We start from the raw sequence: 56,331 nt of genomic DNA on the forward strand, positions 1-56,331 counted from the left end.
AGATCGCCGATCGGTTCGGCGCCGTCGTGTCCTGCCAGAGCGTCATCGGCGAACCGGGAGGCACGACCTGGGCCATGGGGACCGGCACCGGTGGTCTCGGCACGAGCGGGAGCGGCGACGTGCTGTCCGGCGCGATCGCGGGCCTCGCGGCACGGGGGGCCACCCCCGTCCAGGCGGCCGTGTGGGCGACCCACGTGCACGCGGCGGCCGGGGACCGGCTCGCCGTGCAGGTCGGTCCGATGGGCTACCTGGCGAGCGAACTCGTCACGGAGCTGCCGCGGGTGCTCGTGGAGCACGGGGCGTAGCCGGACCGGTCTCCACGAGCCCGGACGCCCGGAGTTCCTCGACGACACGCGCGACGAGGAGCGACGGGTCCGCGCCCTCGGGGGTGCCGAACCGTTCGACCGCGTGCCGCACCAGCGCGTCCAGGGACCGGGGCCGGGCGAGCGCGGTCCACACCGCGGCGCCGACGGCCTGCAGGACGTGGAGTCGGTCCGCGTGCAGGACGAGCACGTCGTCCCCGTCGCCGACCCAGTCCGTGACGGCGGCGCGGCGGACGGACGCCCCGGGATCGGCGAGTCCGGACGATGACGCCTCGGTGACCGCACGGACCGCCCCGAGCGTGGCCGCCGGACGCCCCGACACGCCGGCGAGGACGCCACCGACGACCGGCGCGAGGTCCCGGGCCTCCGCGTACCGGAGCACCCGCAGGCCGCCGGTCGCGTCGACGATGCGCCGGAGCCGCGCCAGCGGACGGCCGCGGCGGGACAGGTAGCTGATCTGCCCGAACAGCGGCTCGACGACCTCGGTGACGCGCACGGGTTCGAGCAGCGCCGACGGCAGGGACGGATCGCGGTCGAGCAGCAGCACGGCGGCGAGCCAGGGCGCCGGTCCCGCCGACCGGACGAGACCGGCGACGTCCGGCCCGACCTGCGCCTTCGGCGATCCGGCCCGCACCACCGACAACGGCTTGGGGTACGGCACGACCGTCCCGTCGTCCTGCACGCCGAGCGTCTCGTCCGTGACGTACGCGAAGGTGCGCCCGAGTACCTGCGCGGCCGTCGTCTTGCCGCTGCCGGATCGTCCGACGAGCGCCACCGTCGCGCCGGTCGCGGGATCACACACCGCGGCGGCGTGCAGCAGCAGGAGGTCCGCGGCACGGGCGTCGATCGCGTGCAGGGTGAGCGCCCGCGCCAGCCGGTCACGGAGCGTGTCCACGTCCGCGGCCCGGACGACGATCGATCCGGGCCCCTCCGGGGCCCCGGAGGTGCCGTCCGGGACCGCGGCGGCACCGGGGGCGGGCGCCGGTGCCGCGAGCACGGCGTGCACCGTCGTCGACGTCGCCGACGCGCGGTGCGGGGTCCGGCACCAGGACCAGTCCGCGAGGACGCGGTCGCGGCCGTCCTCGTCGAGTCCGTGCAGGCGGAGCGCCACCCGGGCGCCGAGGACGTCGAGGACGATCGGCTCGTCGACGGTCGCGACGCTGAGCGCCCCGAGGGTGGGCCCGGTCACCGCGCGTCTCCTGCCGCGGCGAGCGCGCGGTACGCGGACAGCACGGGGCCGAACACCTGCTCGGGTCGGGCGGCGGTGTCGAGATGCCGGGCCGCCGCCACGAGGGTGCGGCGGATCTCGGCTGGGTCGTCGATCGCGGCGAGCACCCGGTGGGCGACGGTCTCGTCGTCGGCGTCGTCCGGCACCACGACTGCGCGGCCGTCGTCGAGGACCCCGGGGGACCCGACCGCGGCGGTCGCGACCACGGGCCGACGGCGGGCGAAGGCCTCGAGCACGACGAGCGGCAGGCCCTCCCAAGCCGAGGTCATGAGGAGCACGTCGGATGCGTCCAGGGCCGCCGTGACGTCGTCGACGGCGCCGGGGAACGCGACCGGTGCGCCGAGCACCTGCGCCAGCCACACCACGTCGTCGCGGAGCGGCCCCGAGCCGAGCCAGGTCGCCCGGACCGGACGCTGCCGGGCCAGGGCTGCGACGACCCGGACGAAGCGGCGGGGGTCCTTCTGCTCGGTGAGGCGACCGACGCCGAGGACCCGGAGCGGGGCATGGACGTCCCAGGGACGCACCGGCGCGTCCACCAGCGCGGAGGGCACGTTGCCGACGAAGGTGACGCGGTCCGCCGGCGTGCCGAGGTCGAGCACCATCCGGCGGACCTGCTCGCTGACGGCGAAGACCCGTTCGCTCCGGAACGAGAGGTGCCGCATCCGTGCGCGGGGCAGGCAGGTGTGCGCGTGCTCGACCACGTGCGCGCCGGTGCCGGCCACCGCGATCCGCGCGAGCAGCGCGCCCCGGCGTTGGTGGGCGTGCACGACGTCCGGTCGGACGGACGCCACCGCGCGGCGGATGCCGAGCAGTTCGGCGAGCGGGCCGGCGCCCGTCACGACGTGGACGTCGGCGCCCGGCGGAACGCGGTCGACCAGGGGCCCCGGACGACCGATGAAGGCGCTCTCGACGCCGCGCCGTCCCGTCCAGGCGGCCAGGTCGAGCGCGACGCGCTGCGCGCCGCCCGCGGTGAAGGCGTCGAGGACGTGGAGCACGCGGAGCCGCCGGTCCGCGTCCGGGCCGTGGTGTGCGCCGGGGTCGGCGCCGGGGTCGGCGCCGGGGTCGGCGCCGGGGTCGGCGCCGCGCGGGAGCAGCCGGTGGGGAGCCGTGCCGGTGGTGGTCATGGCGGGACGGTACGACCGACGGAGTGCGCCACCGCGGCCGGACCGGACGTCGGTCGCCCGCGGGTCCCTGGCGTTCACCCCGGGCGTCGCGTTCCCGGGCTCCGCATCCCGCGTGTCGTCACCCGGGGCAGGCGTGGAGGCTCCGGCGGTCGTGGCCGTCGGTGGGGGCGACGACGACGCGGGGGTCTCGAGGACGCCCGCGTGCTCGAGCGCGGCGCGGATGACGGGTGTGAGGTGTTCGACGTACGCCGCGGTGGGGTGCGCCTGGTCCTTCTTGACGAGCAGGTTCCCGACGAACGCCGGGCATGCGCCGTCGTCGTCGCAGAACCACGGGCGCGTGTCGACGAACGACCCGTGCAGCGCCTTCATCAGGACGATCTGGTCCGATGCCATGGACAACCAGGAGGATGCCGACACCGAGCTCACGCAGGCGCTCGGGCCGGCGAAGTTGCTGTAGCAGTCCTCGATGTCCTTGTCGGGCGGCGGCGGGGCGAGCACGACGACGTGGTCCGCAGCGGGGAGGATCTGCTCCAACTCCGCGCGGAACGCCTCATTCCAGGCGGCCGCGCTCGTCGTCGAGCCCGTGCTGCGGTCGGCTCCGCGGACGACCGTGTTCGCGACGACGACGAGATCCGGCTCGGTGTCCCGGACGACCTGGACCTCCTTCGCCCGTCGGTCGGCGCAGATGGCGGTCTGCTTCGCGACGTTGCCGACCTCGCGGTCGATGAACGGGCAGGCGTACATCGACGTGATCCGGAGCGACCAGTCCCCCGTCCCGAGGATCGCGGCGAGTGCCGGGACGTAGGCCTGGGCGATGGAGTCCCCCACGAGCACGGCGTGGTGCGGCGCAGCGGGGTCGCCGAACGTGCAGTCGGCGGCCGGGAGCCAAGCGGCCGAGCCGCAGCGCGCTGTGTTGCCGGGCAGGGTCTCGTCGGCGGCACGGGACACCGAGGGCGTCAGGTCGGCCGGCCAGGACCGGGCCCGCAGCGCGGCGGTGATCGCGCGGCTGAGCGCGGCCTGCGCACCGGACGACCCGCCGGACGCGGTGCCGGACGATCCGCCGTCGGCCGCAGCCGCGCCCGCACCGTCCGTGCGGACGTCGACCGCACCCTGGGCGCCGTTCAGGGTCACGGCGCTGAGCACCACGGCACCGGTGATCGCGATCGCCGTCGCCGACCAGACGAGCCGGGAGGGCCGCCGCCGTCGCCGGGACGCCGCCCGGTCGGCGAGCCACGCGCTCCGGAGCACCGGCCGCTCGACCAGGTGGTACCCGAGCACCGACGTCACCGCGGTGAGCGCGAGCACGCCCGCGACCCACCGGACGTCCGGCCGGTCCTCGCCGAGCACGAACAGCAGGTACGGCCCGAACACGACGACGACGGGGAAGTGCCAGAGGTAGATCGAGTACGACAGGTCGCCGAGGGACCCGGACACCCGATCGGTGAGCGGTGCCCACCGCCGACGGTCCCGCCCGATCCCGGCGGCGAGGACCGCGACGGCACCGAGCACGGGCAGGACGGCGCCGGGCATCGGGAATCCCCGGTCCGCGTCGGTGAGGGCGAGCGCGATCGCGATCGCGGCGAGTCCGGCCCACGCCAGGACGTGCCGGACAGCCGTCGGCAGGTGCTCGAGTGCGGGCGCGACGACCGCGAGACCCGCCCCGAGGAGCAGCTCCCACGCCCGGGAGGGCGTCGAGAAGTAGGCGACCGTGGGGGACCCTGCCGTCTCGTACGCCGACCAGGCGACCGACGCGGCGCCGAGCACCGCGACCGCCACGGCCGCCGGCACCGCGGTCCGACCGGTGCGGACGCCCGGTCGCCGACGCGCGGCGAGGGTCAGCACGCCGAGGAGCACCCACGGCCACACGAGGTAGAACTGCTCCTCAACCGACAGGGACCAGAAGTGCTGGAGCGGCGAGGTCGGCCCGTCTGCCTGGAAGTAGTCGGTCCCCGTGGCGGCGAAGTGCCAGTTCGCGACGAGGACGGCCGCCGCGAGTGCGTCCCACCGCACCGCGTCCCACCGTGCCGGACCGAGGACCAGGGCCGTCGCGGCGGCGGTCACGGCGAGCACGAGGACCGCCGCCGGCAGGATGCGCCGGATGCGGTGTCGGGTGAAGCCGACGATCGAGATCGTCCCGGTCCGTCCGTGCTCACGCAGGAGCAACCCGGTGATGAGGAACCCGCTGATCACGAAGAAGACGTCGACCCCGACGAAGCCGCCGCGCGGTGCGTGGAGGGTGTGGTCCGCCACGACGGCGAGCACCGCGACCGCCCGGAGTCCCTGGACGTCGCGTCGCTTCCCTGGTCGATCCGTCACCGCGTCCCCGTCCCTCGTCCCGGGCGACCCCGCTGCCGGTCGCACCCCGCCGATGATCGGTCCCCGCGTCCGGTCCCGAGGGTCAGGGCCACGGCTGTCCGGGACTCCGCCGGTCCCGGTTCGCCTCCGCGGTCACCCGTCCCCGGGGCGGACTCACCCGGCGGCACGCCGCGTCACCCGGTGCGCCGCCTCGGTGCCACCCGCGACGTGCCGGTGAGGGCCCGGACCATGTCGGCGGCAGGAGGGTGACCGCGGCGGTGATCCGGGCCTCCCGGGCGGCCGCTGGCCCTCGGGAGGGCGCGAGTGCGGCGCTCCCGGGGCGATAGGAAACGGTGTGCCACCCGTCACCGTCCTCGCCCTGGCCGCGTCCGCCGGGCTCCTGGTCGTCGTCGCGTTCCTCGTGCTCGTTCCGGCGGCCACCGTGCGCGCCTGGGCACTCGTGCTCACGCTCGTGGTCACGGCCGTGGTGGGCAACAACAGTGCGCCGCGCACCGTCTGGGTGCCGGCCTTCGCGCTCTGCGCGGTCGTCCTGCTCGTCGCCGTCGCCCGGGTCGCGGCGGTGTCGGACCTGACCGCGCCGCGTTTCCTCGTCCCGACCGCCCTCTGGGTGTGGATCGGCGTCGGCGCCCTCCTCGCGGGGTCGTACTCGACCTCGCGTCTCACGGTGTACTTCGGCACCGCCGTGGTGGTCGCCCTCGTCACGGCGCACCTCGACGCCCGCGGCCTCCGCATCGTCCTCATCGCCGTGCTCGTCATCGCCGCCGTCGAGGTCGCGTGGACCGCCGTCGACCTGGTCACGGGTGCCACGCCCATCTGGGGTCAGCGTGGTGGGGTCTCCCGCCCGAACCCCCTGACGGGCGACGTGTGGGAACGCGGCCAGGGGTCGATGGGGCAGCCGATCGTGTTCGGGACGTTCGAGGCGATCGCGGTCGTGGTGGCGTGGAGCAACCGCATCGGCATGTCCGGCGCCGTCCGGAGCGTCGCGCTCCTCGTCGCCGCGGTCGGCGTGTTCCTCTCCGGTACCCGCAGCGCGGTCCTCTGCGCCGTCCTCGGGGTCCTCCTGCACGCGGTCCACCGACGCGGGATCGGCCGGTGGGCCAGGAACGTGGTCCTCACGGCGATCGTCGGGGGCATCGTGGCCGTGCTCGACTTCGGGATCTCCACGGTCACGACCGAGCTCCTGTCCTCCGGCTCCTGGATCCACCGCTCGACCTCGATCGCCGCGGTCCCCCGGTTGCTCGCCCGTCCCCTGGCCGAGTCGCTCTGGGGCACCGGGTTCGGCAGCGAGACACGGCTGTTCGCCGACCACCTCATCGAGACGACGTACGGGCTGCAGGTGGTGGACGACCTCCCGGTGTACCTGCTCGGCACCACCGGCGTCGTCGGCCTGGCCGTGTTCCTCGCCGTGGTCGTCGTCGTGGCCGTCCGGGCGGACGCGCAGGGCCGGGCCCTCGTCCTGCTCTGGTTCGGGATGGGGTTCTCGTTCGACCTCCTCGTGTGGTTGCAGGCCGGGATCCTCCTGACGTTCACGTTCGCGTTGCCCCGCCTCGACCGTGCCGACGGGCCGGGCGGAGGCGGCCTGGAGACGGTGCCCGAGCAGGCCGGCGCCGGACCGTCAGCCGCGGTCCCGCGCGCGTCGGGCCTCCCGGGCCGCGGACGGCAGGAACCGCACGCCACGCCACAGTCGGCGGGCGTAGGCCGCGAGCAGGCCGAAGCGGTCGAGCCCTCCGAGTCCCCGTTTCTCCAGCGTCTCCCGTGGTGGGAGCAGGGCGACCCGGACCACGCGGAGTCGCTCGCGCCACGGCGCCTCGACGACCGCGAGCAGCCGCCGCGCGTGGGGTGACGACGCGGCCGTCAGCAGGCGCCACCGCAGGTCGGGCACACCCCAGTCGTCGAGCTCGATGCCGAACGCGTCGGTGAGGAACGGCCGCGCCGCGGGCACCGCGCCGAGCGCGCGGGCCGCGTCGAGGACGGTCGGCGCGAGCAGGGCCGGGTTCCCGTCGCCGGCCGTCCGCTCGACGAGGTGCGCGTACTCCTCCGCGTGACGGGGGACGGTGATGCTCCGGAGGCAGTGCAGCGCCTGCACGAGGACCGCCTCGGGCAGGTCCGGGACCGGGACGGACGCCCCGGCGACGACGAGCGTGCACCGGGTCCTCCAGAGCCGGGCGAACACCGCGTCGGTGTCCGTCCCGAAGCCCGGGAACCGGTCGTGCACGTCCAGGTCGCAGCTCCACCCGCTGCGGAACAGGGTGACGGAGTGGCGGCTGAACGTCACGTCGTCGGCGTCCGCGGGCCGTCGGCGCCACCCACGGCGCTCGAGCTCGGCGGTCATCACCGGAACGCCGCGCGGTGGCACGAGGACGTCGACGTCCGCCGGGACCCGGTGTCGGTCCTGGAGGCCGTGGTGCTGAGCGCCGAGACCCTTGAGGACCAGGAACGGGACACCGGCGACGGCCGCGGCGTCCGCCACGACGGCGTGCGCCAGCTCGACGGTGGCACGCGCGTCCAGCCGTGCTGCGGCCGTCACGGCCGGGTGTCGTCGGTCCCGCCGACCGCGGCCGCCCGCCGCCGGCTCCGCCGCGAGGGGAGCTCGAGGGACGGATCGTACGGGGACACCACGGGCGAGCGTGGGACCGAGACGTCCCGGTCGGGCAGGGAGGGCGTGAGCCGGGACCCGCCGGAGGCGCGGGCCCCGCGGGCTGCGCGCGCTTCCGCGTCGCCGTCCGTGCCGTGTTCCGCGCCGCCGTCCGTGCCGGGAGCGGGCTCCGACCCGTCGTCGTCCCCCGCGTAGTACGCGCCGCCGTAGTAGCCGTAGTCGCGCGCGTCCTGCCCGCGCGTCGGGACCCGGTTGAGCACCGCACCCAGCACGGTCCCCCCACCCCGGGCCACGAGCTGCAGCGCCCGTCCGAGCTGGTCGATCGTGGTGCCCTGCGCCGAGACCGTCACCACGAGGCCGTCCGCACCGGCCGCGAGCACGACGGCGTCGGTGACGGCGAGGATCGGCGGCGCGTCGAGGACCACCGTCGCGTGTTCCCCGAGCGAGGCGAGGATGTCCCGGAACATCCGCGACCCGAGCAGCTCGCTCGGGTTCGGTGGAACGCGGCCGGACCCGACGATCCACAGGTTGCCGACGTCGTCGGTCTGTTGCATGACGTCGGCGAGGTCCGCGCGTCCGGACAGCACGTCGGTGAGGCCCGCGCCCCGGGCCACGCCGAAGACCGCCGACAGCACGGGTCGCCGGAGATCGCAGTCGATGAGCACGACCCGCCCGGTGGACGTCACGGCGAGGGACCGGGCGAGGTTCGCCGCGATCGTCGACTTGCCGTCGCCCGGGAGCGGACTCGTGACGACGAGGACCTTCGGGCGCTCGTCGACGTGGACGTAGGACAGGTTCGTGCGCAGCTCGCGGAGGGCCTCGGACGTCGCGAAGTTGACCCGTCGCTCCTCGGGCGTGCGGTTCGGCAGGGCGTCGACGAGTTGCCGGTGGTCGGTCAGGGCTGGATTGAGCGGGATGGTCCCGAGCACGGGGACACCGAACGCGGCCTCGATCGCGGCGGCCGAGCGGATGCGCCGGTCGAGGGCCTGCCGCACGAGGACGTACACCGACGCCAGGAGCAGGCCGACGAGCACCCCGAGCGTCACCGCCGCGCGCACGTCCGGCGACGTCGGCGACGTCGGGACGGTGGCGGAGGCCAACGGGACGAGCTTCGTCGTCGCCGAGGCGAGTGCCTCCCCCGACGACTGGATCGCGGCGATCTGCCGCCCCATGCCCGCGATCCACGCGTCGGCGAGGTCGGCGGACTCGCGCGGGGTCGCGCCGCTCGCGGTGACGTCGATGATCGCCGTGCCCTCCGGCAGGCGGGTCTGCACGCGGCCGAGCAGCTCCTGCGGAGATGCACTGGTGCCGGTCGCCCGGACCACCCGTTTCGCGACCGCCAGCGAACCACCGAGCTCGACGTACGTCTCGGCCTGGGACTTCGACAACTGGTCGGCGGCGTAGTCGAGGTTGGCGTCGCCGTTGCCCGCGACCCGCACGAAACCGGAGGCCTCGGACGTGTACACCCGCGGTTGCGTGAGCGTCCACGCACCGGCCGCGGCGACGCAGGCCAGGACGATGAGCACCGCACCGAACCAGTACGTCCGGAACATGCGCACGTAGTCGGCCAGGGTCCGGGAGGTCCGCTCGTCGGGACGTGCGTCGGGACGTGCGTCGGGAGCCATGCGTGGTCCTCCGGGTCGTGGTCGGGGCGGGATCAGGGCAGTCTCCGTCCCGGCGTGCGTGGCCCGCCCGGGCGCACGCACGTTCCCGGCGATCGCCGGGCGGTGGGATCCCCCACGGCCTCACCCGCCACGGACACGGCCTCACCCGCCGGACCGTCCGGCCACCCGGGCGTCGTGCACCGCGAAGAGCAGGGGCAGCACGCCGACCACCAGGAGCGGTGCGACGCGGACCGCCCACATGAGGAGCCACACCGAGGTCGACCGCAGACGGACGCCACCGAGCCGACGACCGTGCAGGGCTCGTCGGGCGCGACGCACCCCGGCGCGCCGGACCGACCAGGGCGCGTGCTGGCGCCCCGGCGTGACGACGAGCGCGCGGCACCGGAACCAGCACGTGAACCAGGTCAGGAGCTCCTCGCGGCGTGCCGGGTCGGCGAGCGCCGGTGCGTCGACCGGCGCCACGGAGTCCGCGGCCGCGACGACGGCGGCGTGGGCGGCCTCCAGGGCGTCGAGCGCGGGGGTCCTGGACCGCGAGACCGAGCCGGGACGGTGGACCCAGTGGTAGAGCACGTCCGGGACGAACCGGACCCGTCGCGCGGCGGCGAGCACCGGGGCGAGACCCGCGACGTCGCTCTGCGACGGCAGGTGCGGGAAGGGGGCGTCCCCGAGGACCGAGCGGCGGACGAGCTTCGACCACAGGAAGCCGTCGATGGTGCCCTCGAGCAGCATGACGAGCGCCTCGGGACCGGTCGCGACGCGCGGCACGGGGACACCGTCGACGATCCGGCCGGGGCGGAGCGGGTCGGTGCGGAAGTCGGCCCGACACACGACGACGTCGACGTCGTCGGTCGCCGCGTCGAGGAGCCGCGTCGCTGCTCCGGGCTCCCACCGGTCGTCGTGGTCGACGAACCACACCCACGTACCGCGGGCGAGCCGGACCGCGCGGTTGCGGCTCGCGGCCACCCCGGAGTTCGTCGCGTTCTCGAGCACCTGCACGTCGGGGCGGTCGACCGCCCACCGACGGAGGCGCTCGGCGGTGCCGTCACCGGACCCGTCGTCGACCAGGACGAGCTCGACGCCCGCGGTGAGGAGGGCCGCGGCCCGGCCCAGGAACCCGTCGAGCAACCGACCGGGCCGGAACAGCGCGGCGACGACGGTCACGTCGGGCACGGCATCCGTGGGCCGAGCGCTCATGCCCGGTCCGGTCGACGCCCGCGTGCGGCCAGGAGCGACCGCGCGACCACGAGCAGGAACGCCGGGCCCCGGACCAGGTAGCGGTGAGCGAGGCGGCGCGGTTCCTGCAGCAGCCGCCACGACCACTCCAGACCGAGGCGTTGGACGAGCACGGGTGCACGGCGCCGGGCGCCGGCGGCGAAGTCGACCGCCGCGCCGGCGCCGACGTAGACCGCGTCGGGCAGTGCGTCCTCCCACCGCAGGAACCACGCCTCCTGCTTCGGCGACCCGAGGCAGAGGAAGACGACGTCGGGGCGGATCGCCCGGAGCCGCTCGACGACCGTGCCGCCGTCCTCGCCGCCCACGAGGTCCGGGAACGGCACGTCCTGGACGTCCGCGCCGGGGTGCTGCGTCCGGAGTCGCTCCGCCGCGCGGACGGCCGTGCCCGGTGCTCCACCGGTGACGACGATCCGCCACCCCCGCTCGGCGGAGGCCGCGCTGCACGCGACGAGGAGGTCCGCCCCGGTGACCCGGCGCACGGTGTGGTCGCCGAGCAGTCGCGCCAACGCGACGATCGGGAGGCCGTCGACCGTCCGGAGGTCCGCCCGCGCGTGCGCACGGCGCGCCGCCTCGTCGTTCCGCAGCACGAGCACCTGGTCGACGTTCGGTGTCGTCACGAGCGTCCGACCGGTACCCCGCCGCCGGTCGACCTCGTCGAGGAGGTCGCGCACGTCCCCCCGGAACAGCGGCTCGTCGGCGAGCAGGACGGCGTCGGGCGCGACCCGGAGGAGCGGTGTGCGTCCCGACGCCATCAGTAGGCTCCCCGTGCGCGGAGGACGGCACCGACCGTCCGGGCCAGGACGACCAGGTCGCCCATGAGGGACCAGTTCTCGACGTACAGGAGGTCGAGGTGGAGGCCGTCCTCCCACGGGAGGTCCGAGCGACCCCCGACCTGCCACGGGCCCGTCAGCCCCGGCTTCGTCAGGAGGCGTCGTCGTGCCCGGTCCCCGTACGTCGCCACCTCGGACGGCAGTGGTGGCCGCGGCCCCACGAGGCTCATGTGACCGAGCAGGACGTTGACGAGCTGTGGGACCTCGTCCACCGACCAGCGCCGGAGGAGGCGGCCGAGCCGGGTCACGCGCGGGTCGTCCCGCATCTTGAACAGCGGTCCGGAGCCGTGTTCGTTCTCGGCGCGGAGGTCGCCCTGCAGTCGGTCCGCGCCCGGCACCATCGTCCGGAACTTGACGATCGTGAACAGCCGTCCGCCCTGGCCGACGCGCTGCTGGGTGAAGAACGCGGGCCCCGGACTGTCGAGTCGTACCGCGAGGGCGACGAGCACGATGAAGGGCGCAGCGAGGACCAGCCCCAGGGCACTCGCCACGACGTCGAACGCCCGCTTCGCCACGTGCGGGAGGCCGGACCGCGGGGGCGGTTCGACGGCGATCAGGGCGTGCCCGGCGAGCGTGACCGTCTGGAGGCGCTGCGTCGCGACCGGTCCGACCTGCGGCGCCACGAGCAGCTGGACGCCGTCGGCCTCGAGGGCCCAGGAGAGCTCGCGCGCGAACTCGTCGCCGTGCCCGCCGACGACGAGCACCGCGTCCGGGCCGAGCTCGTCGACGAGCTGCTCGACGCGCGCGTGCAGCGCCTCGGGTCCGGCGCGGCGCGCACTCGCCCCGACGGGGCCGTCGGTGACCAACGTCCGGACGACGCGGAGCCCGGCACCCGGGTCGCGGTCGACCAGGTCACGGACGGCCGCCACCGAGTCGGACGGACCGATGACGAGCGTCGAGCGGCACATCCGGCCGCGCTCGCGCACACGACGGACCCACGCGCGCCAGGCCACCCGGTCGGCGACGAGCGCGACGAGGCCGAGCGGGACGGCCACGAGCAGGTACCCCCGCGAGATCTCCGTCTGCGTGATCGCGGAGGACACGGCGAGCACGAGCACGACGACGACCGTGGTGCGGGTGAGGTCGCGGAACGCGCCGGGTGACGACACGAAGCGGTCCTCGGGGGACCGCCCGGCCCGGACGACGAGGAGGAGGACGAACCACAGCCCCGACAGGAGCACCGAGAACTCGGTGTAGTCGAGCCCGACGAACCCGATCTGCACGCCGTTCCCGTCGAACCCGAACCGGAGGAACTGCGATCCGAGGGTCGCGGCGAGCAGACTCACGGCCTCGGTGGCGGCCATCGTCCGGGTCGGGAGCGGTGTCGCGGTGCCGGGCCGCGCCTCCCGGTGTCCGCCGACCGCGGCCGTCGCGATCGTGTGCGCCACGTCACCGCTCCTCGGTGTGGTGGTGGTCGACCCAGTCGCCGAGGGTGTCATGCCGCAGGGCGCTGCCGATCTCGGCGACCGCGGTCCGGTCCTGCAGCACGATCGACTGACCGTCCGCGCTCGTCCCGCTGCCGAGCGTCGGCAGCGTGAAGAAGGCCACGTCGTCCGGTCGGACCGATCGGAGTCGCCAGCCGATGCGCGCTGCGCGGGTGAACGTGAGGCCGCGGTCCACCGTCACGGACCGTCCCGTCGCACCGAGGAACGCCCGCACCCGGCCGAGGTCGTGCAGGCCGTCCCGGTCGGCCAGGCGGTCGAGGACACCGCGGAGGAACGACTGCTGGTTCCGGACGCGCTGGTGGTCCGCGTCGGGGAACGCGTACCGTTCGCGCACGAAGGCGAGCGCACGCTGCCCGGCCACGTGGTTGACGCCGGCGGTGAACCGGTAGCCCGGCATGTTGCGGCTCGTGAAGGCCTTGGGTGACACGACGTCGACACCACCGAGCGTCGACGACATGGCCGCGAACCCGGCGAAGTCGACGACCGCGACGTGGTCGATGCGGACGTCGAGGAGCGCCTCCACGGTGCGGATCGTCAGCGGGACCCCGCCGAGGGAGAACGCGGCGTTCACCTTGCCCTCGCCGTGCCCGGGGATCGGCACCCAGAGGTCGCGCATGATCGACATGACCTGGACGTCGTCGCCGTCGGCCGGGAGGTGGACGAGCATGAGCGTGTCCGAGCGCTGCCCGGTCGGACCGCCGCCCGCGATGTCGCCGAGGCGTCCGCGGGTGTCCGAGCCGATGAGCAGCACGTTCTCGGAGGCCCGGGACGCCGCCGGACGCTCCCCTCTCGGGAACGGGTCGGAGTCGAGGGTCCGGACGTCGGACCGGTACCCGGTCTGCACCAGCAGCACGACCGCGGCCGCCGCGACGAGCGGCAGCACGACGAGGATCACGACCGCGAACGACACCCGGCGCAGGACCCGCCGCCGCTCAGCCACGGGTCGCCGCCAGTGCGTCCGCGATCACCGTGACGGCGTCACCGAGTTGTGCCTCGAGCGCCCCGAGACGCGCTGGGTCCGGACCGACCGGGTCGATGAGATCGCGATCGCCGCCCTCCGCCGTCACCGCGGCCCGCAGGGAGCCCGCTCGCTGGAGGAGCCCCGCCGGGTCGAGCCCCCGTGCGCGGTGGTGACGCGCGATCGCCGCGAACTCGAGCACGGTGAACGTCCGGTTGAGCAGCGCCGGCACGCGCTCGAGCACGGCGACGGAGTGGGCCTCCTCGGCCGTGAGCACGAGTGTCGCACCCCGGAGCCGGGTCGCCTGGAGCGGTGACGCCCGATGGCCGGACGCGTCCAGCCCCCGGTCGCGCAACATGCGACGGACACCCGGCACCATCGCGCCGCGCTCGAGCACCCGCACCCCGCAGCTCGAGACCGCGAAGCGCCCGGGGGCCCGGGCGTCGAGCCCGGCCTGCAGCAGACGCTCGACGAGTGGTGAGCGCGCGAGGTTCGCCGCGCACACCACGACGACACGCGTCCGCCCGTCGCTCGGCTCGGGCGGCACGGCACGCTCCCACGGCGACGGCCGTGTGCATGTGGACGGCGGTGTGGTCATCGCGACGATCCCCTCCTCGATCGGGTCGGTCGCGGTGACCGTACGGTCACGACGCGGCTCGATCAGGGGCGTGCGCGATGGGCGTCCGGGAGGCCCGGCACCGGGTCACCCGTCAGTTCACGTCCCGCGGCCCGGGTGCCGTCGTCCGCTCACCGGAGCGGCCGTGATGAGGGTCCGGCGCGCGGACTCACCCCCCGGAGCGCGCCCACGGCTGACCGGGAGGTCGGCGCTAGCATGCGCAGCCGAGGAGGAGGTCCGCATGGACGACGACGAACGGACGGCAGGGCCGCCCCGTCGCTGGGTCCGCCGACGGGCGCGGGTCGCGGCGGTCGGCGACGCCGAGCGGGTGGTGGTCACCGATCCCGCGCGGTGCGACCTGCACGTGCTCGCCGGCACTGCTGCGGTCGTCTGGTCCGAGCTGGACGAGGGCACGACCGTCGAGGACGTGGCCACCCGGGTGGCGCGGTGGTACCCGGACGTCGACCCGGAGACGGTGGCGGGGCAGGTGGCGGCGTTCCTCGGGGAACTCGCCGCCGCGGGGCTCGTCGAGGTCGAGCCCGTCCCGGACACACGAACGGACCGGCCCGGGGCCGTGGTCGAGACCATCCGGTCTGACCACGGCACCCGGGCCGGTCCGTGGGGGTGGAGCGTCGGGACGACTACGCGTTCTGCACGTCGTCCTTGGCGCTCTGGGCGCTGTCCTTGACGTCCGAGGCCGAGGACTGCGCCTCGTCCTTGACCGTCGACGCGGCGTCCTGCGCCGTGCCCTTGAGGTCCTGCACGTGCTCCTGCGCGGTGTCCTTGAGGTCGGAGGCGATGTCCTGCCCCACGCCCTTGGCCTTGTCCACGAGCGGTGCGGCCTGGTCCTTCAGCTGGCCGGCGAGGTCCTCTTCCTTCGAGGAGGCCGGGATGAGGGACGAGGCGAGCCAGCCCGCGCCGAAGGCGATGAGGCCGACGGCGAGCGGGTTGCCCTTGGCCTTGCCGACGGCCGAACGGGCAGCGCCCTTGGCGGAGTCGGAGGCGCCCGAGACGGAGCCCGAGGCGCTGCTCGTGCCGGACTGGACCTTGCTCTTGGCGGCGTCGACCGTGCCCATCACGCTGTCGCGGACGGAGCCGATGCGCTCGCGCACCTTCTCGGTCTGGCGGTGGGCGATGGACGACGGGCTCACCTTGTCGGCGAGTGCATCGACGTCCGACCCGAGGTTGCCACGGGTGCGCTCGATCTCGGCGCGGATCTCGTCTGGGGTGCTCATGCGTTCCTCCCGTTGGTGTGCGGCTTGAGGGTGTCGGGGATCTCCTTGGCGGTCTCGACCGTCTGCGGGGCGCCCTGGATCTCCTTCATCGACTTGCGGCCCTGCATCGCGAGGATCGCGGCGATGATGCCGTAGATCACCGCGATGATGAGCGCCGACCAGGCGTTGTTCACGAGGAACCCGAGGGCCCACCACGCGGCGATGGAGATGAAGAGGAGGGCGAAGAGCGCGGTCAGACCGGCTCCACCGAACATCCCGGCGCCCTTGCCGGCCTTCTTCGCCGACTCGGTCAGCTCGGCCTTGGCGAGCGCGACCTCCTGGCGGAACAGGTTCGACAGGTCCTTCGAGACGTCCGTCAGCAGCTCGCCGAGCGGCGTCGAGGCGGCGCGCTCCTCGGCGGCTTCGTTCGGTCGTGATGCGGCGGTGGCGCCGGCGGTGTAGCCCGCTCCGGGCACACCGCCCGGCACGCCGCCCGGGGTGGTCTGGCTCATGCCACGCCTCCGGTGCCGTACCCGGCACCCGTGCCGCGATCGTACTCGGTCTCGACCGGGTCCGTCGTGCCGTACGCAGCGCCGGTCGTGCCGTAGTCCGTGTCGGTCGCGGTCGAGTAGGTGCTCGTCGACGTGGCGTCGTACGAGGACGAGTCGCCGCCGGTGGCGCCACCGAAGGCCTCGGCTTCCTTCTCGTGCTTGATCTCCGTCGTCAGCGCCTTGGTGAGGCGACCGGCGAGGATGCCCGCTCCGGCGGCGATGGCGATGAAGGTGCCCGGACGACGGGCCGCGAAGGAGCGGACCTCGTCGATCAGCGAGCCCGGGTCACGGCCTTCGAGGTAGCCCGCGACGCTGCCGGCGCGGTTCGAGAGGTCGCGGACGACCTTGCCCGCGATGCCGTCGTCGGCGTTCTCGGCCATCGACGAGAGCTGGTCGCTGATCGTGCGGAGTCCGCCGGCGGCGCGCTGCTGCTGCTGGCCCGCCTGGTCCTTGAGGCTCGACGTCGCCTGGCCGAGGAGTTCCTTGGCGTGGTCCGTGGCCTCCGAGGCGACTCGGGACGCCTGCTCCTTGGCGACGCCCGCGACCTGCGCGGCCGACTGCTTGGCGTCACCGGCGACGTTCTGGGCTGCGCCCTTGGCGGCGTCGGCCTTGCCGGAGCCGCCGGAGTCGCTCGCGCTGTCCGTTCCGTAGGACGGGACGTGGACGCCGGAGTAGGTGGTGTCCGTCGTGTCATCGACGACGAGCTCGTCGTCGATGAGGTCGTCGTCGGCGAGCGACCCGGTCGGCACGGCCCGGTCGTAGATCGGGGTGTCGTTCGGGATGTCGTTCTCCGGTGGGTATGTGCTCATGACGTTCCTTCCCTGTTCGCGGGTCCGGGAGGACAGGCGTCATCCCGGTCTGGCGTGTCACCCACCGTGCGCGTTCTCGCCTGGGAGCGTTCGGACTCCCAGGGGCGGACCAGGGAGGTTGTCCCCCGTTCTGGGTGTTCCAGACGACCTGGGGGCGGCCGGAGCACGCACCGTTCGTCCCCCGGACGCCCAGGTGGGCCTCGCTGACTCCCGGAAATCCGGACGGGAGGGCCGGGGCGGGGCCGCACCGCACCTCCCGTCCGAGGGGGACAACCTGCATGGGTGGCGAGGGAACGCGGCCTACGGTCCAGACCACGCGTCGTGAGCGCCGGGACCCGCCCGGCACCGACGCGAGCTGAAGGAGAGACACAGGATGTACTTCCACAAGCAGGAATTGCAGTTCAAGTCCACGCCGAGCAAGCCCGACGCCGTCTACGCACGCAAGCTGCAGGAGGTCCTCGGTGGCCAGTACGGCGAGATCTCGGTCGCGCTGCAGTACCAGTTCCAGGCCTGGAACATGCACATCCCCGGCAAGTACCGGGACCTCGTCTTCGGGATCGGCGCCGAGGAGCTCGGTCACGTCGAGATGCTCGCGACGATGATCGCCCAGCTGCTCGAGAAGGCCCCGCTCGGCATCACCAAGGAGGCCGTGCAGGACGACCCGACCGTCGCCGCCGTCATCGGAGGCATGGACGTCCAGCACGCGATCGTCGCCGGTGCCGGCGCGCGCCCCGTCGACAGCAACGGGAACCCGTGGCAGGGCTCGTACATCACGGCGAGTGGCAACCTCCTCGCCGACTTCACGGCGAACGAGAACGCGGAGATGCAGGGACGCATCCAGGCCGCCCGGCTCTACCACATGACGGACGACCACGGGATCCGCGACCTGCTGTCGTTCCTCATCGCGCGCGACACCATGCACCAGAACATGTGGGCGACCGCCGCCGCCGAACTCCGCGAAGAGGGCTACGAGGACTTCCCGGTCCCGAGCAACTTCGCGCAGAAGAAGGAGGACCAGGAGGTCAACTACCAGTACCTCAACTTCTCCGACGGCGCTGCCGCGGCCGAGGGACGCTGGGCGAGCGGCCCCTCGTTCGACGGCAAGGGCGAGTACACCTACCACGACGGGCCCACCACCTCGGTGCCGATGCCCCCGCCCACGCTGGTCGACGCCCGCTACTACGGCACCACCCCGACCCCGAACAAGGTCGAGCAGAAGGCCGCCCTGTCGCAGGACCGGCGAAACAAGGAGTGACGCGCTCCGGCGGCCGACGCCGCCGCCGTGACGGGGACCACCGTCGACCTCACGTGTCGATGGTGGTCCCCGTCCTCGAAGACGCCTCCGTGCTCCGACGGTGCCTCGCGTCCGTCGCGGTGCAGACCGTGCCCGTCGACGAGGTCATCGTCGTCGACAACGGCAGCACCGACGACAGCGTCGCCGTCGCCCTCGCGGCCGGTGCCACCGTGCTCCACGAGCCGGTCCGGGGGATCGCGGCGGCCGCGGCACGCGGGTACGACGCGGCCTCCGGCGACGTGATCGCCCGCGTCGACGCGGACTCGGTGCTGCCGTCCGACTGGGTCGACCGTGCGCTCCGGGCCTTCGAGGACCCGCGCGTGGTCGCGGTGACCGGACCAGGGCGGTTCCGGGACCTCGGCCCGATCCCGCGCGCGTTCTGGCAGCTCGCGTACATGCGGGCGTACTTCGTGCTCATGTGGCTCGCGCTCGCACGACCGCCGGTCTTCGGCTCGAACACCGCGTTCACGCGCGCGGCCTGGACCCGCGTGTCCGCACGCGTGGAGCGTCGTGACCCGGCGCTCCACGACGACGTCGACCTGAGCCTCCACCTCGACCCGGCATGGCGCGTCGTCGTCGATCCGGGGTTGCGCGCCGAGATCTCGAGCGACCCGCTGCGGGACCGCCGCGGGCTGGTGGTCCGCACGCGCAAGGCGCTCCATACGCTCGGGTCACACGGCCGCGCCGGACTCCCCTGGTACCGGTGGTTCCGGCGCGGGTTCACGATGCTCCGCGCACCCGCGGTCCCGAGCCGCGCGGTCGGGTGGCCGGGCTCGCCAGTCGCCGCTGGTCAGACCCCCTCGGTTCCTGGCCTCCCTGAGCACGAGCCGAGACTGCGGGGCACCGACACCACTCCGGGCCATGATCGGGATGGTGACGCGGCCCCCACGGCCGCGTCGCAGTGACCCTCGACGGGCACACGTCCCGTCACACGGAAGGAGGCCGACATGGCCCGCACGACATCGGAAGCCGGCGGCGAGGACGAGGCGGACGCCACCACGCACGGTGGCATGGACGCGCCCTCGCAGGCCGAGGGTGAGGACCCGGACGAGGACTCGCCCACGATCTGACCGAGCACAGTACGAGGCCCCGGGTGCGGACGGATCCGGGGCCTCGGCTGTGTAGGTCCGGGTTGATCCCGCGATCGAACGGGGACTGCTGCATCTTGGGACTCTGGCCTAACGTCGTCGCCTCAGTTTCGCCGGCCCGAATACGAGGAGGAACGTCAGCCCCGCTCCCACCGCGACCGTCGCAGTGAGGAACGCAACCCATGAACCCCACCCAGTCGATACAGAGGTAATGGTGAGAACTGCGAGGATCACGAGAACTGGCGTGAGGATTGCGCACACGATCGAGTTATAGCGCTTCCTTCCGTTAGCAGGCACTGGCCACCGATCCGATACCATCTATCACTCCGTATGCTGACGCTCCAAATCCAATGACGCCGGCTACTCCCAGCGCCGTTGACCATCCGAGGGACGGGATCTCAGCGGCAACCGATCCAACAATTGCGACACCGGAGGCGATGAGCCCGAGGCTCGAGAACACGAGACCGGTGACGGCATGGCCGCACTGCGAAACACGACCGGTGGGATCCGAGCCGTTGATGGGATCGCAGCCGACGAACGCGTATCGGTTGGCGTTGCCTGGATCGAGGGGCGCGTCGAGGGTGTCCTCCTGCGTCCACCCGCCCGCGACGGGAAGGTACCAGCGTTGTCCGAACTTCACGAGCCCGTCGCCGGTGATCCGGATGCCGGACTTGTATCCGAAGGGCAAGTACTCGAACCACGGCGACGTACCGCCACTGACCACGGTCCGGTTCCCGTACGGATCGAACGACACCGCGTACGCCCGCTGGCCGTCGTCGGTGAGGATCCCGACCGGGTTCCCGATCCCGTCCACCAGGTACAACCCGACCTGCAAGTCGGGGCTGATCGCGTCCAACACCTGTCCTGTGGTCGGGTCGTCGAAGAAGAACGACGTCTGCCCGGCGCTGGTTTGGGACTGCAGCTGCCCGCTCTTGCCGTACACGTACATGTACGAGTCCCCGCCCGGTGTGGTCTGGCTGAGCAGCTCGTTTTGGTCCGCGCCGGCGTAGGTGTACGTGGTGGTCTTCCCGCCCATGGTGGAGCTGGTCATCTGCTCCGCCCCGTTGTAGGTGTACGTCACGCCCGGTGATGCGGTCATGTTGCCCGCTGCGTCATACGTGTACCCGCTCGAGGTGATCTGGTTCGCCGCGTTGTACGTCAGGTTCTGCGACGAGGTCGCACTTCCCGTCTCCGCGGCACCGGTGCGGTCCCCGTTGCTGTTGTAGGAGTACGTCCAGGTCACGTTGCTGCTGCCGCCTGCCTGGGTGGCGCTGGTCAGCCGCGCCGCCGTGTACCCGTAGGTCGTGGTCTGATGCGAGATGTTGTCCGTGGCCAGCTGCAGCTCGCTGCGATCGTTGAGCTGGCTGGCCGCGGTCGGCTTCGCCGCCTGGACGCTGTCGCAGCTCGCCGACGCCGTCTTGAACTGGTAGCAGTACGAGGTGTCGAACACGAGCGAGTTGCTCGCATCCCCGGTGCCGGTCCAGGACCGCACCCGGATCACCCGGCCGGAGGTGTCGTAGTCGGTGTGGGTGCGGCCCGTCCACGTCGTGTGCGCCGCGTTCGCGTTCACCCACGTGTCCGTGCGCCGGCCGTGGTCGTCGGTGGCATACACCTGTGTCTCGGTGCCGGAGGCGTTCGGCAGCGTCGTGGTCAGCAGGTAGTTGGCCGGGTCGTAGGTGTTGGTCGCCGTGCCACCGCCGGCGGACACGGTGAGCTCGTTCGAGGCCTTGTCGTACGTGTACGAGACTGTCCCGCCGCCGGCGGTGTTCACCGTCGACGTGAGCCGGTTCTGCTGGTCGTACGTGTTCGTGATCGTGCCAGTCGCCGAGGTCGACGAGGTCAGGTTCCCGTTGCCGTCGTACTGGTTCGACACCGCGTGGGTGCCGTCGGAGAACGATTCCGTCAGCTGCCGGTCATCGTTGTCGTACGTGAACGACGTCGTGTGGCTGTTGCCGTCCGTCTCGGACGCGAGCCGCCCGAACGCGTCGTACGTGTACGTCTTCACGCCCAGGGTCGTTCCCGTCGGCGGCGTCACGGTCGACAGCTGGTGGTTGCCGTCGTAGGCGTAGGTGGTCGGGTTCTTCGGGGTGCTGCCGCTGGCGGCGTTCCCCGGCGCGGTCGCGGTCTTCACCGTCCCGTCCGAGTTCCGCTCCACAGCAGCCTGCACGTTCGTGTCGCTGCCGGTGGAGGACGTCATCTGGTTGCCCTGCCCGTTGTAGGTCACGGTCGTCGTGTTCCCCGACCCATCCGTCGTCGAGGTCGGCAGATACGGGTTGGTGCTGTCCCCGTACGTCGCCGAGCTCGACGCGCCGGACGAGGACGCGACCTTGTCCAACGACTGGCCACTGTTCGACGTGTACGTACCGGTCGTGGTCGACGTGCTGTCCCCCGAGCCGACCTGGCTCTGCGACACGGCGTTGTTCGCCGCGTTGTACGACGCACTGCGCGTGTTCCCATCCGGATCCACCGCCTTCGTCACATCATGCGTGGACGCGTCGATCGTGTACGTCGTGTTCTTCACCGCCGACATCGTCTGCGACGAATCCGTGTCCGGACCCGCGACCTGCGTCTGGGTGCTCGACACGTACGACAACCGCGTGACCGCGGTACCCGGCGACCCCGCCGTCGTGTTCCGCTGGTCGACCTCGGTGACCCGATCCGAGCTGTCGTACGTGAACGTCGTCACCCCGCCGTTCGGCGCCGTGACCGAGGTCAGGTCCTGGCCGGAGTACCCGAACGTCGTCGTCGCGCCGGTGGCATCCGTGTAGCCGACGATGTTGCCGTTGCCGTCCTTGCTGTACCGGATCGACCGCGTCGCCGAGCCGTTGGTCTGCGTGAACGTCGTCGCCCCGTTGCTGTACGCGACGTTCGCGACCCGTGCGCCGCTGATCGGCTTCCCGCTGCTGTCCGTGGTGACAGCGCCTGCCGTCGACACGATGCTCGCCAAGGTCGCACCGGAGTAGCTGAACGCGACGGCGTTGCTGTTCCCGTCGACCACCTTCGTCGGCTGGCCGTTGAGATTGAAGTGATCGACCTGCTTCGACGTCCATGACGTCAACGTGTACTCCGTCGACGACTTCGCCAGCGTCTGCTGCAAGCCCGCCGGCGTCGTGTACGAACCGTCAGCGTTGACCTTGAACAGCCACGTCGACCCATCCGGACCCGTGTAGATCACACCCGTGCTACCCGCCGACAGCGACCCGACGCCGTCGAGGGCGTACTGCCACCGGTTCGCCACCATGCCGATGCTGCTCGCCGTCTGCCAACCCCGCGAGTTGTACGCCGCACCGATCGTCGTCGACGCGTTCACCCCCGGCAGCGACAACCCGCTGTTCCCGACCAACAGGTTCCCCGTCGCGACGTCCACCTGCGCACTCGTCTGATCATCGATCCCGAAACTCAGATTCGTCGCCGACGGCCGCGACCCCGTCACGTTCGTGGTCGTGGGACCGGTCGGCAGGTTGTTGTACCAGCCCTGCAGCTCGAAGACGTAGTCCGTGCTGTCCCCGCTCCGGTTGTAGAGATCGATCTTGCCGTTGGACCCGACGGGCACGATCACGGTGTTGGTCCGGATCGAATCAGCACTGAAGTTGATGGACGTCGTTCCGGGCTTGGTCGCGCCATCCGCCCACGCGATCGCGTCGCCGGTGCTGTTCGCGGCATGCAGCGACGTCAGCGTCAACGCCACCGCGGTCACCCCGGCGCCGACCGCAGGCACGCCAGCCTGCCCGGACACCTGAATGGCGCGGCTCGAGTTCGCAGCGATCGGGGTGTTCGGGCTGACCCGCGTGTCATAGACCGTGCCTGCGGCGGGCGTGAACACGCTCCCACCGCCGTTCGTCGCGGTGAAGTACCCCTGCACATCCACCGCGAGATCGATCGCGTTCACGTCATCCGCGACGGTCAACTTGCCATCACTGCTCAACGCCACCTGCGCCGTCAGCGATGTCGGCACCCCCGCCGCGTACTGCAACGACCGCTGCGGCTTGCTCGTCCCCGCCGGATACGGCGTGATGTACCCGCCGTTCGCCGCCGGGATCACGATGAAGTTCGCAACCACCGCCGACGCACCCGCCGGCACACCACCATTGCCCGTCACCTGGAACGTCACCGAACTGCCCGCCGCGATCTGCGCCTTCGACACCCCCGTGCCGTTCCGGGAATCCACGATCCGCGTGCCCGGCACCGACACGAACCCGCCCGCCGCCGTCCCATCGTCGTTCGCGGTGTAGTAGCCCTGCACGTCGATCACGAGATCCGTCACCACGTCCGATGCAACCTGGATCGTCCCATCGTCACCGACCGCGATCGTCGCCGTGTTCGACGTCGTCCCCAACCCACCACCGTCGAACACGAGCATCAACGCCGACGCCGTCGAGTCGTCCGGCCGGCCACGCACCTCGCCCTGCTGGGTCATGTTCACCGCGGTGACGTTCACCACGACCGCACCCACCCCAGACGTCGGCACACCCGCCTTGCCACCCACCTGGATCGACCGGTACCCACCCGCCGGCATCGCCGTCGAGTACCCACCCGTCCCGCTCCGCGTGTCCAAGATCCGGCCCGACGCCGCCACGAACCGACCACCCGTCCCCGTGTCCGTCGCATCCGCGTGTGCCGGAGCCGGGGGCGTCACCGCCACCAACAGCGCCGCGACCAACGCGATGAGCACCGCCAGCGCTGCGCCGAACCGACCCCGAACAGACAACGACCCGAACGCACGCATGGATGCCCCCATCGGCAGAACCCCGATCGCCGGACGCGTCCTTCGTACCCCGCGCGTCCCAGCGAGAACATTCCGAACAGTACGGGTACATGAACGATCGTCAGGACCCCCATTCCGAGGGTCAGGGTCCGGCGCGACCAGCCTCGATCCAGGCGGGGCTCCGCGGTCAGCGCCGCGAACGACCGCCCGCGAGCGCGACGACCCCGACGGCAGCGGCACCGAGCACGACGGGCACCCACTTCCGCCGGGCACTCGCGCGCCATCCGCCGTCGGTCGCGTTCGACGCGTCGTCGGGACCGTAGAGGTTGCCGTCGCTCGGGGCCCCGTGCCCACGGAGCGCGAAGATCTCGACGGCCGGGCGCGTGATCGCGTGGAACAGCGGCGGCAGCGCGAACTCGAGCGGCACGAGGGCTGCCTGCGCGAGCCCGACGTACGTGTTCCGCTTCGGGTGCACGACGGCCCGCATGATCGCCTTGGCAACGCGCTGCGGACCGACGACCGGCGGCATCGGGTGCGAGTTCTGGTTCGTGTAGTTCGCGCCGTGCTGGTAGATCGGGGTGTCGATCGTCGAGGGCAGCACCATCGGGAAGTGGATGTCGGTCCCGCGGAACTCGTCGCCGAGGACGTCCGCCAGGCCGAGCGCCGCGTGCTTGCTCGTCACGTACGCCGACTGGTAGGGCGCGGACAGGAGCGACTGGATCGACCCGACGAGCACGTAGGTCCCCCGTCCGCGCTCCCGGAAGTGCGGGAGCACCGCCCGGATCCCGTTGACGTGCCCGAACAGGTTCGTCTCGACCACCCGGCGGAACGCGTCGTCCGGCACCTGCTCGAACAATCCGTACGCGAACAGCGCGGCGTTCCCGACGAACACGTCGATGTGTCCGAACCGGGCGATGGTCGCCGCGACGAGCGCCCGGACCTGCTCGGCGTCGGACACGTCGGTGGGCACGGCGAGCGCCTCGGCTCCGCGAGCCCGGCACTCCTCGGCCGCGGCCTCCAGGCTCTCGCGTCCCCGGGCGGCGAGCACGACGTGTGCGCCGGCCTCGGCGAAGGCGTGGGCGGTCGCGCGGCCGATGCCGCTCGACGCCCCGGTGACCACGACGACCTGTCCTCGGAACCTGGATGTCATGCCGCTCGTCTACGCGAACCGGCTGGGGCCGCCTGAGCGCCCGGGGGACAACGCGACCTCAGGCGTGATCGGCCAGGAACGCGTCGAACTCCTCGATCGTCGGGTAGGACGACTGCGCGCCGAGCCGGGTGGCGGCGAACGCGCCGACCACGACCGCGAACCGAGCAGCGGTCACGAGGTCGTCTCCGGCCGCCAGCCGCATCGCCAGTGCGCCGGTGAACGCGTCGCCACAGCCCGTCGTGTCGACGGGGTCGACGCGGACGGACGGAACGCGGACGGGCTCCGCGCCGCGGTCGAGCACGACGCACCCGGCACTCCCGGTGGTCACGACCGCGCGGTCGACCCCGCGATCGGCCAGGAGGCCCGCGAGCCGCCCGACGTCCTCCGCACCGCCGTCCGCCGCGCCGTCGTCCGCCCCCGCGTCCGCCGCGGTGCATCCCGCCGGCGTCACGAGCTGCGCGGCCTCGTGCTCGTTGACGAGCAGCACGTCGGTCAGCGCGAGGAGTTCCTCGGGCACGGGCCCGAACGGCGACAGGTTCGTCACGACCGTGGTCCCGGCGGCGTGGGCACGGCGGGCGGCCGCGAGTACGACCTCCATGTCGACCTCGAGGCAGAGTCCGAGCACGGCCGCGCCCGCGAACGCCCCGTGGGCGGCGTCGACGTCGGCGGCGGACAGCCGCCCGTTCGCCCCGGGCGAGACGACGATGGTGTTCTCGCCGGCGGCGTCCACGGTGATGACCGCGGTGCCGGTCGCGCTGCCCTCGAGCACGCGCACACCGGCGACGTCCACGCCGGCGTCGGCCACGGCACCGCGCAGGAGCTGGCCGTTCGCGTCGTCGCCCACGGCGCCGACGAGGGCGACGTCGCCGCCGAGCCGACCGGCCGCGACGGCCTGGTTGGCGCTCTTGCCGCCGGGCAGGATCCGCAGGTCCTCGCCGCGCAGGGTCTCGCCCGCGCGGGGGAACCGCGCGGTCCGGACGACCAGGTCCGCGTTGAGCGAGCCGACCACGACGACGCGGCCGCGGGCCTCCAGGACGTCCCGATCCGGAGCAGCGGTGCCGACCGTGTCCGCCCCGTCGGCCGGGAGGCCCGTCACGCGTCGATCCCGTCGGCGACGGCGACCGGGTCCGCGTCCCCCACGCCGCCCTCGCCGATCCGCTCGAGCGCGTCGACGACGAGGTCCCAGAACCGGTCGCGGTCGAGCTCGAGCGCGGCGGAGGTCCGGCAGTCCTCGGGCGCCGGCGCTCGCAGGTCGGCGACGGTCATGCCGGTGGTCAGGGTGCCGGTGGTCTCGACGGCGATGGGCATCCGCACGGCCCGGACGATCGTCGGGTCGATGACGTGCGCGACCGCGCAGGGGTCGTGCACGGGCGGGGCGTCGAACCCCTGCACGTCGCGGTACGCGTCGGCGAAGAACCCCATGAGCTCGTCGACGAACCGAGCCGGCCGGGTGCCGAGTGCCGCGATGCGCGCGACGACGTCGGGGGTCGCGAGCGCCTGGTGGGTGAGGTCCAGCCCGACCATGACGACGTCCCAGCCCGCCGTGAACACGATCTGCGCGGCCTCGGGGTCGATCGCGATGTTGAACTCGGCGACGGGGGTCATGTTGCCGACGTGGACGCCGCCGCCCATGAGGACGACCCGCTGGACCCGCTCGACGATCCGCGGCTCCTTGCGGACGGCGAGCGCGATGTTCGTCAGACCACCGACCGGCACGAGCGTGATCGTGCCCGGCTCGTGCGCCATGACGGTGTCGATGATGAGATCGACGGCGTGCCGGGGGTCGAGCTCGATCGACGGTTCGGGGAGGACGGGCCCGTCGAGCCCCGACTCCCCGTGGATGTCCGCGGCGTGCTCGATGGTCCGGACGAGCGGCCGGTCCGCGCCCGCCGCGAACGGCACGTCGGTGATCCCGGCGATCCGCGCGACGGCGAGCGCGTTCCGCGTCACCTTGGCGAGCGTCTGGTTGCCGACGACGGTGGTCACGGCGAGGAGCTCGATCTCGGGGTTGCCGTGGGCGAGCAGGATCGCCACGGCGTCGTCGTGGCCCGGGTCGCAGTCGAGGATGATCTTCTGGGGCATGGCCGACCTCAGTCCAGCTGCTTGTCGAAGCAGATCGAGAACGGCATCGTGCGCGCGTACGCCGCGGAGTAGATCGGGATCCGACGCCAGCCGGTCTTGTCGTACAGGGCGACGGCCTCGGGCTGCTTGTCACCGGTCTGCAGGACGAGCCGGTGTGCGCCGACCTCGCGTCCGACGGCCTCCGACTCGGCCAGGAGGGCCGTGGCGGCACCCTGCCCGCGCGCCGCCGCGAGCACGATCAAGCGCTTGAGCTCGAGCTCGTCCCCGAGCCACCGCACCGCGATGTGCCCGACGGCCTCGCCGCGCTCGTCGACCGCGAGGATCGCCGTGACGACCGTCTCTGGATCGACGTGGAGGGCACGCTCCCGCTCGGCGGCGCGCGCCGGGTCCTCGGTGCCGTCGCCGACCCCGTACCGGGCGTGCATGTCGTCGTCCATGGCGGCGCGGAGCGCGACGGCCCGCGGGTCCTCCCACGCGACGCGTTCGATGGTGATCACGACGGACCATCCTCGCAGGTGCGGGCGGCCCTCCCGACCCGCACGCCGCTCAGCGGCGGTCGGTCAGGTCCTCGTCGACGACGTCGACCTCCTCGTGCCCGACGGTCTCGGTGAGCGACCGTTGCTCGGTCACCACGTCCGTGACCACGCGCACACGCTCCACGGGGACGACGCGGGTGACGACCTCCACCTGCTCCTCGTGCAACACCAGCTCGATCGCGTCGCCCGAGCCGATCGGGAGGACCGTGCCCGCGTCGACGACGTCGGTCCCGTCGAGCGGCTCCTCCTCGACGCGGAGTTCCTCACGCCGCACGGTGACGGTGACGGTCCGCTCCTCGGACACGATCACCTTGCGGATCCGCACACGGCGCACCGGCACGGCCTCCGTGCGCACGACGAGCCGCTCCTCCGACCGGGTCACGGCGACATCGTCAGCGCCCGGGTCGAGGATGCGGTCCGCGCGTCCCGCGAGGGAGGTCCCGTCGATGGGGTCCTGGTCGTCCGGGTACGGCGTTGCGTCGACGTCGGTCACGTCGTCACGCCCCCAGCTGTCCGATGGGGCTGTCGTCGATCCCGGCGAGGATCGCGGCCGGATCGTCGAACACGGCCACGGCCCCGGCCTCACGGAGCTCCGCCTCGGAGATGCCGCCGGACAGCACGCCGATCGCGGCGACGCCGGCACGGCCCGCGGCGATGACGTCCCACTTGGAGTCACCGACCATGATCGCGTGGTCGGGATCGGCCCCGGAGCGCTCGAGCGCGAGCTGGATGATCCCGGGGTCCGGCTTCGCCTGCTCGACGTCACCGCCGCTCGTCACGACCTCGATCGTGTCCTCGATCTGCAGGAGCTCGCGGAGGATGGCGAGCTCGGCCTCGGGCGCGCTCGTCGCGAGGACGACCTTGTGCCCGCGGCGGGCGACCTCCTCGAGCAGGTCGTGCACGCCGGGCAGGATGTGCAGCTCCTGGAAGTGCTCCCGGTAGTACGCCGTGTGGAACTCCTTCGCCTGCTTCGCGACGTCCGAGTCCGCGGAGCCCACGAGCTCTTCGAGGAGGCTCGACGAGTCCATGCCGATGCAGCGGTGGATGCGCCAGGCGTCGACGGGCTGCCCCGCTGCGTGGAAGGCACGCCACCAGGCGTCCACGTGGGGGTAGTTCGAGTCGGCGAGCGTGCCGTCGATGTCGAAGAGGACGGCGGTCGTGGGGTCGTCGGTCATGCTCCGAGCCAACTCCTCGACCGTCGTCCCCGTCGTCAGTGTCCTCAGGCTCGTCGTCCCCCGGTCAGAGTTCGACCGACTCGCCGACCGGGAGGGTCGACATCGGCACGCCGCCGAGGCCGTCCTCACCGAGGAACTGAACGGTCGACTGCTGCCCGGGCTCGCTGAGGAGCAGCTCGTGGATCTGGATGGCGCGCTCGGGACGGACCTCGCGGACGTAGTCGACGGCCTCCCGCATGTGCGACCACGGGCCGCTCGTCGGCATGAGCAGCGTCGGCACGGCGACCCCGGGCACGAGGTAGGCGTCGCCCGGGTGGAAGACGATGCCGTCGACGAGGTACCCGACGTTCGGGATCGTCGGGATGTCCGGGTGGATGACGGCGTGGGTCTCGCCGAACACCCGCACCTCGACGGTGCCCACGGTGAACGTGTCGCCCGCGCCGACCGTCACGACCCGGCCGTCGTGGTCGCCGCCGATCTGGTCCGCGACACCCTCGGGCACGTAGGCGCGGAGCTCCGGGGCGGCGTCGAGTCCGGCGCGGAGGGCGTCGGTGTCGAGGTGGTCGAAGTGCTCGTGCGTGACGAGCACCGCCGTCGCGCCGCGCACGAGCTCGGCGGACTCGGGCGTGAACGTCCCGGGATCGATGACGATCGTCACGTCGTCCTGCTCGAGCACGACGGTCGCGTGGTTGTACTTCGTGAGCCGCATGGGTCCTCCTGGTCGTTGGCGTCGGTCAAGTGTACAACCATGTTGTACACCTTCCTTCCGCGAGATCGCAGTCGTCGCCGTTCTGGCAACCGTCCAAGCGGCGACGACTGCGATCTCGCAGAGGGGAGGCGGGCGGTGCGGGTCAGCCGTCGGTGTGCTGCGCGATGCGGGCGAGGAGTTCGGGCATCCGCTCGAGCGCAGCCCGCTCGTCCGGGTCGAGCTCGGCGTCGATCGCCCGCGCCATCCACGACGTCCGTGCCCGACGGTCCGCGGTGAGCGCGAGCCGTCCGGCTTCCGTGATGCCGATGACCGACGCACGCGCATCGGTCGCGCTGGCGGTGCGCGCGACGTGACCCAGGGCCTCCAGTTCGATGACGGTACGGCTCTGGCCCTGGTGGCGAACGCCGCGGCGCCGCGCCAGGTCGGCCGTCGTCATCGGACCCTCACGGTCGAGGTGACCGAGGGTGGCCGCGTGGGCCGGCGAGAGCGTGTCGGCGCGACCCCGACCGATGCGGACGAGGGTCCCGATCGCCGCCCGGAGGCGCTCCGCGAGCTCCTCGGTGCGGTCGTCGGTCCGGTCCATGGGTCCGACGGTACTGCGCCCGGCTCCCCCAGGCGACGCGGGTGCGGGCGGTCCGAGGCAATCGATGACGCGTACCGTGTCGAACCACCACCAGGCCGCGACGCAGCGCGCCGGAAGGAGCACGGCATGAGCACCGATCCCTGGGCACCACACCACCTGGAACCCGCCGTCGCGGCGGCCCTCGACCGCAAGCGCGCACACCGTGGCACCACGACGTACGTCCTGAGCCAGCTCGACGACCTCGCCGCACGGCTCGACGCGTTCCTCGTGCGCCGCGTCGACGGGACGTTCTCGGTGCGGGACCTCGAACGGCTGCCGGGTGGCGCCTCGAAGGAGCAGTTCGTGTTCACGCTCGACCGCGTCGTCGACGGCGAGCCCCGCTCCGACCGCCTCGTGCTCCGGATGGACCCCCTCGGATCGCCGGTCGAGAGTTCGCGTCGACGGGAGGCCGACGTCCTGCGGATGGTGCACGGTGTCCTGCCCGTCCCCGAGCTGCACTGGGCCACCGACGACGCCGATGAGCTCGGCGCCCCGTCGCTCATCTCGGAGTTCGTGTCCGGCGTCACCGGCCCCGCCGATGCTCCGACCACCGCGTCCGGGCTCGGCGTCACGTACGGGCCGCGGCTCCGCCCGGTGCTCGCCGAGCAGTTCGTCGAGCACCTCGCCGCGCTCCACACCGTGGACTGGAGCGCGCACGAGCTCGAGGCGTTCGAACGCCCGCGTCCGGGGACCACCGACGCGCTCGACTGGCGGCTCGCGGCGATCGACCGGGCGTGGGACGACGACGCCTTCGCGCCGCACCCCACCGTGGCACTCGTCCGCGACTGGCTGTGGCGGAACCGACCGACGGTCGACACGGTCTCGGTCGTGCACGGGGACTACCGCAACGGCAACTTCCTGTTCGACGAGAAGAGCGGGCGTGTCACGGCCGTCCTGGACTGGGAGCTGACGTACCTCGGCGACCGGCACCACGACCTCGCCTACATCATGATGGAGGGCTGGGGCGAGCGGGACGAGGCCACCGGCACGTTCTGGTGCTCGGCTCTCGTCACCGAGGACGACCTCATCGCGCAGTACGAGGCACGGTCGGGCCTCAGCGTCGACCGCGAACGACTCCGCTACTACCTCGTGCTCAACATGTACTGGGCCATCGTCGCGCTCACGGCGGCGCTCCCCCGCAACGCCGCCGAGGAGCTCACACACCTCGCCGTCATGGGCAACTTCCTGACCGGCCTCGGCACCTACTACATCGACCGCGTCAACGAGATCGTCGCGACCGAACCGATCGGAGCACCCGCGTGATCCCGTCCGTCGCCCAGCAGCTCCTCGCCGTCCGCCGGACCATGGCCACGACCGTGCTGCCCGCCATCGACCCCGCACAACCGTTCGCCGCCGAGCAGGCCGGGCTCATCCTCGCCACGCTCGACCGCGTGCTCGACGTGCAGGCCTCGGAGTACCGCTACGACGTCGTCGAGCACGCCGACGCCACCGCGCTCGAACAGGCACTCGCCGCGCTCGGGTCCGCGGACGCGCCGTCCGCGGGTGCCGACACCGGCGACGTGCGGGACGCCGACTCCGACGACACCGAGGCGCCCGACGACCTCGACGAGCTCCGTGCGAGCACCACGGCGGCCGCGAAGCGTGCGGAGCGACGCTTCCGGGACCTGCTCACCACGGACCGGGCGGACGCCGCACGGGCCCTCATGGCGCACGCCGCACGTCGGAGCACCGAGCGCGAGCTCGCGGCGGCCCGCATGACCGGGTTCCCGCACGCGGTGGGGTCGATCGCCGAGGTCCTGGCGCGGCAGGCGACCAGCTCGTTCGGGGACGTCGCGGTGCCGGCGGACGGCGAGGTCACGACGCGATGATCACCGCCCGCGACCTCGACTACCACCCCCACGACCCGTCCGCGACGAACTGGGCCGAGACACTCGTGTGCGTGTTCAGCGTGCCCGAGGCGGGCATCCTCGGCAACGCCTACGTGCTCGTCCGTCCCGAGGTCGGCGCCGCGATCTCGTCGGTCGTCGTGCACGGTGGGTTCGCGACACACGCGCACGACATGGACTTCGTCGACCCGCAGGTGCACATGCCGGCGCCCGAGCGCTTCTCCGACTTCACGTTGCCGAGCGGGCTGTCCCTGCACGCGGACGCAGCGCCGCGGGACTTCTCGGTCCAGTACGAGAGCAACACCCCCGGCGCCTGCTCGCTCGACCTCCGGTTCGCCGCGATCGCCGACCCGTTCGACACACACGACCCCGCGCAGAACCCCCTCGTCGTCCCCGACGGAGCGATGGACACCGGCCTCGGCGACGTGTGGGCCAACGGGCACATGGACGCGGTCGGGCGTGTGACCGGCGAACTCGTGCTCCGCGGTCAGCGCTACGCGGTCGACTGCGTGGAGGGCATGGACCGGAGCTGGGGCCCTCGTACCGAGGTCGGCACCGCCGCGGCGGCGTGGATCCACGTGACGCTCGGCCCCGAGTTCGCGCTCCACGTCGCGATGGCGATGTCGATCGACGACGCCGGGGTGGTGCACTACGACGGCATGCGGTTCGGCTACGTCGTCGAGGACGGCGAGCTGCACGGACTGACCGACGCGTCGGTCGAGGCCGCCCGCGTCGACATGGTGCCGGTGAGCAACCACATCATGGCGACGGACGTCCGCGGCCGCCGGTACGAGTTCCACGGCAGCGCCGTCGGCGGGTACCCGTGGCACCAGTTCAGCCCGGCCTACGTCTGCTACCAGAGCCTCATGCGGTACGAGTCGGACGGCCGGGTCGGGTACGCCGAGCACGGTGACGTGTTCGGGATCGAGTACCTCGCCGCACGCCGATCAGCCGCGGGACGCCGGGCCCGCACGGCCTGACCGCCAGGCGGTCGCGCGGTCGGAGGACCAGCGCCGCAGGCGAGGGTGCACGACCCGCCGCACGCCATGAGCGGCAGCGGCGCGTCGTGCACCCTCGCGGAGCGGACCGGCCTCAGTCGACGTCCGACACCGCGCTCGACACGGCGGTCGGCGCGTCGTACTCCTGGTCCGGGATCTGCTTGAGCGCGTTGAGCACGTCGTCGTCGGCGCCCTCCTTCTCGGCCGTCGAGACGATGGTGTCCTTCGAGGCGGGGTAGTCGATCCCGCTCAGGAACTTCTGGATCTGGATCGGGTTCGGCGTTGCCATGGGGTTCTCCTCGTCGTTCGTTCCACCGGATGGTCGGACGACCACCCGTTCGTCACCCGGGAGGGACCGGGTGCGGCTCAGGGCTCCCGTCGTCCGACACCGAGCGCCTGCTCGGCGTCGATCGGGGGGAGGAGGACGTCCGGCGCGTCGACCGACCGGTCCGTCACGGTCGTCGGGGACTCGAGGTGCACGGCGCCCGACGGCACGATGCCGACGCCGCCCGCGCGCTCCATCACGCGCCACTGCGCGACGACGTCCTCGCCCGCGTGGCCCGTCGGGAGTTCCCGCCAGAAGTCGAAGCCGCCCGCGTCGAGGAGCACCGCGCGGTCGTACAGCACGCACGCGCCGACCCACGCGACCCGGTAGGGCACCCACCCGCCGTGCGGGACGTCGAGGTCCGCGGCGATGTGGGCGAGGTTCGCGGCGTTGTGGAGCTGCCAGCGGTCGTGGCCGGGCGTGCCGCGCCGGATGACCTCCGGCACGACCGGCCCGTCCCACCGCTCGAACGTCGTCTGCTGGTGCGGTCGCCGGTCGTCGAGGTACGACAGCCCCTGCACCGCGGACCCGACGAACCCGCAGCCGAGCTGCCGGATCGCGTCGAGCATGCGGGCGATCGAGTCGCGCTCGAGCCACACGTCGTCGTCGAGGAACAGCACGTACGGCGCGGTCGCGTGCTCGAGCAGGAACTGCCGGTGCTCGGCGAGCCCGTGCCGCTCGGGGTGCCGCAGGACGAGCGGCTGGCGGCCCTGGGCCTCCAGGACGCGGAGCATCGCCTGCACGCTCGGGTCGGCGAGCGGCGCACCGTCGACCGACTGGTCGCTGAGGACGAGCCGGAACGTCGGCTCGTCCTGCCCGGCGAGCCCGGCGAGCGTCGTGGCGAGCTCGGTGACCCGTCCGGCGGTCGGCACGAGCACGTCGACCACGGGCTCCGGTGCCGGCCGGGAGGCCCGTCCCCACTCGCCCGACCAGCGTGCGGCCGTCACGGGGTCGCCTCCGTCGCCGTGGGGGCGTCGTCCGCGTCGGTGACCGTCTCGGCCGCGGCGCGCTCGGCGGCCGCTCGCGCGGACTCGCGGATGCGGCGGACGACGTCGGTCGTCGAGTGCTCGGCGACGTAGTCGACCATGACGACCTCACCACCGTAGGCACGGACGACCTCGGTCTCGGTGAGCATCTCGGGCGAGTAGTCGCCGCCCTTGACGTAGACGTCGGGCTGCAAGCGCTCGATGAGCGGCACGGGGGTGTCGGTCGGGAACACGGTGACCAGGTCGACCGACGCGAGGGCCGCGAGGACGCCCGCACGGTCCTCCGCCGTGTTGATCGGCCGCTCCGGCCCCTTGAGCCGGCGGACCGAGTCGTCGTCGTTCACCGCGACGACGAGCAGGTCGCCGAGCTCGCGGGCCTGTCGCAGGTACGAGGTGTGACCGCGGTGCACGACGTCGAAGCAGCCGTTCGTGAACACGACGCGGCGGCCCGCGGCCCGGGCGGCGGCGACGGCGTCGGCCAGGTCGTCGTGGTCGACGATCGTGTCGGCCGGGGCGGAGACCGAGGCGACCAGGGCCTCGGCGGTGCAGATCGAGGTGCCGGCCTCGCGGACGACGACGTCGGCGGCGGCCTGGGCGAACCGGGCGGCGTCGGCGAGGGGCGTCCCCGTGGCGAGCGCGACGGACACGGCGGCACAGAACGTGTCGCCGGCGCCGGACGCCTGCTGCTCGGACGCCGGCGTCGCGCGGGTGCGGACCGGGGTGGTGTCAGCGGCGGTGTCGCCGGGCAGCAGCACGGTGCCGTCCTTGTCGAGCGTGACGATGGCGTTCCGAGCACCGCTCGCGGTGAGGACGGCGTCGCGGAGGCCCTCGACGACCGCGGGGCGTGCGGACCCCTGCCCGAGGGAACGGCCGAGGAGCTGCTCGGCCTCGCCACAGTTCGGCGTCACGAGGTCGGGGTGCAGGTCGTGCCAGCGGCCGAGGTCGTGCGCGTCGACGGCCACGGCGGCCGGACGGTCGCGCAGCACCGCGGGGACCACGGCCTCCGGGGTCGTTCCGAGCCCGTAGTCGCACACCACGACCGCGTCGGCACCGCGGATGCCGGCGGTCACGGCCCGGGCGAGGGCGATCGTGTCCTGCTCGGTCGGGGGATCGGCGATCTCGTCGACGCGGACGAGGATCCGGTCCCCGCCGACGACCCGGGCCTTCGAGGTCGTGACGCCGTGCGAGACGGGCACCAGACCGGACACGTCGACACCGTCGGCCGCCAGCCGGGCGCGGAGGATCCTCCCGGCCTCGTCGTCACCGATCAGGCCGACCATGCGGACCTCCGCGCCGAGCGCCCGCGCGTTCACGGCGGTGTTCGCGGCACCACCGGGCACGTCGATGACCTCGGTGACGCGCACGACGGGGGCCGGGGCCTCCCGGCTCACCCGCTCGGCCTCACCGACGCTCCAGCGGTCGAGGATGACGTCCCCGACCACGACGACGAGCGGTCGCCGGTCCCGGGTGCGGTCCACGACCTCCCGGACGACGCGGAGGTCCCCACTCACCGGTCGCTCCGGCGCGGCGCCGATTCGAGGTGCACGACCGTGGTCGTCGTCATCTCGTCGAGCAGGTGCGGGCCGTACCCGAAGCCGGCACCCGACGCACCACGCGGCTGGGCGCTGCCGCCCGGAGCGCCTCCGAACACGGCGTTCACCTTGACGGTGCCGACCGGGAGCTCGTCGCCGGCGCGGAGCGCGTGCTCCATGTCGTTCGTCAGGACCGTCGCGGCGAGGCCGTAGCGGTCGTCGGCGGCGAGGCGCAGTGCCTCGTCGAAGTCGTCGACGACCTGCACGGGCGCGATCGGGCCGAAGGTCTCCTCGTGCATGACGAGCATGTCGGGCGTGCAGTCGACGAGCACCGTCGCGGGGTAGAACGTGCCGACGCCGTCGGGGATGCTGCCGCCTGTGAGGACCCGGGCGCCCTTGGCGACCGCGTCGTCGACGTGCGACTGGACCACGTTGCGCATCCGCTCGTCGACCAGGGGGCCGTAGCCGTCGGCGTCGGTGGCGGTCTTCGCCTCGGCCTCGGCGACGAGCGCGGTGACGAACGCGTCCGCGACCTCGCGGAGGACGTACACGCGCTCGACGCTCGTGCAGATCTGGCCGGTGTTGGCGAACGCGCCGAGCGCGGCCTGACCGGCGGCCCACGCCGGGTCGACGTCGGCGTCGACCACGAGCGCGTCGTTCCCGCCGTTCTCGCGGATGACGTGGGCACGGGTGCGCAGGGCCATCTCGGCGAGGACGTCACCCGTCGCGGTCGAGCCGACGTGCGCGTAGACGTCGATGCCGGGCTCGGCGAGCAGCGCCTCGCCCGTCGCGGCGTCACCCGTGATGCCGACGAGGACGCCCTCGGGCAGCGCCTCGGCCAGGATCTCGTTGAGGAGGGCCGCCGTGGCCGGGCAGCGCTCGCTCCCCTTGTGCACGACGGTGTCGCCGGAGACGATCGCGGCACCGAGGATCCCGCACGCGACGGCGACCGGGTCGTTCCAGGGCGTCAGCGCGAGGACCACGCCGCGGGGGTGCGGCTTGGCGGTGTCCGTCGCGCCGAACGAGCCCCGCAGGACCTCGCCGCGGTGCAGCGGGCCGAGCTCCGCGTACTGGATCAGCGTGTCGATGCCGGCCTGCACACCGCCGAGGGCGTCGCCGGGGACCTTGCCGGTCTCGCGGGTGTTGAGCGCCGCGAGTTCCTCGGCACGCTCCTGCAGGTGCAGCGCTGCGGCCTTGAGGACCGCACCACGCTGCCCCGGCGCCGTGCGGGACCAGGTCGCGAACGCCGTCCGCGCCCGCACGACCGCCTGCTCGATCTCCGCCGGGCTCGCGACCTCGACCCGGGAGGCGGTGCTGCCGTCGCGCGGGTCCGTCACCTCGATCACGCGGGGCGCGAGGCTGTCCTCGACGGTGGGCTCGGAGGGGGCGATCGCGGTGTCCAGGGCCAAGGGTGCTCCTCTGTCAGGGGGACGACCGGCCGAGGGCACGGTCATTGGGCGTTCCGTCATCGTCGACGCGCGCGGGCATCGGTCCGCACGTACCCACACTGCTCCTCCGTCCCGGGACTGTCCGCGATCGCGGCCTCCCTTCGGCTCGCCTGTCCCCCGACCACGGCCCGCCCTGGAGTCCGCATCCGGCGGGTGCGCGGGCGAGGAGTACGGTGGACGAGCGTTCGCGTGAGGTGTGCCGGGAAGACTGGTCGGCGATCCGTCGACCGACCCTCCCGAGGAGATCCCATGTCACTCGCCCCACGAGCCGAGCGCTGCCCGTGAGCGCGGACGACGCGTTCACCCTGGCGGTCGGGCTCGCCGGACTCGCCGCGGTCGCGGCCGTCGTCTCGAGTCGCCTCAGCACCCTCATCCGCGTCCCGTCGCCCGCGCTGTTCCTCATCGCCGCGGTCGCGGCGTCGTCCTTCTTCCCCGTGCTCGAGACCGTTCCGCGCGTGCTCGACGAACACGTCGTCAGCGTCGCGCTGGTCTTCATCCTCTTCGACGGCGGCATGCACATCGGCTGGTCCCGGTTCCGGAACTCGCTCGGCCCCATCACCTGGCTCGGGGTCGCGGGGACCGCCGTGACCGCGGCGGGGGTCGCGCTCGCTGGACACCTCCTGCTCGAGCTCCCGTGGCAGCAGTCGTTGCTGCTCGGGGCCGCACTCGCCCCCACCGATCCCGCGGTCGTGTTCTCCGTGCTCGGCAAGCGCGAGATCTCGGGCCGCTCCGGCACGATCCTCGAGGGTGAGTCCGGCGCGAACGACCCGGTCGGCATCGCGTTGATGGTCAGCCTGCTCGCCGCGACCGGTGCCGGCCTCGACGCGGTGACCCAGGGCCTCCTGACGTTCGTGCTGCAACTCCTGATCGGCACGGCCGTGGGCGTCCTCGGCGGCCTGACGCTCCGGTGGGCCCTGCAGCGCCTCGCGTTGCCGAACGAGGCGCTGCACTCGATCTGGACACTCGCATTCGCGGTCGTGCTCTACGCGGTGGGCACGCTCCTGCACGGGTCCGGGTTCCTCGCCGTGTTCCTCGCCGGCATCCTGATCGGCGACGTCCGCGCGCCGTTCAAGCGCGAGATCGACCGGTTCAGCTCGGGGTTCTCGAACCTGGCGGAGATCGTCGTGTTCACCCTGCTCGGCCTGAGCACCGACGTGACCGCGGTCGTCCGACCCGATGTCCTCCTGCCGGGGCTCCTCATCGCGGCCCTGTTGATCCTCGTCGTCCGGCCGCTGTTCGTCGGTGCGCTGAGCATCCCCCTGCGCCTGCGGTGGGGTGAGCGCGCATTCGTGCTGTGGGCGGGACTCAAGGGGGCCGTGCCGATCCTGCTCGGACTCTCGATCCTCGCCTCGGGCGTGGCACACGCGGACCGGCTGTTCGGCATCATCTTCGTCGTGGTGGTGTGCTCGGTGGTGCTGCAGGGCGGTCTCGTCCCGTTCTTCGCCCGGCGGTTCCACATCCCGATGCGGGTGCGCGAGCCGGAGCCCTTCGCGGTCGGCATGCGTCTGACGGCGGAACCGGAGGGACTGCACCGCCATGTCGTCCAGCACGGGTCCGAGGCGGACGGTCGCCGCGTCGACGAGCTCCTCGACGGCGAGGACGGCTGGATCAGCGTCGTGCGTCGGCAGGGTCGGCTCATCCGGCTGCGGCGGGACACCGTCCTGCACGAGGGTGACGAGGTCCTCGCCCTCGCGGACGACGAGGGCGGTCTGGATCGGCTGTTCGACGCGCCCTGAGCGGGAGACGACCCGCGCACGGTGCGGCCGCGCGCCCGTGAGTCCGGTCAGCGCTGCGCGCCGGCCGCGGGCGCCAGCGCATCGAGGGCAGCGGTCTGCTCGGCCGTGAGCTCCACCGCGCCCGCCGCCAGGTTCTCCGCGAGGTGGTCGGCGTTCGCCGTTCCGGGGATCAGCAGCGTGTTCGGCGCGTGCCCGAGCAGCCAGGCCAGGCCGACCTGCGCCGGGGAGGCCCCCAGCTCGGCCGCGATCCGCTGCACCGCGGGTTCGTCCGTCACCTTCGGCAGGCCGGGGAATCCGCTGCCGAGCGGGAAGAACGGCACCCAGGCGATGTCCTCGGCGACGCAGAGCGTGAGCATCGCCTCGAACTCGCGGGCGACGAGGGAGTACGCGTTCTGCACGCAGACCACGCCGACCGGGAGCGCCCGCCGGAGGCTCTCGATCCGCACCGCGCTGAGCCCGATCCCGCCGATCAGCCCCTCGTCGCGCATCGCGGTCATCTCGGCCAGCTGGTCGTCGAGGTCGACGAGGTCCTCGTCCGGCACGGTGAGACCGGGGCCGATCTCGGGGCGGCGGAGGTTGACGACGTCGAGTCGATCGCGTCCGAGCGTGCGGAGGTTCGCCTCGACCTGCGCACGGAGTTCCTCCGGTCGCTGCGCCAGCACGAGCGGGATCGGCGCGTCGACGCGGACCGCTCCCACCTTGCTGACGACCGCCACGGCGTCCGAGGAACCGATCGCCCGACGGATGACGTCGTTCGCGACCCCGTCGCCGTAGAACTCGGCAGTGTCGATGTGGTCCACCCCGAGCTCGACGGCGTGACGGAGGAACGCTGCCCCGGCCTCCCGGTCGTCGTCGAACCGTTCGAGCGCCATCGCGCCGTACCCGATGCGAGCGATCGCGCGCCCGGCGAGCGTCGCCGTCCCTCCGGGGATCGTCGTGTGGTCTGCCATCATGGCTCCTGTCGTCGTCGGAAACGGAGGATCCTCCGCTCTCCGCGACGCTACCACCGATCCGGAGGTACCTCCGCTTTGTCGTCCGCTCCCCCGCCCGCGCGTCGTCTGCGCGCCGATGCCGCGCGCAACCGCGCCAGGATCATCGAGGTCGCACGCGCGTCCTTCACCGACACCGGCCAGGACGCGTCGCTCGAGGGGATCGCGCGCGCCGCCGGCGTCGGGATCGGCACGCTCTACCGCCACTTCCCGACCCGCGAGGACCTGGTCGCCGCGGTCTACGACACCGAGCTCACATCGGTCCTCGCCACCGTCGAGCCACTCCTCGCCCGCCACACGCCCGACGTCGCCCTGCGGACCTTCATGGACCGGTACGCCGCGTTCGTCGTCACGAAGCGCGGGATGGCCGAGACCCTCCGTGCCGGGGCCTTCCGCGATGCCGTCGGGAGCGCCCGGACCCGCGAGCGCGTCAACGCCGCGATCGCCACGATCCTCGCCGCGGGGGCGGCCCTCGGCGTCCTGCGCCCGGCGGTCCCCGCCGACGACGTCACCGCCGCGCTGGTCGGGGTGTTCCTCGCGACCGCGGGCGTGGAGGACCAGGAGCAGGTCGGGCGGTTGCTCGACCTGCTCGTGTCGGGCCTCCGGCCCTGACCGCGCGGCGCCACTTCGAACCGGCCCCGTCCGTTCGAACCGCGGAACACGGGTGTTCGACCGGCATCGGGCGGTTCGATCAGGAAGCGGCGCCCGCCGGCGACGTGACCGCGGCGCGCGGAACGCCACCCAGCGCCTCCCGGTAGACAGGAGGACGCACCCGCGCGCCGTTCGGCGTGCCGCACCACGAGGAGGCCCGGTGTTCCCGATCGGTCAAGCACAGCCCGCGTTCGAGGACGTCCGCGAGATCGCGGTCCTGCGCGGCGGCGGACTCGGGGACCTGCTGTTCGCCATGCCGGCGATCGACGCGCTCGCCGCCGCGTACCCGGAGGCCCGCATCACCCTCCTCGGCACGCCCATGGCCGCCGCGCTGCTCGCCGACCGGCCCTCGTCGATCGACGCCGTCGAGGTGCTCCCCGTGGCGCCGGGTGTCCGCGAGGTCGCCGGGCAGGAGTCCGACCCCGCCGAGGTCGACGCGTTCACCGCCCGACTGCACGGGCGCTTCGACCTCGCCGTCCAGGTGCACGGCGGCGGCCGGAACTCCAATCCGTTCCTGCTCCGCCTCGGCGCACGACACACCGTCGGCACCGCGACCGAGGACGCCGAGGTCCTCGAGCGCTGGGTCCGCTACGTCTACTACCAGCACGAGGTGCTCCGGGCGCTCGAGGTCGCCGGGCTCGCCGGTGCCGCACCCGTCGTGCTCGATCCCGTCGTCCACGTGTCCGACGACGAGCGCGCGGCCGCCGTCGCCCGGATCGAGGACGCGATCGGCGCACCGCTCGCCGGGCGCCGGGTCGTCGCGGTCCACCCCGGCGCGACGGACCCCCGGCGCCGTTGGCCCGCGGAACGCTTCGCCGCGGTGGCGGCCGCCCGCATGGCCCAGGGCGACGTCGTCATCGTCGTCGGCGACGAGTCGGACCGGGAGGCGGCGATCACCATCGCGCGCTCGGCCACCGACATCGCGGGTCCGGACAGCCCCGGGCAGATCGTCGACCTCGCGGGGGTGCTCGGCCTCGGGGAGCTCCCGGGGACGCTCGCGATCGCGGACGTCATGGTCGCCGACGACTCGGGGCCGCGGCACCTCGCGGTCGCGGTCGGCACCCGCACGGTCGGGATCTTCTGGTTCGGCAACGTCGTCAACGCGGCGCCGTTCGACCGGGGGCGCCACCGGGTCGAGATGAGCTTCACGACGCACTGCCCCGTGTGCGGCGTCGACGTCACCCAGGTCGGCTGGACCGCGGAGCGCTGCGAGCACGACCCGTCGTTCGTGGCCGAGGTCGGGGTCGAGGTGGTGCTCGCCGACGTCGCGGACCTGCTGACGACCGCCCCGGCCGCCGAGCCCGTGGTCAGCGGCGCGGCGCGAGCAACCAGGGGCGGATGAGCCGCGTCACGAACGGCAGCACCCAGAACGTCATGACCGGCGTGAGGACGAGCGTCGTCAGCAGGACCTTCGGCACGGTCGGGAACGTCGACCAGAACGGCACGAACGTGGTCACGAGGAGCGTGAACACGAGGTTCACCGGGAAGAACCCGAGCCAGATCGACACCGCCTGCTTCCATCGCGGGGGTGCGCTGTCGGACGGCGCATCGCGCGGCACGTCGAACCACCCCTCGATCCCCGTGCGCTTCTCCACCCGGGACTCCACGACGAGGTCTCGGCCCTCGTCGAGCCACCGGAGGCGGTCGTCCGAGTTCTCCCACGTCGCCAGCGTCGTCGGGTCGGCGAACCGGTAGAGCATGTGCCACTCGCGCGAGGTCGCATGCGAGCGGACCCATCCGGACCCGAGGAACCCCGGGTAGCGATTGGCGAGGTTGACGCCCGACTGCACCCAGCGGGTGACCTCCGGGATCCGGTCGGGCTCGACGAGGCGGGTGATGGACACGGTGACGGGGAGGCCGATGGTCGCTTGTGGCGTGACGGCGTCCCCAGGCTCGGCTGGAGTCATGACGACGATCATCGCGCGCCCGTGTTTCCGCGGCGTGAACCGGTCGCCCCGTACGCGGCCGAGATCGCAGAACACGCCGCTCACCTCGCACGGTGGACGGCGTGTTCTGCGATCTCGACGATGTCGGCGTGGCCGCCCGCAGGTCAGGCGCTGAGGAACGGAACGGGGGCCACACGTGCCAGGATGCGGTCATGTCCGAGAGGAACTCACCGCTACCGGCCCCCGGCACACCGCTCCCACCGCCGCGGTACCTCGCGCACCGACCCCTGGTCATGCTGTGGTCGACCACCCTGGCGCTCGTCGTCACCGCGGTGGTGTTCTGGGTGCGGGCGCACCTCGACTTCACCGGGAGCGCCTACCACCAGGTGGACGCCACCGCGGGCTTCGTGATGCTCGGCGTCGGGGTCGCGTTCGTCGGCCTGGCGGTCCTGACGGCGACGGTGTCCCTCGTGCTCCACGCGCTCGGACACCGACTGGTCGTGCCGAACCCGGACGCGGCTGACCCTCGTCCCTGACCGCCCCGCCCCCGGCCCGGCGCCTCCGGCCCCGCGAGATCGCAGAACACGCCGCTCACCTCGGAAGGTGAACGGCGTGTTCTGCGATCTGGGCGGAACCGGGGGCCGGAGGCCGGAGGCCGGAGGCCGCGGCCGGAGGCCGCGGCCGGGCCGGGCCGGGGCTACGGCCAGCTGGGCTCCTCGGCCGGCATGATCGCGAGCTCGCGGATCTCGCACCCGGCGGGCTGGCTCAGGGCGAAGATGATCGCGTTCGCGACGTACTCCGGCTCGATGAGCTTGGCGTCCGGCCCCGGCTTGTACTGCTCGGTGCGGCCCTCGAAGAACGCGGTGCGCATGCCCGCGGGGATGATGTTCGTCACGCCGACGACGCCACGGGTCTCGGCCGCGAGCGCCTGGGAGAACCCGCGGACGCCGAACTTCGACGCGGAGTACGCGGTGCCGTCGCCGACGCCCTTGAGCGCCAGCGAGGACGAGATGATGACGACGCGGCCGTTCGAGGCCTCGAGCGCGGGCAGGGCAGCGCGCACGGTCGCGGCGGTGCCGAGCAGGTTGACGCCGACGATGCGCTCCCAGTCGCCGGACGAGATGCCGCCGATCGGGGCCGGCTTGTCGATGCCCGCGGCGGTGACGACGGCGTCGAGGCCACCGTGACGCTCGGCGGCGTCACGCACGGCCTGCTCGGTGGCGGCGGTGTCGGTGACGTCGACGGCCACGCTGTCCCACTCGCTCGGGACCGCGTCGGTCTTCAGGTCGAGCACGATCGGGGTGCCGCCCGCCTCGGCGACGGCGGCGGCGACGGCGGCACCGAGGCCGCTCGCACCGCCGGTGACGAGCACGCGGCCGATGGGCGTGGTGGGGATGGGCATGGGTGTTCCTTTCGGTTCTGCGGTCGGACGGGAGGCGCGACGGCGGACGGCTGCCGCGCCTCCCGGCCGGACGTGGTCGGGATGGTGCGCGCTCGCGCTACCCGACGCGTTCGAGGGCGGCAGCGAGCCGCGTGGTGGAGCGCCCCGGGTGGAACGGCACGGTGACGACGCGGCCACCCCACTCGGCGAGGGTCCGGGACTCCGGGAGCTCGTCGGCGGAGTAGTCGCCGCCCTTCGCCCAGACGTCGGGCTGGAAGCGGCGGAGGGCCTCGTCGGGCGTCGACTCGTCGAACACGATGACGGCGTCGACGCAGTCGAGCGCGAGGAGGAGCTCGACGCGGTCCTCCTGCGTCATGATCGGCCGGTCGGGGCCCTTGAGCCCGCGGACGGAGCTGTCCGAGTTGAGGCAGACCACGAGGCAGTCGCCCAGCGCTCGGGCGGCTGACAGGGTGCGGGCGTGGCCGGCGTGGAGCAGGTCGAAGCAGCCACCGGTCGCGACCACGGTGCCGCCCGCGGCGCGGACGTCGTGGGCGACCCGGATGGCGTCCCGGTCACTGCCCGGCACGGTGACCGGTGCGGGAGGCGCGAGGAGCGACGCGACGCCGCCCGCGGCCAGGTAGGCGGAGGCGTCGGCGACACCCGCCGCGACGGCGTCCTCGGTCGAGGCGCCCTGCGCGAGCGCGACGGCGACGCCGGCCGCGAGCCGATCACCGGCGCCACAGGGGTCGCCCGCGGTGACGGAGGGCGCGGGGACGAAGCGGGAGTCGCCGGCGTCGGTGCGGAGCAACGCGCCCTTCTCGCCCATCGTGACGGCGACCGCGTGGGCGGACCAGTCGGCGACGAGCTGCTCGCCGGCGGCCGTGGCGAAGGGCACGCCGGAGCCGGTCGCGCCGGAGAAGCCCCGGGCCTCCGCGGCGTTCGGGGTGGCGACCGCGATGCCCGGGACCGGCTGCGCGCCCTTCGGGTGCGGGTCCCACACGACGGGGGTGGTCTCGGCGACGCGGGTCAGGGCCTCCCGGAGCGCGGGAGCGGCGGCGAGGCCACGGCCGTAGTCGGCGACGACGATCGCGTCGGCGCCCTCGAGCGCGGCGGTCATGTCCGCGGTCACATCCGGCACGGGCGGCGTCGCGCAGGCCTCGTCGATGCGGACGAGCGCGTGGTCGCCGACACGCACGCGGGTCTTGACGGGGGTCGCGACGCCGGAGTCCCCGGCGACGACGCGGACGCCGGGCATGCCGTCCCGGAGCTCGGCGCCCCGGTCGTCCTGGCCGAGGACGGTGACGAGCGTGACGTCGTGGCCGTCGCGCGCGAGCATGGTCGCGACGAGCCCGGCACCACCGGCGCGGCGGACCTCGTCCTGCACGTCGAGCACGGGCACGGGCGCGTCGGGGCTGAGGCGCTCCGAGGTCCCGGTGACGTCGACGTCGAGCAGGGTGTCGCCGACGACGACGATCCGCGTGCGGGTGGTGTCCGTGCGGGCGTTCATCGGCGGCCTCCCCGGAGTCCCTTGAGCGCGGGCTCCATGGCCCGGCAGAGTGCGTGCACGAGGACGAGCTGGGCCTCCTGCACGTTGGCGGAGGGCCCGTCGATGCAGATCGCGTCGTCGACGACCTCGGCGAGGGGGTTCGGGCGTGATCCGGTCATCGCCCAGGTGCGGACGCCGATGGAGCGGGCGGCACGGGCTGCGTTGAGCAGGTTCTCGCTCTTGCCGCTCGTCGAGAGCAGCACGAGGACGTCGCCGGCGCGGGCGTGCGCGTGCACCTGGCGGGCGAAGACGTGTTCGTAGCCGTAGTCGTTCCCGATCGCGGTGACCGCGGAGGACTCGGCGTGCAACGAGATCGCACTGAAGGCGGGACGGTCCCCGTCGAACCGGCCGACGAGCTCGCTCGTCAGGTGCTGCGCCTCCGCCGCGGAGCCGCCGTTGCCGGCCGCGAGGAGCCGCTGGCCCCGGCCGAGCCGCGACGCGAGGTCGTCGGCCCACGCCGCGATGTGGTCGCCGTGCTCGGCGAGGGACGCGATGACCGGGACGGACGCGGCGATGTGGTCGAGGACGAGCGACGCGCTCGAGGCTGGCTCGTCCGACGTCGGCCGAGCGGTGGTGGCGGGCAGGTCGATGGTCATCGGAGGGTCCTTCCGGCGGTGCCCAGGGGGGCGGGGTCGAGCGTGGGGACGGCACCGGCACGGCGACGTCCGGGACGGGTGGAACGGCGACCGGTGATGCGGTCGTACACCCGCTCGGAGTCGGTGGCGATGCGCGCCCACGAGTAGCGGGACTCGACCCGCTCGCGGCCGGCGCGGCCGAACGCCACGCGACGGTCGGGGTCGTCGAGGATCGCGGCGACGGCCTCGGCGACCGCGGCGGCGTCCCGCGGCGGCACGTGCAGGCCGGTGGCGTCCTCGACGACGGTGTCGATGAGGCCGCCGACGCTCGACGCGACGACCGGGACGCCGCAGGCCATGGCCTCGAGCGGCACGATCCCGAACGGCTCGTACCACGGGGCGCACACGACGACGTCGGCACTCCGGAGGACGGTCGGGATCTCGCGCTGGGACAGCTGGCCGCGGAACGTCACGTGGTCCCGCACGCCGAGCCGGGTGGCCAGGGCGTCGAGACGCTGGTACTCCGGGTCGTCCACGAGGTCGGCCCCGGCGGTCCCCGCCCCACCGACGATGACGAGTTCGACGTCGCGGCCCGCGTGCACGAGGCGGGCGAGCGCGTCGATCGTCGTGCCGACGCCCTTGCGCTGCACGAGCCGGGAGGCCGTGACGACCCGGTGCCGTCGGCTGCGGACCTCGGTCAGGCCGTCCGGCGTGAACGCGTCGACGTCGACCCCGCAGGGCACGACCGAGATGCTGCGGTTCGGGATGCCGAGGGCCTTGAGCTCGAACGCCTCGTCGGAGCACGTCGCGATGACCTGGTCGGCGCGGCGCCCGACCTCCGGTTCGAGCCACTCGCGCTCGTTCGGGCTGGTGTCGGCCGAGCCCTGGTGGCGGCGCTTCACGACGCCGAGCGCGTGGTACGTGTGCACGACGGGGATGCGCGGTCCGTCGCTGTGGGCACCGAGCTGCTGTGCTGCGTCGAGGGCCGCGAGCCCGGACATCCAGAAGTGGCTGTGCACGATGTCGGGGCGGTCGACGGTCCACGCGGCGACGAGGAACGAGGCGAACTGCCCCATGTACTGGAGCAGGTCGTCCTTCGGCAGGCGTTCGGCCGGCCCGGCGTCGACGTGCACGACGTCCACACCGGGGCGGAGCGACACCCGGCGCGGCAGGGTCGCGTCGTCGCGCCGCGTGTAGACCGTCACCTGGTGCCCGCGGTCGGCGAGCGCCCCGGACAGGGCTGCGACGTGGACGTTCTGGCCGCCGGCGTCGACGCCCCCGAGCGTGGCCAGCGGGCTGGCGTGCTCCGAGACCATGGCGATCTTCATGCGCGGTTCCTTCCGTCGGTGCCATCGGCGACCGGGGCTGCGCCGACCAGGTCGGTGAGCGGTGCCGGGGCCGGTGCGGATCGGTGGTGTGCTGCGAGGTGACGCTCCTGCACGCCGTCGAGGAGGTCGTCCCAGTCGCCGAGGAATCGCTCCAGGGAGTGGCGCGCGAGCACGGCCTCCCGGGCGACGAGGCCGCGGCGACGCGCCTCGTCGGGGTCGGCGACGAGGTGTCGGGCGGTGGCGACGAGGTCTTCGACGTCGGTCGAGATCGCGCCAGCCTCGGCGGGGACCGCACGGGCCGCCTCGGTCGTGCCGAGGACGAGCACCGGCATCGCCATGTGCATCGCCTCGAGCAGGGACAGCCCGAGCGAGGTCCAGCGGTTGAGGTGCAGGTAGGCGCGGCGCTCGGCGAGCTGCGTGTGCATCGGGTCGGGCTTGACGTCCCCCATCACGCCGAGCCGGTCCGGACCGAGTCCGAGGGCGTCCGGGAGCTGGTCGGTGCCCATCCCGAACGCGTCGACGGGAGCGACCGCCGCGAACCGCGGCACGAGGTCGGTCCCGGCGACGCGCGTCCGGCGGACGGGCTCGTTGACCACGACCCCGAACCGCTCGAGCGTGCCGGTGTACCGCGGACCGGGGTCGACGACGCCGTGTTCGATCACCGTCGTGGCGGTCGTGCCGCAGTCCCACATGAGGGCGTTGAAGTGCGTGACGTGCGCGATGAGGACGTCGTCCCGGTCGCGCAGCGGATGCAGGGACGCGGGGACGTCGACCCGCGGGGCGTTGTGCTCGACGAAGACCACCGGGACGTCGCGGCCGAGACGGGCACCGAGCAGGCGTTCGGCCTCGGCGAACTCTTCGGTGCGCTGCAGGACGACGACGTCGACGTCGGCGTCGCGCACGGCCTCCGGCGCGATCTCGACGACGTTCTCGGGCCAGAGCCGGTCGGCGCGACCGAGGCCCCAGGCGTCACGGGCGGGGGTGGTGGGGACGAGGTAGTCGTGCTGACCCCGGACGAACGCGTCCATCCAGCCGCCGTGCACGTGCCACACCAGGATCCGCACGCCATACCTCCTGCTCGTCCGTCCCCGGCTGAGGGAACGCCGGGAATTCGGACGATACGCACTCCTCCTGCTGCTCGCCTCCCGGTGGGACTGCTTCTCAGGAGTGTTGTACCCCGGACGTGCCCCGTTCCCAGCCAGCGAGGCGCGCGCACGCGGCGACCACGGCCTCCGGGTCGACGGAGCGGAGGCACGGGTGTCCCGGCACCGGACACTCGCGGGCGCGGCTCAGTCGGCAGGGCGCCTGCTGGTCGCCGAGCAGTTCCACGGGCACGCCGTAGGGCGCCCACCGGACCGCGGGCACCACCGGCGAGAACAGACTGACGATCGGGACCCCGACGGCCGCCGCGAGGTGGGCCGGACCCGTGTTCCCGACGACGACGACCTCGGCGCCCGCGAGCACCGACGCCAGTGCCGCCGGGCTCGTCCGGCCCCCGAGGTCGATGCCCGAGGCCCCTGCGGCGGCGGCCGTGAGGTCACGCTCGCCCGGGCTGCCGGTCACGACCACGGTGTGTCCGAGGGCGGCGAGCCGCTCCACGAGCGCGGCGTGCAGGTCGACCGGCCACGACCGCGCCGGGACGCTCGCGCCGGGGTGGACCACGACGTACGGTCCGAGCCCGTCGAGCTCCGGGGGCAGGTCCGCCGGGTCGTGGACGACCGCGAGCCGACCGTCGTCCCCGTCCGGCAGCGCGTACCCCGCCGCTCGGGCGATCTCCAGCGCACGCTCGGGTTCGGGCTGGTCCTCGGGAAAGTCCTCGCCGGGCCGGAGTCGCACGTCGAGCAGTGCCCCCGCGTGGTCGACCGACGCCCCGGTGATCCTCGCGACCCCCGCCAGGCGGAGGAGGAGCGCGACCGGGAGGGGCGACTGGTGGAACGAGGTGAGGACGATGGCCTCGTCGGGCCGGGCCTCCTGGACGATCGCGTCGAACTCGGCGAGCATCGCGGCGTCGACCGGCCGGTCGGTCTCGGTGATCCAGGGACAGGCCCAGACCCGGAGCTCGTCCACGCCCGGCAGGAGCCGCCCCGCGGGAGCCCCCTGCGGGCCGCAGAGCATCCACACCTCGGTGTCCGGAGCCGCCGCGACGGCCCGGACCGCGGGTCCGCCGACGAGGACGTCCCCGAAGCTGTCGAGCCGGACGACGAGGACCCGGCGCGTCACCGCCCGGTCCCGGCGCGTTCCGCCGCCGCGCGTTCCGCCCCGGCGCGCTCCGCCCGTGCGGCGAGGTCACCCTGGCGGCCGTGGCGCAGCGAGTGGAGCACGAGCGCGACCGCGTCGACGAGCGACTCCGTGGCGACGTCCGCCTCGTCGATCTCCTCGGCCCGGGTGACCTCGGTGGGAACGAGGATGCCGGCCGCTCCCGCGTTGCGCGCCGCGCCCATGTCCGCGCCGATGTCCCCGATGACGACGCACTCCTCGGGCGCGACGCCGAGGCGTTCCGCGGCGTTGACGACCATCCCCGGACGGGGCTTCCGGCAGTCGCAGTCGTCGTCCGGACCGTGCGGGCAGACCTCCCACACGTCGAACGGACCGATGAGCTCGTCCACCCGGGCGTTCACCGCGTCGACCTGGTCGCGGGTGGCGGTCCCCCGGGCGATCGCCGACTGGTTCGTCACGACACCGACCGCGACCCCCGCGGCACGGAGCGCCTGGACCGCGCGGCGGGCCCCCGGCACCGGCTCCACGAGGTCCGGGTCCGTGTTGTAGGGCACGTCGACCACGAGGGTGCCGTCGCGGTCGAAGAGGACAGCGCGAGGGGGGCGGTGCGTGCGCAGGCTCATGCACCGATTCGTACCCGGTCCGGCCGGTCCCCGTCACGTGCCCGGCGCGTCGAGCGAGGCGGGGCGCGGGCGGGTGCCCGTCACGCCCGGTAGCGTCGACCCGTGCCCGCACTCCCCGCCCTGCCGCCGTCGGACGGCCGCCCCGAGCTCGTCGTGCTCCGCGCGATCAAGCTCGGTGACATCCTCATCGCCGTGCCCGCGCTGCACGCACTGCGCCGCGCGTACCCGGAGCACCGCATGACGCTCGCGACCACCGCGTGGCTCGCCCCGATCGTCGAGCTGCTGCCGGGGGTCGACGTGCACCTGGCGCAGCAGGGCCTCGACCACGACATGCCGATCGAACCCGGCACCGTCGACGTGGCGGTGAACCTGCACGGCTCCGGCGGGGAGTCCCGCGCGATCATCGCGCACCTGGAGGCCCGGCACACCATCAAGCACGCCGCGCACGGTGAGGACGGGCTGCCCTGGCTCGACGGCATGCACGAGCGGGAGCGGTGGATCCGCCTCGTCCGCGCCTTCGGGATCGAGGGCGACCCGGACGAGGTCGACATCCGCGTGCCGGACCTCGAGCCCGCGGTCCGGGACGCCGCCGTCGTGCACGTCGGCGCGTTCTACGGCGCGCGGCACTGGCCGGTCGAGCGGTTCGCCGCGGTCGCCCGTGCGCTCGCGGCCCAGGGACTCGACGTCGTCGTGACGGGAGGCGCGGACGACGTCGACCGCGCCACCGCCGTCGCCGAGGGGGCCGGCCTGGCACCGGCCGCCGTGCTGGCGGGCCGGCTCGACCTGCAGGAGTTCGCCGCGGTCATCGCCGCCGCGCACGTCGTCGTGACCGTCGACACGGGCGCCGCGCACCTGGCGTCGGCGTACCACGTGCCGAGCGTCGTGCTGTTCGGCCCGGCGCCGCCGGAGGAGTGGGGCCCGCCGGCCTCTGGTCCGCACGTCGTGCTGACGGACGCGAGCGTCCGCCGGGGTGACGTGTTCGCGACGGAGCCCGACCCGGCCCTCCTGGCGGTCACGGTCGACGACGTCCTGGAGGCGGTGGCGGAGGTCACGGCGCGCGTCGCGTCCTGACCGCGGGTCGGCACCAGCCCACAGCTGCGTCCGGTGCGGGCTCCCCCTCGGCTACCCTGGTCGGCCATGAGCACGACCGACGACGGAGCAGCGGATCGGGCACGCAACGAGACCCGGTCGGAGCGGTACGACCGGAACTGGCGCGACATGCAGCAGGAGCTGCGGATCGTGCAGACGGGCACCCAGATCCTCGCCGGGTTCCTGCTCACGCTGCCGTTCCAACAGCGCTTCAGCATCCTCGACGACGGTGAGATCGCGATCTACCTCGTGCTCGTCATCCTCGCGGCCGGCATCACGATCCTGGCGCTGGGCGCGGTCTCGACCCACCGCCTCCTGTTCGGGCAGCGGCAGAAGCACGACCTCGTGCGCTTCGGCAACCGGATCCTCATCGCCTGTCTCGTCATGAGCGCGCTGCTGTTCGCGGGCACGGTCCTGTTCGTGTTCGACGTCGTCCTGGGACACACGATGGGTGTGATCGGCGGCGTCGTCGTGTTCGTCGCGACCGCGGTGCTCTGGATCGGGGTGCCCCTGGCGGCCCGGCGGACTCGCCAGGACGACCAGGAGGACGGCGAGGTGCCTCGGAGCTGATCGCGGCGGACCCGCGGCCAGAGCCCCGCGGTCAGAGCCCGACGCTGCCCTGCGAGATCCCGCCGTCGACGGTGACGGTGGTGCTCGTCATGTACCCGGCCTTGCCGGACGCGAGGAAGACGACGACCTCGGCGATCTCCCTCGGCTCGGCGAGGCGACCGAGCGGGATCGCGGCGTCGAGTTGCGCGAGCTTCTCGGCGTCCGAGGTCGTCGCGGTGTTGATCGGCGTGTCCACGGCGCCGGGCGCGATGTTCACCATGCGGATGCCGTGGGGCCCGAGCTCGACGCCACCGCTCCGGGCGAGCATCCGCATGCCGCCCTTGGCGACGCAGTAGGCGAGGTTGCCCGGCATCGGCCAGTCCTCGTGCACGCTCGAGATGTTGAGGATGAGCCCGCCGCCGCCCTGCGCCACGAACTGCTTCGCCGCCGCCTGCGAGCCGAAGAACGCGCTCTTCATGTTGATCGCCATGACGCGGTCGTAGCCCTCCTCGGTCTCCTCGAGCAGGGACTTGCGGTCCTCGACACCCGCGTTGTTCACGAGCACGTCGAGCCGCCCGTAGGTGTCGACCGCGGTCTGCACCATGCGGTGCAGGTCGTCGGCCTTCGTGATGTCCGCCTCGACGCCGACGGCCTTGCCACCGGCCTGCTCGATCTTCGCGATGAGGGCGTCCGTCGCCTCGGGGTGCACGACGTAGTCGATGACGATGTTGGCCCCCTCGGCGGCCGCGGCGAGGCAGATCTGCTCGCCGATCCCGCTGTTGCCACCCGTGACCACGATCGTCGTTCCGTCCAGCAACATCTCGGTCTCCTCGCTCCGTCGAGCCGTCGAGCAGGCGCTCGGACCAGCGCCGCCGAACGTACGCGCGGAGTGCTGCCGCCCGACCTCGGGCGAGCGACCGTCGGGTGAAGGACCGCTCAGCTGGCCTTCTTCGAGCGGGACCGAGCGGCAGGCACCTTCTTCTCGCCCTTCGCACCCGCGGTCGACGACGACGCCTTCGCGGCGGACGTCTTCGACGACGCCTTCGCGGCGGACGTCTTCGACGACGCCTTCGAGGCCGCCTTCCCGGCCGGTGCCTTCCGCCGCGGCTCGGGGTCGTCCTCGGCCGCGTCGTCGTCCGCCGCGTCGTCATCGGCCGATCGACCACCCCGGCTCGACCGGGAGGCGCGGTTCCGGTCGACCGACGCGCGCAACGCCGCCATGAGGTCGATGACGTCACCGCCGTCGCCCTCGTCCTCGTCCGGCTGCTCACCGAAGGTCGCGGCGGTGTCGACGTCGTCGCCCGCTTCGAGCTTCGCGTCGATGAGCTGCTGCAGCTGCTCCTGGTACTCGTCGGTGTACTTGCTCGGGTCGTAGTCGGTGGACATGCTGTCGACGAGTGAGGACGACATCTTCAGCTCGTTCGCCGAGACCTTGACGTCCGTGTCGAGGGCCTTGAAGTCGGCTGCGCGGACCTCGTCCCCCCACAGCAGCCCCTGCAGGACGAGGACGTCGTCGTGCACCCGAAGGGCACCGAGCCGGGTCTTCTGCCGGAGCGTGAACTGCACGATGGCGGTCCGGTCGGTGCGATCGAGGGTCTCGCGGAGCAGGACGTAGGCCTTGGGCGACCGCGAGTCCGGCTCGAGGTAGTAGGACTTCTCGTACGAGATCGGGTCCACCTGGTCGCTCGGCACGAACTCGAGCACCTCGATCTCGTGGGACTGCTCCTCGGGCAGCGTCTTCAGGTCGTCCGCGGTGAGCACGACCGTCTTGTCGCCGTCGTCGTAGGCGCGCTGGATGTGCTCGTAGTCGACGTCGTGACCGAGCTCGCACACGCGCTTGTACCGGATGCGGCCGTTGTCCTCGTCGTGGACCTGGTGCAGCGCGATGTCGTGGGTCTCCGTCGCCGCGTAGACCTTGATCGGCACGTTGACCAGCCCGAACGCGATGGAGCCCTTCCAGATCGACCTCATGGGGCCATGATGCCCGTGCTCGGGTCAGGGCGCACCGGTTCTCCGCGGACCACCAGCGGGACGGGATCTGAAAGGCCCTTGCAGATCAGCGGGATGGACCGTACGATCCGAAAGCCTCTTTCAGACCAGGACGGAGCACACGTGGACGAGCACGAGCAGGCCGACCGGACCCCGAGGGCGGAACACCGCCCGGACATCAGCGACCCCGCCGTCCTCGACGCACTCGCTCACCCCGTGCGCCTCGACGTCCTCGCCTACCTCATGTCCGCCGGACCCGCGACCGCCTCGGAGTGCGCTCGTGCGGTCGGGGACTCGCCCTCGAACTGCAGCTACCACCTCCGCGTCCTCGCCGCGCACGGACTCGTCGAGCCTGCGCACGCCACCGACGGCCGGACACGCCCCTGGCGCGCGACGATCACCGGGTTCACGAACGACGACACCGATCCCGCCGACCGTGTCGGCCTCGACGCGATGCTCGCCGCGGCGCTCCAGCTCGACCACCAGCTGGCGCGCGAGCACCTCCGCACTCGGGACACGCTCCCCGAGGTCTGGCGCTCGGCGGACGTGCACGCCCAGTACGGACTCCGGATCACCCCCGACGAACTCGCCGACGTCGTCGCCAGGATCGACGCGATCGTGCGCCCGTACATCGCGCCGATCCGCGACGTCGCGCCCGCCGACGCCGCACACGTCCACGTGACACTCACCGCCTTCCCGCGGCCCGGCTTCGACCCAGCCGCCGCACGGTCCGGCCCCGCCGCATGACCACCCGCACCGCGCCCCGGCCGGGAGGCCCGGCACCAGGCCGCCTCGCGGGCTCCGCGCTCGCGGTCCCCGCGTTCCGACGTCTGTGGACCGCGGGCGTCGTGTCCGACGGCGGAGACTGGCTCCTGTTCGTCGCGCTGCCGCTCGTCGTCCTCCGGCTGAGCGGCTCGGCGCTGACGACGTCCGTCGCGTTCCTCCTCGAACTGCTCCCGCCGATCCTCCTGGCACCGGTGGTGCCGCGGATCCTCGCCCGGACCGACCCCCGGCGGCTGATGGTGACCGTGAACGTCGTCCAGGCCTGCGGGCTGGTGCCGCTGCTCCTGGTGGGTGGGAAGGGCCTGCCGGCCGGCACCGCGCTGACCGTCGTGTGCGCGGTGATCGTGCTGCAGGCGGTGTGCAGTGCGGTGTTCGAGCCCGCGAAGAACACCCTGCTCCCGACGCTCGTCGGTCCCGACCGCGTGGTGTCCGCCAACGCGCTCGTCGGGCTGAACCAGGACGTCGGTCGGCTGGTCGGCGGGCCGCTCGGCGGCGTGCTCCTCGTCGTCGGGGACCTGCCGCTCGTGGCGGGCGTGGACCTCGCCACGTACGTCGTGTCGGCCGTCGTGCTGGCGGGGCTCCCGCGACCCGGGCCGGCAGTGGCGACGACGGACCACGCCGTCCGCGCGGCAGGTGCGGCCGGCGCGGCGGAGGCGGCCGGCGCGGCGGAGGCGGCCGGTGCGGCGGAGGCGGCCGGCGCGGCGGAGGCGGCCGGCGCGGCGGAGGCGGCCGGCGCGGCGGAGGCGGCCGGTGCGGCGGAGGCGGCCGGTGCGGCGGAGGCGGCCGGTGCGGCGGAGGCGGCCGGTGCGGCGGAGGCGGCCGGTGCGGCGGAGGCGGCGGTCCGCGTCCCGACGTCGTCCGCGTCCCGGCGTCGTCCGCAGGGCCTCCTCCGCGCATTCCGCGACCCCGCCACGCGCGGCGCACTCGCCGTCGTCACGACCGCATCCATCGCCCAGGGGATGTTCGTCGTCCTCTTCGTGTTCTTCGTGCGCGACCGGCTCGGCGGCTCGGACGCCGACGTCGGCCTGCTCCGGGGTGTCCAGGCGGTCGGTGCGATCGGCGCGGGCCTCGTGCTCGCCGCGATCGCCGGTCGGGTCCGCGTCCGTCGGATCGCACTGCTCGGACTCGTCGGGTTCGCCGGACTCACCGTCGTCGCCTGGAACGCGTCGTTCGCGACGCACGCGCTCTGGCTGTACGTCGTGCTCTTCGCCCTGGTCGGTGCTCCGGGGGTCGTCATGGGGTCCGGGCTCACGAGCCTGCTGCAGCTGGGGGCGTCGGCCGCGGCACGGCCTGCCGTGTTCGCCGCGCTCGGTCTCGGCGTCGCGGTCGGGCAGGGCGTCGGCCTGCTCGCGGCTGGAGCGCTCCAGGCCGTCGTCGGCACGATGCCGTTGCTCGAGGTCCAGGCCGGCGTGTACGTGCTCGCGATGGCGCTCGGGTTCGTGACGCTCCCCCGTGGCGCCGACGTCGCCCGCAGGGAGCGTTGACCGGACGCGAGGGTCAGTCGCCCGTCAGCGGGCGGCCGAACTCCACGCGCACCTCAAGCGTCGACTCGTCGACGTTGAGCCAGACGGCGGCGATGTCGAGCGCTGCGGCCGCGACGTCGCCGTCCCGCTCCACCTGGCCC

Annotated in this window: 53 protein-coding genes (2 of these 53 cut by a window edge); 16 read left to right on the forward strand and 37 right to left on the reverse strand. The window is 73.2% G+C overall.

What is annotated here, in order from left to right; all coding sequences use genetic code 11:
• Positions 1-305, forward strand: partial view of an NAD(P)H-hydrate dehydratase gene (locus DEI93_RS14540; RefSeq protein WP_111119986.1) — the 3' portion only. 574 nt of this gene lie to the left of the window's left edge; 305 of the gene's 879 nt are visible here — the last part of the coding sequence; its start codon lies off the left edge, out of view; it ends in the stop codon at positions 303-305.
• On the opposite strand, the gene DEI93_RS14545 is transcribed toward DEI93_RS14540, so the two are convergent.
• The 9 genes from DEI93_RS14545 to DEI93_RS14585 all read right to left on the reverse strand — a co-directional run bounded on the left by DEI93_RS14545 (position 265) and on the right by DEI93_RS14585 (position 14,276).
• The gene (locus DEI93_RS14545) at positions 265-1,512 is read right to left on the reverse strand and encodes a PqqD family protein (protein ID WP_111119987.1); all 1,248 of its coding nucleotides are present in this window, start codon (positions 1,510-1,512) and stop codon (positions 265-267) included. The two genes, DEI93_RS14540 and DEI93_RS14545, sit on opposite strands and share 41 nt — an antisense overlap.
• On the reverse strand, positions 1,509-4,991 hold the full coding sequence (locus DEI93_RS14550; protein WP_146244430.1) for an acyltransferase family protein: 3,483 nt from the start codon (positions 4,989-4,991) through the stop codon (positions 1,509-1,511). Before DEI93_RS14550 ends, DEI93_RS14545 begins: the two co-directional genes overlap by 4 nt.
• 1,615 nt (positions 4,992-6,606) lie before the next feature.
• The gene (locus DEI93_RS14555; protein WP_111119989.1) at positions 6,607-7,518 is read right to left on the reverse strand and encodes a nucleotidyltransferase family protein; all 912 of its coding nucleotides are present in this window, start codon (positions 7,516-7,518) and stop codon (positions 6,607-6,609) included.
• Complete coding sequence (locus tag DEI93_RS14560) at positions 7,515-9,212, reverse strand: tyrosine-protein kinase domain-containing protein (RefSeq protein ID WP_111119990.1); 1,698 nt, start codon at positions 9,210-9,212, stop codon at positions 7,515-7,517. The genes DEI93_RS14555 and DEI93_RS14560 overlap by 4 nt, the downstream gene beginning before the upstream one ends.
• Positions 9,213-9,353: 141 nt before the next feature.
• Positions 9,354-10,406 (reverse strand): glycosyltransferase family 2 protein, encoded by a 1,053-nt coding sequence (locus DEI93_RS14565; protein ID WP_111119991.1) that lies wholly within the window; start codon positions 10,404-10,406, stop codon positions 9,354-9,356.
• Complete coding sequence (locus DEI93_RS14570; RefSeq protein ID WP_111010685.1) at positions 10,403-11,197, reverse strand: WecB/TagA/CpsF family glycosyltransferase; 795 nt, start codon at positions 11,195-11,197, stop codon at positions 10,403-10,405. Before DEI93_RS14570 ends, DEI93_RS14565 begins: the two co-directional genes overlap by 4 nt.
• A complete protein-coding gene (locus DEI93_RS14575) occupies positions 11,197-12,663 on the reverse strand; it encodes a sugar transferase (protein ID WP_181436065.1) in 1,467 nt (488 codons plus the stop codon). The genes DEI93_RS14570 and DEI93_RS14575 overlap by 1 nt, the downstream gene beginning before the upstream one ends.
• Before the next feature lies 1 nt (position 12,664).
• On the reverse strand, positions 12,665-13,660 hold the full coding sequence (locus tag DEI93_RS14580) for an LCP family protein (RefSeq protein ID WP_111119992.1): 996 nt from the start codon (positions 13,658-13,660) through the stop codon (positions 12,665-12,667).
• Positions 13,653-14,276 carry an arsenate reductase/protein-tyrosine-phosphatase family protein gene (locus DEI93_RS14585; protein ID WP_111119993.1) on the reverse strand — a complete coding sequence of 208 codons (624 nt, stop codon included), beginning with the start codon at positions 14,274-14,276 and terminating at the stop codon, positions 13,653-13,655. Before DEI93_RS14585 ends, DEI93_RS14580 begins: the two co-directional genes overlap by 8 nt.
• A gap of 259 nt (positions 14,277-14,535) precedes the next feature.
• Here DEI93_RS14585 and DEI93_RS14590 point away from each other — a divergent pair, with 259 nt between their 5' ends.
• On the forward strand, positions 14,536-14,982 hold the full coding sequence (locus DEI93_RS14590; protein WP_111010682.1) for a PqqD family protein: 447 nt from the start codon (positions 14,536-14,538) through the stop codon (positions 14,980-14,982).
• Here the strand turns inward: DEI93_RS14590 and DEI93_RS14595 are convergent.
• From DEI93_RS14595 to DEI93_RS14605, 3 genes are read right to left on the reverse strand one after another with little or no spacing between them, the layout of a single operon-like run.
• On the reverse strand, positions 14,936-15,529 hold the full coding sequence (locus tag DEI93_RS14595) for a DUF3618 domain-containing protein (protein ID WP_111010681.1): 594 nt from the start codon (positions 15,527-15,529) through the stop codon (positions 14,936-14,938). The two genes, DEI93_RS14590 and DEI93_RS14595, sit on opposite strands and share 47 nt — an antisense overlap.
• On the reverse strand, positions 15,526-16,020 hold the full coding sequence (locus DEI93_RS14600) for a phage holin family protein (protein WP_111025763.1): 495 nt from the start codon (positions 16,018-16,020) through the stop codon (positions 15,526-15,528). The genes DEI93_RS14595 and DEI93_RS14600 overlap by 4 nt, the downstream gene beginning before the upstream one ends.
• Positions 16,017-16,868, reverse strand: a complete 852-nt coding sequence (locus DEI93_RS14605; RefSeq protein ID WP_111071844.1) for a hypothetical protein — start codon at positions 16,866-16,868, stop codon at positions 16,017-16,019. The genes DEI93_RS14600 and DEI93_RS14605 overlap by 4 nt, the downstream gene beginning before the upstream one ends.
• A 373-nt stretch (positions 16,869-17,241) precedes the next feature.
• Here DEI93_RS14605 and DEI93_RS14610 point away from each other — a divergent pair, with 373 nt between their 5' ends.
• The 3 genes from DEI93_RS14610 to DEI93_RS14620 are packed head-to-tail and all read left to right on the forward strand — an operon-like array spanning position 17,242 to position 19,232.
• The gene (locus DEI93_RS14610) at positions 17,242-18,123 is read left to right on the forward strand and encodes a manganese catalase (RefSeq protein ID WP_111010678.1); all 882 of its coding nucleotides are present in this window, start codon (positions 17,242-17,244) and stop codon (positions 18,121-18,123) included.
• 59 nt (positions 18,124-18,182) lie between these two features.
• Positions 18,183-19,067, forward strand: a complete 885-nt coding sequence (locus DEI93_RS14615; RefSeq protein ID WP_258372270.1) for a glycosyltransferase family 2 protein — start codon at positions 18,183-18,185, stop codon at positions 19,065-19,067.
• 42 nt (positions 19,068-19,109) lie between these two features.
• Positions 19,110-19,232 carry a hypothetical protein gene (locus DEI93_RS14620; protein ID WP_258372265.1) on the forward strand — a complete coding sequence of 41 codons (123 nt, stop codon included), beginning with the start codon at positions 19,110-19,112 and terminating at the stop codon, positions 19,230-19,232.
• A 304-nt stretch (positions 19,233-19,536) separates the two neighbouring features.
• Here DEI93_RS14620 and DEI93_RS14625 read toward each other — a convergent pair whose 3' ends face one another.
• The 9 genes from DEI93_RS14625 to DEI93_RS14665 form a co-directional block, all read right to left on the reverse strand.
• Entirely contained in the window at positions 19,537-23,976 is a 4,440-nt protein-coding gene (locus DEI93_RS14625) for an RHS repeat-associated core domain-containing protein (protein WP_146244432.1), read from the reverse strand.
• 166 nt (positions 23,977-24,142) lie between these two features.
• Complete coding sequence (locus tag DEI93_RS14630; RefSeq protein ID WP_111119997.1) at positions 24,143-25,105, reverse strand: SDR family NAD(P)-dependent oxidoreductase; 963 nt, start codon at positions 25,103-25,105, stop codon at positions 24,143-24,145.
• A 58-nt stretch (positions 25,106-25,163) separates the two neighbouring features.
• Entirely contained in the window at positions 25,164-26,138 is a 975-nt protein-coding gene (locus DEI93_RS14635) for a ribokinase (protein ID WP_111120066.1), read from the reverse strand.
• Between the two features lie 59 nt (positions 26,139-26,197).
• Positions 26,198-27,187 carry a uridine-preferring nucleoside hydrolase UriH gene (uriH, locus tag DEI93_RS14640; protein WP_111119998.1) on the reverse strand — a complete coding sequence of 330 codons (990 nt, stop codon included), beginning with the start codon at positions 27,185-27,187 and terminating at the stop codon, positions 26,198-26,200.
• Positions 27,188-27,195: 8 nt separating this feature from the next.
• Positions 27,196-27,684, reverse strand: a complete 489-nt coding sequence (locus DEI93_RS14645) for a GNAT family N-acetyltransferase (protein WP_258368634.1) — start codon at positions 27,682-27,684, stop codon at positions 27,196-27,198.
• A 49-nt stretch (positions 27,685-27,733) separates the two neighbouring features.
• A complete protein-coding gene (locus tag DEI93_RS14650; RefSeq protein ID WP_181436066.1) occupies positions 27,734-28,216 on the reverse strand; it encodes a DUF2382 domain-containing protein in 483 nt (160 codons plus the stop codon).
• A gap of 4 nt (positions 28,217-28,220) precedes the next feature.
• Positions 28,221-28,898 (reverse strand): HAD family hydrolase, encoded by a 678-nt coding sequence (locus DEI93_RS14655; protein ID WP_111010670.1) that lies wholly within the window; start codon positions 28,896-28,898, stop codon positions 28,221-28,223.
• 64 nt (positions 28,899-28,962) lie between these two features.
• Positions 28,963-29,607: an MBL fold metallo-hydrolase gene (locus DEI93_RS14660; RefSeq protein ID WP_111120000.1), complete on the reverse strand. Its 645-nt coding sequence runs from the start codon at positions 29,605-29,607 to the stop codon at positions 28,963-28,965.
• Positions 29,608-29,749: 142 nt separating this feature from the next.
• Positions 29,750-30,190, reverse strand: coding sequence for a MarR family winged helix-turn-helix transcriptional regulator (locus DEI93_RS14665; RefSeq protein ID WP_111010668.1), 441 nt, complete (start codon positions 30,188-30,190; stop codon positions 29,750-29,752).
• Positions 30,191-30,316: 126 nt separating this feature from the next.
• Here DEI93_RS14665 and DEI93_RS14670 point away from each other — a divergent pair, with 126 nt between their 5' ends.
• The 3 genes from DEI93_RS14670 to DEI93_RS14680 are packed head-to-tail and all read left to right on the forward strand — an operon-like array spanning position 30,317 to position 33,056.
• Positions 30,317-31,492, forward strand: coding sequence for a phosphotransferase family protein (locus DEI93_RS14670; protein WP_111120001.1), 1,176 nt, complete (start codon positions 30,317-30,319; stop codon positions 31,490-31,492).
• Positions 31,489-32,058 carry a hypothetical protein gene (locus DEI93_RS14675; RefSeq protein WP_111120002.1) on the forward strand — a complete coding sequence of 190 codons (570 nt, stop codon included), beginning with the start codon at positions 31,489-31,491 and terminating at the stop codon, positions 32,056-32,058. Before DEI93_RS14670 ends, DEI93_RS14675 begins: the two co-directional genes overlap by 4 nt.
• A complete protein-coding gene (locus DEI93_RS14680) occupies positions 32,055-33,056 on the forward strand; it encodes a DUF7064 domain-containing protein (RefSeq protein WP_111120003.1) in 1,002 nt (333 codons plus the stop codon). Before DEI93_RS14675 ends, DEI93_RS14680 begins: the two co-directional genes overlap by 4 nt.
• A gap of 112 nt (positions 33,057-33,168) precedes the next feature.
• Here DEI93_RS14680 and DEI93_RS14685 read toward each other — a convergent pair whose 3' ends face one another.
• The 4 genes from DEI93_RS14685 to DEI93_RS14700 form a co-directional block, all read right to left on the reverse strand.
• On the reverse strand, positions 33,169-33,363 hold the full coding sequence (locus tag DEI93_RS14685; protein WP_111010710.1) for a DUF2795 domain-containing protein: 195 nt from the start codon (positions 33,361-33,363) through the stop codon (positions 33,169-33,171).
• Between the two features lie 77 nt (positions 33,364-33,440).
• Positions 33,441-34,346, reverse strand: coding sequence for a glycosyltransferase family 2 protein (locus DEI93_RS14690; protein ID WP_111010664.1), 906 nt, complete (start codon positions 34,344-34,346; stop codon positions 33,441-33,443).
• Complete coding sequence (gene rfaE2, locus DEI93_RS14695) at positions 34,343-35,896, reverse strand: D-glycero-beta-D-manno-heptose 1-phosphate adenylyltransferase (protein WP_111120004.1); 1,554 nt, start codon at positions 35,894-35,896, stop codon at positions 34,343-34,345. The genes DEI93_RS14690 and rfaE2 overlap by 4 nt, the downstream gene beginning before the upstream one ends.
• On the reverse strand, positions 35,893-37,320 hold the full coding sequence (locus DEI93_RS14700; protein WP_502868546.1) for an aldehyde dehydrogenase family protein: 1,428 nt from the start codon (positions 37,318-37,320) through the stop codon (positions 35,893-35,895). Before DEI93_RS14700 ends, rfaE2 begins: the two co-directional genes overlap by 4 nt.
• A 326-nt stretch (positions 37,321-37,646) precedes the next feature.
• Between DEI93_RS14700 and DEI93_RS14705 the strand changes: the two genes are divergently transcribed.
• Positions 37,647-39,101, forward strand: coding sequence for a cation:proton antiporter domain-containing protein (locus DEI93_RS14705; RefSeq protein WP_111120006.1), 1,455 nt, complete (start codon positions 37,647-37,649; stop codon positions 39,099-39,101).
• Between the two features lie 47 nt (positions 39,102-39,148).
• Here DEI93_RS14705 and DEI93_RS14710 read toward each other — a convergent pair whose 3' ends face one another.
• A complete protein-coding gene (locus DEI93_RS14710) occupies positions 39,149-40,051 on the reverse strand; it encodes an aldo/keto reductase (protein ID WP_111013186.1) in 903 nt (300 codons plus the stop codon).
• Positions 40,052-40,129: 78 nt separating this feature from the next.
• On the opposite strand from DEI93_RS14710, the gene DEI93_RS14715 reads away from it, so the two are divergent.
• Together DEI93_RS14715 and DEI93_RS14720 are read left to right on the forward strand one after the other, a co-directional pair.
• Positions 40,130-40,702, forward strand: coding sequence for a TetR/AcrR family transcriptional regulator (locus tag DEI93_RS14715; RefSeq protein WP_111120007.1), 573 nt, complete (start codon positions 40,130-40,132; stop codon positions 40,700-40,702).
• A gap of 199 nt (positions 40,703-40,901) precedes the next feature.
• The gene (locus DEI93_RS14720; protein ID WP_111120008.1) at positions 40,902-42,083 is read left to right on the forward strand and encodes a glycosyltransferase family 9 protein; all 1,182 of its coding nucleotides are present in this window, start codon (positions 40,902-40,904) and stop codon (positions 42,081-42,083) included.
• Here the strand turns inward: DEI93_RS14720 and DEI93_RS14725 are convergent.
• Complete coding sequence (locus DEI93_RS14725; protein WP_111120067.1) at positions 42,049-42,648, reverse strand: putative antibiotic biosynthesis monooxygenase; 600 nt, start codon at positions 42,646-42,648, stop codon at positions 42,049-42,051. The genes DEI93_RS14720 and DEI93_RS14725 overlap by 35 nt on opposite strands.
• Before the next feature lie 191 nt (positions 42,649-42,839).
• Between DEI93_RS14725 and DEI93_RS14730 the strand changes: the two genes are divergently transcribed.
• Positions 42,840-43,163 carry a hypothetical protein gene (locus DEI93_RS14730; RefSeq protein ID WP_146244433.1) on the forward strand — a complete coding sequence of 108 codons (324 nt, stop codon included), beginning with the start codon at positions 42,840-42,842 and terminating at the stop codon, positions 43,161-43,163.
• Positions 43,164-43,324: 161 nt separating this feature from the next.
• Here the strand turns inward: DEI93_RS14730 and DEI93_RS14735 are convergent, their stop codons facing one another.
• From DEI93_RS14735 to DEI93_RS14765, 7 genes are all read right to left on the reverse strand, one after another.
• On the reverse strand, positions 43,325-44,029 hold the full coding sequence (locus tag DEI93_RS14735) for an SDR family oxidoreductase (protein ID WP_111010658.1): 705 nt from the start codon (positions 44,027-44,029) through the stop codon (positions 43,325-43,327).
• Positions 44,030-44,126: 97 nt separating this feature from the next.
• Entirely contained in the window at positions 44,127-45,515 is a 1,389-nt protein-coding gene (locus tag DEI93_RS14740) for a PfkB family carbohydrate kinase (protein ID WP_111025782.1), read from the reverse strand.
• Positions 45,512-46,150: a D-sedoheptulose-7-phosphate isomerase gene (locus DEI93_RS14745; RefSeq protein WP_111013017.1), complete on the reverse strand. Its 639-nt coding sequence runs from the start codon at positions 46,148-46,150 to the stop codon at positions 45,512-45,514. Before DEI93_RS14745 ends, DEI93_RS14740 begins: the two co-directional genes overlap by 4 nt.
• Positions 46,147-47,457, reverse strand: a complete 1,311-nt coding sequence (locus DEI93_RS14750; RefSeq protein WP_111010655.1) for a glycosyltransferase — start codon at positions 47,455-47,457, stop codon at positions 46,147-46,149. Before DEI93_RS14750 ends, DEI93_RS14745 begins: the two co-directional genes overlap by 4 nt.
• Complete coding sequence (locus DEI93_RS14755) at positions 47,454-48,521, reverse strand: glycosyltransferase (RefSeq protein WP_111120010.1); 1,068 nt, start codon at positions 48,519-48,521, stop codon at positions 47,454-47,456. Before DEI93_RS14755 ends, DEI93_RS14750 begins: the two co-directional genes overlap by 4 nt.
• 97 nt (positions 48,522-48,618) lie before the next feature.
• A complete protein-coding gene (locus DEI93_RS14760; protein ID WP_111013015.1) occupies positions 48,619-49,677 on the reverse strand; it encodes a glycosyltransferase family 9 protein in 1,059 nt (352 codons plus the stop codon).
• A complete protein-coding gene (locus DEI93_RS14765) occupies positions 49,674-50,297 on the reverse strand; it encodes a D-glycero-alpha-D-manno-heptose-1,7-bisphosphate 7-phosphatase (protein WP_111120011.1) in 624 nt (207 codons plus the stop codon). The genes DEI93_RS14760 and DEI93_RS14765 overlap by 4 nt, the downstream gene beginning before the upstream one ends.
• 102 nt (positions 50,298-50,399) lie before the next feature.
• Between DEI93_RS14765 and DEI93_RS14770 the strand changes: the two genes are divergently transcribed.
• The gene (locus DEI93_RS14770) at positions 50,400-51,368 is read left to right on the forward strand and encodes a glycosyltransferase family 9 protein (RefSeq protein WP_111010649.1); all 969 of its coding nucleotides are present in this window, start codon (positions 50,400-50,402) and stop codon (positions 51,366-51,368) included.
• Between the two features lie 66 nt (positions 51,369-51,434).
• The gene (locus tag DEI93_RS14775; protein ID WP_111025790.1) at positions 51,435-51,956 is read left to right on the forward strand and encodes a DUF6328 family protein; all 522 of its coding nucleotides are present in this window, start codon (positions 51,435-51,437) and stop codon (positions 51,954-51,956) included.
• A 31-nt stretch (positions 51,957-51,987) separates the two neighbouring features.
• Here DEI93_RS14775 and DEI93_RS14780 read toward each other — a convergent pair whose 3' ends face one another.
• Together DEI93_RS14780 and ku are read right to left on the reverse strand one after the other, a co-directional pair.
• Positions 51,988-52,755, reverse strand: coding sequence for an SDR family NAD(P)-dependent oxidoreductase (locus tag DEI93_RS14780; RefSeq protein WP_111013011.1), 768 nt, complete (start codon positions 52,753-52,755; stop codon positions 51,988-51,990).
• A gap of 116 nt (positions 52,756-52,871) precedes the next feature.
• A complete protein-coding gene (gene ku, locus DEI93_RS14785; protein WP_111120012.1) occupies positions 52,872-53,906 on the reverse strand; it encodes a non-homologous end joining protein Ku in 1,035 nt (344 codons plus the stop codon).
• A 141-nt stretch (positions 53,907-54,047) separates the two neighbouring features.
• Between ku and DEI93_RS14790 the strand changes: the two genes are divergently transcribed.
• A complete protein-coding gene (locus DEI93_RS14790) occupies positions 54,048-54,671 on the forward strand; it encodes a helix-turn-helix domain-containing protein (RefSeq protein WP_220037892.1) in 624 nt (207 codons plus the stop codon).
• On the forward strand, positions 54,668-56,191 hold the full coding sequence (locus DEI93_RS14795; protein ID WP_111120014.1) for an MFS transporter: 1,524 nt from the start codon (positions 54,668-54,670) through the stop codon (positions 56,189-56,191). The genes DEI93_RS14790 and DEI93_RS14795 overlap by 4 nt, the downstream gene beginning before the upstream one ends.
• Before the next feature lie 13 nt (positions 56,192-56,204).
• Here the strand turns inward: DEI93_RS14795 and DEI93_RS14800 are convergent, their stop codons facing one another.
• Positions 56,205-56,331: the 3' end of a hypothetical protein gene (locus DEI93_RS14800; protein WP_111013007.1), read on the reverse strand. The gene runs 128 nt beyond the window's last position; the window shows 127 of its 255 coding nt (coding positions 129-255); its start codon lies off the right edge, out of view; its stop codon occupies positions 56,205-56,207.

Origin of the sequence: Curtobacterium sp. MCBD17_035, from assembly GCF_003234815.2 — a bacterium.
Lineage (GTDB): Bacteria > Actinomycetota > Actinomycetes > Actinomycetales > Microbacteriaceae > Curtobacterium.

Bases quoted from the DNA above. Each gene is read 5' to 3' on its own strand.
- DEI93_RS14565 (WP_111119991.1), bottom strand. From the start codon at position 10,406: ATGAGCGCTCGGCCCACGGATGCCGTGCCCGACGTGACCGTCGTCGCC.
- DEI93_RS14595 (WP_111010681.1), bottom strand. From the start codon at position 15,529: ATGAGCACCCCAGACGAGATCCGCGCCGAGATCGAGCGCACCCGTGGC.
- DEI93_RS14570 (WP_111010685.1), bottom strand. From the start codon at position 11,197: ATGGCGTCGGGACGCACACCGCTCCTCCGGGTCGCGCCCGACGCCGTC.
- DEI93_RS14585 (WP_111119993.1), bottom strand. From the start codon at position 14,276: ATGACCACACCGCCGTCCACATGCACACGGCCGTCGCCGTGGGAGCGT.
- ku (WP_111120012.1), bottom strand. From the start codon at position 53,906: ATGAGGTCGATCTGGAAGGGCTCCATCGCGTTCGGGCTGGTCAACGTG.
- DEI93_RS14615 (WP_258372270.1), top strand. From the start codon at position 18,183: ATGGTGGTCCCCGTCCTCGAAGACGCCTCCGTGCTCCGACGGTGCCTC.
- DEI93_RS14745 (WP_111013017.1), bottom strand. From the start codon at position 46,150: ATGACCATCGACCTGCCCGCCACCACCGCTCGGCCGACGTCGGACGAG.
- DEI93_RS14620 (WP_258372265.1), top strand. From the start codon at position 19,110: ATGGCCCGCACGACATCGGAAGCCGGCGGCGAGGACGAGGCGGACGCC.
- DEI93_RS14655 (WP_111010670.1), bottom strand. From the start codon at position 28,898: ATGACCGACGACCCCACGACCGCCGTCCTCTTCGACATCGACGGCACG.
- uriH (WP_111119998.1), bottom strand. From the start codon at position 27,187: ATGCCCCAGAAGATCATCCTCGACTGCGACCCGGGCCACGACGACGCC.
- DEI93_RS14735 (WP_111010658.1), bottom strand. From the start codon at position 44,029: ATGCCCATCCCCACCACGCCCATCGGCCGCGTGCTCGTCACCGGCGGT.
- DEI93_RS14605 (WP_111071844.1), bottom strand. From the start codon at position 16,868: ATGAGCACATACCCACCGGAGAACGACATCCCGAACGACACCCCGATC.
- DEI93_RS14725 (WP_111120067.1), bottom strand. From the start codon at position 42,648: ATGACTCCAGCCGAGCCTGGGGACGCCGTCACGCCACAAGCGACCATC.
- DEI93_RS14560 (WP_111119990.1), bottom strand. From the start codon at position 9,212: ATGGCTCCCGACGCACGTCCCGACGCACGTCCCGACGAGCGGACCTCC.
- DEI93_RS14765 (WP_111120011.1), bottom strand. From the start codon at position 50,297: ATGAGCCTGCGCACGCACCGCCCCCCTCGCGCTGTCCTCTTCGACCGC.
- DEI93_RS14600 (WP_111025763.1), bottom strand. From the start codon at position 16,020: ATGAGCCAGACCACCCCGGGCGGCGTGCCGGGCGGTGTGCCCGGAGCG.
- DEI93_RS14685 (WP_111010710.1), bottom strand. From the start codon at position 33,363: ATGGCAACGCCGAACCCGATCCAGATCCAGAAGTTCCTGAGCGGGATC.
- DEI93_RS14610 (WP_111010678.1), top strand. From the start codon at position 17,242: ATGTACTTCCACAAGCAGGAATTGCAGTTCAAGTCCACGCCGAGCAAG.
- DEI93_RS14730 (WP_146244433.1), top strand. From the start codon at position 42,840: ATGTCCGAGAGGAACTCACCGCTACCGGCCCCCGGCACACCGCTCCCA.
- DEI93_RS14625 (WP_146244432.1), bottom strand. From the start codon at position 23,976: ATGCGTGCGTTCGGGTCGTTGTCTGTTCGGGGTCGGTTCGGCGCAGCG.
- DEI93_RS14775 (WP_111025790.1), top strand. From the start codon at position 51,435: ATGAGCACGACCGACGACGGAGCAGCGGATCGGGCACGCAACGAGACC.
- DEI93_RS14630 (WP_111119997.1), bottom strand. From the start codon at position 25,105: ATGACATCCAGGTTCCGAGGACAGGTCGTCGTGGTCACCGGGGCGTCG.
- DEI93_RS14780 (WP_111013011.1), bottom strand. From the start codon at position 52,755: ATGTTGCTGGACGGAACGACGATCGTGGTCACGGGTGGCAACAGCGGG.
- DEI93_RS14680 (WP_111120003.1), top strand. From the start codon at position 32,055: ATGATCACCGCCCGCGACCTCGACTACCACCCCCACGACCCGTCCGCG.
- DEI93_RS14795 (WP_111120014.1), top strand. From the start codon at position 54,668: ATGACCACCCGCACCGCGCCCCGGCCGGGAGGCCCGGCACCAGGCCGC.
- DEI93_RS14710 (WP_111013186.1), bottom strand. From the start codon at position 40,051: ATGGCAGACCACACGACGATCCCCGGAGGGACGGCGACGCTCGCCGGG.
- DEI93_RS14660 (WP_111120000.1), bottom strand. From the start codon at position 29,607: ATGCGGCTCACGAAGTACAACCACGCGACCGTCGTGCTCGAGCAGGAC.
- DEI93_RS14665 (WP_111010668.1), bottom strand. From the start codon at position 30,190: ATGGACCGGACCGACGACCGCACCGAGGAGCTCGCGGAGCGCCTCCGG.
- DEI93_RS14750 (WP_111010655.1), bottom strand. From the start codon at position 47,457: ATGAAGATCGCCATGGTCTCGGAGCACGCCAGCCCGCTGGCCACGCTC.
- DEI93_RS14590 (WP_111010682.1), top strand. From the start codon at position 14,536: ATGGACGACGACGAACGGACGGCAGGGCCGCCCCGTCGCTGGGTCCGC.
- DEI93_RS14670 (WP_111120001.1), top strand. From the start codon at position 30,317: ATGAGCACCGATCCCTGGGCACCACACCACCTGGAACCCGCCGTCGCG.
- DEI93_RS14740 (WP_111025782.1), bottom strand. From the start codon at position 45,515: ATGAACGCCCGCACGGACACCACCCGCACGCGGATCGTCGTCGTCGGC.